Here is a 55599-nt window from a genome sequence, read left to right as displayed (position 1 = left end):
GTTCTGGTAGCCCAGGTCGCTCATCCGCAGGCTGGTCGCCCAGGGCAGGTAGAGGGTGCAGTCGTCGAGCTGCTCGAGGTTGTGCGCGCGGTCCTTGAGGAAGCTGGCGCACACCGCGGGCGAGGCGCCGAACAGGTACATCAACAACCAGCTGTAGCGGCGGAAGTTGCGGATCAGCGCGATGTAGCGCGCCGACTGCCAGTCCTGCGCCGGACGCTCGTCGCCCTCGGCCGCCTGCAGCAGCGGCCACAGCGCCTCGGGCAGCGAGAAGTTGTAGTGGATGCCGGCGATGCACTGCATGGCCTTGCCGTAGCGCACCGCCAGGCCGCGGCGGTAGACGTGCTTGAGGCGGCCGATGTGGCTCACGCCGTATTCGGCGATCGGGATGTCCGCCTCGTCCGGCAGCTTGCATGGCATCGAGTGGGTCCACAGCTGCTCGTCGCCCAGCTTGGCGTAGGCGAAGCGCTGGATGGCGTCGAGTTCGTCGAGGGTGCGCGCCGGGTCTTCCCAGGCGTCGGTGATGAACTCCAGCAGCGCCTCGGAATAGTCGGTGGTGATCTGTGCGTGGCTCAGCGCCGAGCCCAGCGCCTGCGGGTGCGGGGTGAGGGCCAGGTGGCCGGCGGGGTCGACGCGCAGGCTTTCCTTCTCCAGGCCGTGCCGGCAGTGGCGCAACAGGTCGCGCTGGTCGGCGTGCTCGAGCAGGGCCAGGCGGCGGGAAAGTAGATCGCTCAAAAGTCAGATTCCTTTTCGCAGAGTCTGCGCACTATGGGGGCGGCGGGCGTCCGTCTCAAGGGGCGGGGGGCGCGGCGCAGCCAACTCGCCGGCGATTGTCCGCCGACCGCTGCTCCTGCGATGACGGGGAGCGACGGTCGCTTGTCGCCGGGCGACAAGCGCAGGGTGGCCATCCACCGCTACCGCGCAGGCGGTGGGAAAGGCCTGTGGCCGTTTCCCACCCTGCGGGAGTGGCTTAGGGGCCTGTTTGCTTGGTTCGCCTGGTCAATTTCGGCGCCCGAGGCCCCGGTCCGGCGTTGCCGCTCCTCGCCATAGGTCTGCCATGACTCGTCGCGGCGCCTTGTCTCGGAACCACTAGTTGGTTGAGTAAAGGGCAATCCGAACTTGAATCAATCGACCAACCGTACAGGCCACTAGGCCAGCATAAAGGTGCCCTGGGCACGGGCGACCAGCGCCGCATCCTGGCGCACCTCGGCTTCCACCACCAGGGTGCGGGTGCCGTGGTGGATCACCCGGGCGTGGCACAGCACCTCGCCGTCGTCGATGGCGCGCATGTAGTTGATCTTGCACTCGACGGTGACGCTCTTGCGCTCGAAGCCGTGGGCGCTGGAGCAGGCCAGGCCCATGGCGATGTCGACCAGGCTGAAGATCGCCCCCCCGTGCAGCTTGCCGGCGCGGTTGCGCAGCTCGGACTTGAGCGGCAGGCGCACCTCGGCCTCGCCGCCGTCGACGCGCACCGGCTCGCAGCCGAGCAGGTGGCTGAAGGCGCTGCAGGTGATTTCGCGAACGTCGGTCATCTCAGCGCTTCTTCATCTGCTTGGCGTTGGCGAACAGCGCGGCCATGGCGGCGTTGGCCGGTGCCGGCTTGTCGGCGGCGCTGTGGCGCTCGCTACGCGGCGCGTTGCCGCGGTTGCCGCCGCCACGCGGGCCCTCGGTCTTCTCGCCGGGAGTGTCGCTCATGCGCATCGACAGGCCGACGCGGTTGCGCGGGATGTCCACCTCCATGACCTTGACCTTGACGATATCGCCGGCCTTGACCACCTCGTACGGGTCCTTGACGAACTTCTCCGACAGCGCGCTGATGTGCACCAGGCCGTCCTGGTGCACGCCGATGTCGACAAAGGCGCCGAAGTTGGTGACGTTGGTCACCACGCCCTCGAGAATCATCCCGGGCTTGAGGTCCTTGAGGCTTTCCACGCCCTCCTGGAACTCGGCGGTCTTGAACTCCGGGCGCGGGTCGCGACCGGGCTTGTCGAGTTCCTTGAGGATGTCGGTAACGGTCGGCAGGCCGAAGGTCTCGTCGGTGAACTTGGCCGGGTCGAGGCGCTTGAGGAAGCCCGAATCGCCGATCAGCGAGCGGATGTCGCGGCCGGTATCGGCGGCGATGCGCTTGACCAGCGGGTAGGTCTCCGGGTGCACCGCCGAGGCGTCCAGCGGGTTGTCGCCGTTCATCACGCGTAGGAAGCCGGCGGCCTGCTCGAAGGTCTTGTCGCCCAGGCGCGGCACCTTCTTCAGCTCGGCGCGCGATTTGAACGCGCCGTTGGCGTCGCGGAACTGCACGATGTTGCCGGCCAGCGTCGCGTTGAGGCCGGAGATGCGCGCCAGCAGGGCGGCGGAGGCGGTGTTGACGTCGACGCCGACGGCGTTCACGCAGTCCTCGACCACCGCATCCAGCGAGCGCGCCAGCTTGAGCTGGGAGACGTCGTGCTGGTACTGGCCGACGCCGATGGCCTTGGGCTCGATCTTCACCAGCTCGGCCAGCGGGTCCTGCAGGCGGCGGGCGATGGACACCGCGCCGCGCAGCGAGACGTCCAGGTCGGGGAATTCGCGGGCGGCCAGCTCGGAGGCCGAGTACACCGAGGCGCCGGCCTCGGAGACCATGATCTTGGTCAGCTTGAGGCCCGCGTACTTCTTGATCAGCTCGCCGGCCAGCTTGTCGCTCTCGCGGCTGGCGGTGCCGTTGCCGATGGCGATCAGCTCGACCTGGTGCTTGGCGCACAGCGCGGCGAGCACGGCGATGGTGGCGTCCCAGTCGTTGCGCGGCGCGTGCGGATAGACGGTGGCGGTGTCCAGCAGCTTGCCGGTGGCGTCGACCACCGCGATCTTGCAGCCGGTGCGCAGGCCGGGGTCGAGCGCCAGCACGCTGCGCGGGCCGGCCGGGGCGGCCAGCAGCAGGTCGTGCAGGTTGCGGGCGAACACGCTGATCGCCTCGGTCTCGGCCGCCTCGCGCAGCTCGCCCAGGAGGTCGGTTTCCAGGTGGGTGTACAGCTTGACCTTCCAGGTCCAGCGCACCACCTCGGCCAGCCACTTGTCGGCGGCGCGCCCGCGGCCTTCCAGGCCGAAGCGCTCGGCGATCATCACTTCGCACGGGTGCAGAGTGCCCGGCAGTTCCTCGCCGACCTTGAGGGCGGCGCTCAGCACGCCCTCGTTGCGGCCGCGGAAGATCGCCAGCGCGCGGTGCGAGGGCACGCCCTTGAGCGGCTCGTCGTGCTCGAAGTAGTCGCTGAACTTGGCGCCTTCCTGCTCCTTGCCGGCGACCAGGCGCGCGCTCAGGGTGGCGTTGTCCTTGAGGAAGGAGCGCAGCTTGTCGAGCAGGCTGGCGTCCTCGGCGAAGCGCTCCATAAGGATGTACTTGGCGCCTTCCAGCACCGCGCGCACGTCGGCGAAGCCCTTTTCGGCGTCGATAAAGCGCGCGGCCTCGTCTTCCGGATTCAGCTCTGGATTGCCGAACAGCGCGTCGGCCAGCTCGCCCAGACCCGCTTCCAGGGCGATCTGGCCCTTGGTGCGGCGCTTCTGCTTGTAGGGCAGGTAGAGGTCTTCCAGGCGCGTCTTGGTGTCGGCCTGGAGGATCTCGCGCTTGAGTTCGGGCGTCAGCTTGCCCTGCTCCTCGATGCTGGCGAGGATCGCCGTACGCCGCTCGTCCAGCTCGCGCAGGTAGCGCAGGCGCTCTTCCAGGGTGCGCAGCTGGGTGTCGTCGAGACTGCCCGTCACTTCCTTGCGGTAGCGGGCGATGAAGGGCACGGTGGAGCCCTCGTCGAGCAGCGCCACGGCGGCGGCGACCTGTTGCGGACGGACGCCGAGTTCCTCGGCGATGCGGACGTTGATGCTTTCCATAGGGCTTCCTGCGACTGCGGGGGAAGGTGGCGGACGGTTGTTCGGTTGAGTCGACTGCGGGGCGAAGGTTCCGGGACCGGGTGCCGGGCGCCATGGCGCAGCCAGCCGGCAGGCCGTCGGGGCCAGGGGAGGGCCGGATTATACTCAGCCGCCCGGTCATGGCCAGAGGCGTGCAGCGGGGGAAAAATCTGCTAACAATGGCCCTGCTAAGCGCTCTGTGGCCTGCGTCATAATTGGCCGGATTTCTCCGAGGACTCCCGATGAACAACACCGTCAGCGCCGCTTCCGAAGGCGAGAAAATCCTTATCGTCGACGACGACGTTCGTCTGCGCCGCCTGCTCGAGCGCTTCCTCGACGAGCAGGGCTACCGCGTGCGCACGGTGGAGAACGTCGAGCAGATGGACCGCCTGCTGGCCCGCGAGCTGTTCAACCTGGTGGTGCTCGACCTGATGCTGCCCGGCGAGGACGGCCTGTCCGCCTGCCACCGCCTGCGCGAGCAGGACAACCGCATCCCGATCATCATGCTCACCGCCAAGGGCGACGAGGCCAGCCGCATCCAGGGCCTGGAACAGGGCGCCGACGACTACCTGGCCAAGCCGTTCAACCCGCGCGAGCTGCTCGCGCGCATCCGCGCCGTGCTGCGCCGCCAGGCGCCGCTGGTGCCCGGCGCGCCGGGCAGCGAGGAGGAGACGGTGAGCTTCGGCGACTACGAGCTGAACCTCGGCACCCGCGAGCTCAAGCGCGGCGCGGAGGTGCACATGCTCACCACCGGCGAATTCGCCGTGCTCAAGGCGCTGGTCCAGCATGCCCGCGAGCCGCTGACCCGCGACAAGCTGATGAGCCTGGCGCGCGGCCGCGAGTGGGACGCCCTGGAGCGCTCCATCGACGTGCAGATCTCGCGCCTGCGCCGGCTGATCGAGCCCGATCCGTCCAAGCCGCGCTACATCCAGACGGTGTGGGGCGTCGGCTACGTGTTCGTGCCGGACGGTAGCGCGCGCAAGTGAGAACCCCGGTCTGGTTTCCGCAGAGCGTCTTCGCCCGCATCCTCTGGCTGGTGCTGATCGTCGTGCTGTTCTCCAAGGCGCTGACCTTGGTCTACCTGCTGATGAACGAGGACATGCTGGTCGACCGCCAGTACAGCCACGGCACCGCGCTGACCCTGCGCGCCTACTGGGCCGCCGACCCCGCCTCGCGCGAGGCCGTCGCCGCGGCGGCCGGACTGCGCCAGCTGAAGGCCGACGAGGTACCGCCCGGCGAATACCACTGGCCGTACACCGAGGTGCTGCAGGCGCAGATGCGCCAGGAGCTCGGCGAGGACGCCGAACTGCGCATGCGCGCGGCGCGCACTCCGCGCCTGTGGGTGCTGGCGCCGGCGCTGGGGCCGGACTGGGTCGAGGTGCCGCTGTATCCCTATCCGCTGAAGATCCAGCGCATCTGGAGCGTGCTCGGCTGGTTCCTGGCCATCGGCCTGCTGTCCACCGCGGCGGCCTGGCTGCTGGTGCGCCAGCTCAGCCTGCCGCTCAAGCGCCTGGTGTTCGCCGCCCGCCAGGTCGGTCGCGGGCGCAGCGTGCGCCTGCCGGTGAGCGACACGCCCAGCGAGATGACCGAGCTGTACCGCGCCTTCAACCAGATGTCCGAGGACGTCGAGCAGGCCGCCCGCGAGCGCGAGCTGATGCTCGCCGGGGTGTCCCACGACCTGCGCACGCCGCTGACCCGCCTGCGCCTTTCATTGGAGATGCTGCCGGCCGACAACGAGCTGACCGAGGAGATGGTCCGCGACATCGAGGATATGGACGCCATCCTCGACCAGTTCCTCGCCTTCATCCGCGACGGCCGCGACGAACCGCTGGAGCCGCTCGACCTCAACGAGCTGGTCCGCGAGGTGGCCACGCCGCTCAACCAGAACGCCGAGCGCGTGCGCCTGTGCCTGGAGTCGCTGCCGGCCATGCCGCTGCGTAGGGTGTCGATCAAGCGCCTGCTCGCCAACCTGATGGAGAACGCCCTGCGCCATGGCGGCAGCGGGGTGGAGGTGTCGGCCAGCCTGTCCGGCAGCGCGGCGGCGCCCTACGTGGTGCTCAGCGTGCTGGATCGCGGCCCGGGCATCGATCCGGCCGAACTGGGCGATATCTTCACCCCGTTCATCCGCGGCGACCGCGCGCGCACCAGCAAGGGCACCGGTCTGGGCCTGGCCATCGTCAAACGCATCGCCGCCCAGCACGGCGGCAGCGTCGAACTGCGCAACCGCGCCGGCGGCGGGGTGGAGGCGCGCGTGTGCCTGCCGATCGGACTGTTGTTGCCGCGGGATGCGGTGTAATTCCTACGAGTACGCTGAAGACATCCCTGTCGGGACGCCGTGTGGGGTCGAACCCCCGGCCCGGCCATCCTGGGCCGGGCGTTCGGCGGGGCAACGCATGCGTTGCCTGATCCGCCTCACCCCCGCCCCTTGGTGCGCGTCTGGTTGGGCCGCGCGTGCTCTTCGATGTGCTGGATGATCATGCTCGCCACGTCCTGGCCGGTGGTGGTCTCGATGCCTTCCAGGCCCGGCGAGGAGTTGACCTCCATGACCAGCGGGCCGTGGTTGGAGCGCAGGATGTCGACCCCGGCAACACCCAGACCCATCACCTTGGCGGCGCGCAGCGCGGTCATGCGCTCCTCGGGGGTGATCTTGATCAGGCTGGCGGTGCCGCCGCGGTGCAGGTTGGAGCGGAACTCGCCGGGGGCGGCCTGGCGCTTCATCGCCGCGATCACCTTGTTGCCGACCACGAAGCAGCGGATGTCGGCGCCGCCGGCCTCGCGGATGTATTCCTGGACCATGATGTGCTGCTTGAGGCCGAGGAACGCCTCGATCACCGACTCGGCGGCCGTGGGCGTCTCGCACAGCACCACGCCGATGCCCTGGGTGCCCTCCAGCACCTTGATCACCAGCGGGGCGCCGCCGACCATGTCGATCAGGTCGGGAATGTCGTCCGGCGAGTGGGCGAAGCCGGTCACCGGCAGACCGATGCCCTTGCGCGACAGCAGCTGCAGCGCGCGCAGCTTGTCGCGCGAGCGGCTGATCGCCACCGACTCGTTGAGCGGGAACACGCCCATCATCTCGAACTGGCGCAGCACCGCGCAGCCGTAGAAGGTCACCGAGGCACCGATGCGCGGGATCACCGCGTCGAAGCCCTCCAGGGCGCGGCCGCGGTAGTGGATCTGCGGCTTGTGGCTGGCGATGTTCATGTAGGCGCGCAGGGTGTCGATCACCTCCATCTCGTGGCCCCGCTGCTGGCCGGCCTCGACCAGGCGGCGGGTGGAGTACAGCTTGGGGTTGCGCGACAGTACGGCGATTTTCATCAGACACCTGAGGAGATGGCGGGCGCCTGCAACAGTGGCTTGCCCTGGACATAGGTTAGTGCGGGATTGACCACCAGATGGCCGCTGACCAGGGCGCTGGCGCCGAGCAGGACGCGGTAGCGCATGGTCTTGCGGCAGGTCAGGGTGAATTCTACAGGCCATTGGCGATCGCCGAGCACCAAATTGGTGCGGATCACGTAGCGCGCCTGGGTATGGCCGGTGGAGCTGCGGATGGTCTTCAGGCTCACCAGCGGCGCCTCGCGCTGGCGGTGCTGGCGCTGCACCAGGCTGCCGAGGTGGGCGGTGAAGCGCACCCAGGGCAGGCCGTCGCGCTCGAAGGGCACGATGTCGCTGGCGTGCAGGGTCGAGGTGGCGGCGCCGGTATCGATCTTGGCGCGCAGGCCGGCCAGGCCCAATTCGGGCAGGGCGATCCACTCGCGCAGGCCGATCACGGCCAGATGGTCGAAGGTCTTCACGGGCTCGACTCCGGTGAGGGTGGAACAGCATGGCAGCGGCCTTGCCACGCGGCTACTGCAGCGCCGCGCTCAATCGACATCCGCCAGCTCGGCGAGTTTCAGTCGCACGCGGTCGCGGCCGCTGTGCTTGGCGACGTACAGCGCGTCGTCGGCCCGCTGCACCAGGCGGGCGACCGTATCGCCCGGCATGGCCGCGGCCACGCCGGCGCTGGCGGTCAGCGCCCGCTGGCAGGGAAAGCGGTGCTCGCGGATCCGCTGCAGGATCCGTTCGGCCAGCTGGGTGGCCTGCTCCAGGCTGGTCTCGTGGCAGATCAGCAGGAACTCCTCGCCGCCCCAGCGGCATGCGGTATCGACGTTGCGCAGGCCGCTCCTGAGCAGTTGGGCGAACTCCACCAGCACCTTGTCGCCCATCAGGTGGCCGAGCTGGTCGTTGACCGCCTTGAACAGGTCGATGTCCAGCAGGATCACCGCCAGCGGGCGGTCGTAGCGCTGCGCGCGCAGGATATCGAGTGTAAATGACGAAGCGAGGGCAGTGCGATTCGGCAGGCCGGTCAGCGGGTCGGTCTCGGCCAGGCGCTTGAGCTGGTCGTTGAGCTTGCGCAGGCGGGCCATCCACAGCAGGCTGGTCGCTAGGATGGCCGTCAGCATCAGGCCGAGCCAGCCGGCCAGGGTGTAGTCGGTGACCACGTCGGTCACCACCGTCATGTTCACATGGCGATCGACGATCTGCCGGCGCTCCAGCGCGGTGAGGGTGGCGATGCCCTTGTCGAGGATGTCGCGCAGGGTGGTCTCCGACTTGAGCACGCCCATGCGCAGCTGGTTCTCGTAGCCGGGGATCTGCCCGGAGATCTTCAGGTTGAACCAGCCCTCGTGCTTGATGGTGGTGGCCGCGACGATCAGCGAGCGCAGGCTCATGTCGGCCTTGCGCTCCGACACCAGCGCCAGCGCTTCGCGCTCGGATTCGGTGGGGATGATCGTCAGGTTGGGGAAGTCGCGGGCGATCCGCTCGTACATGGCAGTGCCGCGCGGCAGGGCGATGGTCTTGCCGCGCAGCGCGCCGAGGTCGGAGACGAACGAATGCTCCTCGCGGGTGATGAGCACGTTGGGATCGACCATCAATGGCTCGGTGAAGATCAGCCATCGCTCGCGCTCGGCGGTGCGGTTGAGAAAGCTCAGCGCCAGGCAGTCGCCGGCCCGCGAGGCGACCAGGCTTTCCTCCCAGGTGCGCGTGGGGTGCAGCGTGAAGTTGGCGCCGGTGCGCTGGCTGACCAGGGCGATGAGGTCGGCGGCCATGCCGACGTGCCGGCCGGCCGGATCGATCAGCTCGAACGGCCACCAGTCGGGGTCGATGCACAGGGGAATCGTCGGGTGGGCCTGCAGGTAGGCGCGCTCCGACTCGTTCAGCGCGACCGAGGGCGCGGCGGTGGCCAGCGGCAGCCAGGCGAACAACAGCAGCAGGACCGGCCAGCGCCGCGCGAGCAGCGCGCCCCGTTGCCACGGGGGGCAGGGCGCCTGGCGGCGTTCGCGGACCTCGCGCATGGGCAAACCCTCCCTGTCCGGCGTCGAGCGGGTCGACGTGCCGCTTGTCCGTGTCATTATGGTCGGCCGCCCGCGGGTCTGTCATTTTTTGTGACGGGGTTAACAGGATTGCGCGGGCTCCAGCGGACGGCGGGAAAAGCGAGAAGAGCATGAGCGAGCAAGACGACGACAAGGCGCGCCTCGACAAGTGGCTGTGGGCGGCGCGTTTCTTCAAGACCCGCGCGCTGGCCAAGGCGGCCATCGAGGGCGGCAAGGTCCACTGCCGCGGCGAGCGCTGCAAGCCGGCCAAGGAACCCAAGCTCGGCGACGAGCTGACCATCCGCGCAGGCTTCGACGAGCGCACGGTGATCGTCCGCGCGCTGTCCATGGTGCGCCGCGGCGCGCCCGAGGCGCAGCTGCTCTACGAGGAGACCGCCGACAGCATCGCGCGCCGCGAGCAGGCCGCCGCGCTGCGCAAGGCCGGCGCGCTCGGCGTGCAGAGCGAGGGGCGGCCGACCAAGAAGCAGCGGCGGCAGATCCACCAGCTCCGCGACGGCAACTGAGCGTCGATAGACAACGCCCGCAGGGGCGATAGACGGGCGACCCTTGGTGGCGCCTGGGGTTTGCGCCTAGAATCGCTGTTCAAAAACGAGCCTTGCGGGTCTGGCATGTCCGATTTTTCCCAACGTTTCCTCTTCGAAGACACCGACGTGCGCGGCGAGCTGGTCGAGCTCGAGCAGAGCTACGCCGAGGTGCTGGCCAAGCACCCCTATCCCGAGCCGGTGGCCCAACTGCTCGGCGAGATGCTCGCCGCCGCCACCCTGCTCAGCGACACCCTCAAATACGACGGCCTGCTGGTCCTGCAGGCGCGCTCCACCGGCGCGGTACCGCTGTTGATGGTCGAGTGCTCCAGCGCCCGCGAGATCCGCGGCATCGCCCGCTACGAGGCGGCGGCGCTCGGCAGCACCGCCAGCCTGCGCGAGCTGATGCCCGAAGGCGTGCTGACCATCACCATGGATCCCCGGGTCGGCAAGCGCTACCAGGGCATCGTCAGTCTCGACGGCGATACGCTCGCCGCCTGCCTGTCCAGCTACTTCGCCATGTCCCAGCAGCTGCCCACCCGCTTCTGGCTCAACGCCGACGGCCGTCGCGCCCGCGGCATGCTGCTGCAGCAGCTGCCCGCCGACCGCCAGCGCGACGCCGAGGCCCGTGAGGCCGGCTGGGAGCACCTGGTCACCCTGGCCGACACCCTGACCGCCGAGGAACTGCTCGGCCTGGACAACCTGACCCTGCTGCATCGCCTGTATCACCAGGAGAGCGTGCGGGTGTTCGACGCCGAAGCGCTGAGTTTCGGTTGCAGCTGCTCGCGCGAACGCTCGGCGACGGCGCTGATCAGCCTGGGCGCCGCGGACGCCGCCCGGTTGATCGAAGAGCAGGGCGGGGCGCTGCAGATCGACTGCCAGTTCTGCAACCAGCGCTACGAATTCGACGCCGCCGACATCGCCCAGCTGTTCGCCGGAGGTGGCAGCGCGGCGCCTTCGCCGACCCGGCATTGACCAATTTTTGCCCAGAGCCCGACTTTTCTGGCATAATCGCGCGCAATTTTTTCGCTGTAGCGCGCTCTGAAAACCGCTACAACAATGATTGGAGGACTCGGCCCTAGGCCGACGGGGATCTCATGACGCAAGCCAATACTGCCGTGTACACCGATATCAGCGTTGCCGAACTGATCGAGCAGGCCATCCAGCGGGGCGAGGGCGAACTCGCCGCCAACGGTTCGCTGGTGGTCCGCACGGGGCACCGTACCGGCCGTTCGCCCATGGACCGCTTCATCGTCCAGGAGCAGAGCACCGAGGCCAAGATCGCCTGGGGCAAGATCAACCGTCCGTTCCCGGAAGCCAAGTTCGACGCCCTGTGGGACCGCGTCGAGGCCTACCTGGCCGAGCGCAGCCACTTCGTCTCCCACGTGCATGTCGGCTCCGCCGTCGAGCACTACCTGCCGGTCAAGATGACCACCGAGACCGCCTGGCACAACCTGTTCGGCCGCTGCCTGTTCATCAACCCGGAAACCTTCAACCCGGTCGGCAAGGGCGAGTGGCGCATCCTCAACGTGCCGTCCTTCGTCTGCGAGCCGGAGCGTGACGGCACCAACTCCGACGGTTGCGTGATCCTCAACTTCGCCCAGAAGAAGGTGCTGATCGCCGGCATGCGCTACGCCGGCGAGATGAAGAAGGCCATGTTCTCCGTGCAGAACTTCCTGCTGCCGGAAGCCGACGTGCTGCCGATGCACTGCGCCGCCAACATCGGCGAAGAAGGCGACGTCACCCTGTTCTTCGGCCTGTCCGGCACCGGCAAGACCACCCTGTCCGCCGACCCGAGCCGCTACCTGATCGGCGACGACGAGCACGGCTGGGGCGAGGGCGTGGTGTTCAACATCGAGGGCGGTTGCTATGCCAAGTGCATCGACCTGTCCGAGAAGAACGAGCCGGTGATCTGGAAAGCCATCCAGTTCGGCGCCGTGCTGGAGAACGTGGTGCTCGACGAGCGCACTCGCCTGCCCGACTACGCCGACGCCAGCCTGACCCAGAACAGCCGTGCGGCCTACCCGCTGGAGCTGGTCGAGAAGCGCTCCGAGAAGAACCTCGGCGGCGAGCCGAACGCGGTGATCTTCCTGACCTGCGACCTGACCGGCGTGCTGCCGCCCGTGTCGATCCTCAACAACGAGCAGGCCGCCTACCACTTCCTGTCCGGCTACACCGCGCTGGTCGGTTCCACCGAGATGGGCAGCGGCGGCGGCATCAAGTCGACCTTCTCCACCTGCTTCGGCGCGCCGTTCTTCCCGCGTCCGGCCGGCGAGTACGCCGAACTGCTGATCAAGCGCATCAAGGGCTTTGGCTCCAAGGTCTACCTGGTCAACACCGGCTGGACCGGTGGCGGCTACGGCGTCGGCAAGCGCTTCAACATCCCGACCACCCGTGCGGTGATCGCCGCGATCCAGAGCGGCGCGCTGGTCGGTGCCGAGACCGAGCACCTGCCGATCATCAACCTGGACGTGCCGAAGGCCGTCGCCGGCGTCGAGACCCAGCTGCTCAACCCGCGCAACACCTGGGCCGACAAGTCCGCCTACGACGAAGCCGCCCGCGGCCTGGCCAAGCTGTTCATCGAGAACTTCACCAAGTTCGAAGTGTCCGACGCCATCCGCAGCGCCGGCCCGCAGCTGTAAGCGTTCGCCAGCCCGCATGAAAAAAAGCCGCCTTCGGGCGGCTTTTTCGTTTCCGGTGCGCCAGGCGAGCGGCAAGGCGAGAAAACTCGCGCAGCGATTTTCTACCGCTGCGCGATTGCCCGTCAGTGCCGGGGGCGAGGTGTCACTCGGATTTACCTTCCAGGCGGGCGAGGCGCTCTTCCAGTTCGGCCAGGCGGGCTTCCAAGGCGGCGATACGCTCTTCCTGGCCCGCCGTCGCGGCCGGAGCGGATTCCTGGGGACGGGCGGCGAGCAGGGCTTCCTGCTCGGCCGGATCGCCCAGCTGGTGGGCGTAGCGCTCCTCGCGCTGCCCGCTCTGGCGCGCCAGCTGGCGGACCAGGCCGCGGCCGGCCAGGCGTTCGAGGTGGTGGCGGACCTCCTCGGTGTCGTCGAAGGCATGCAGCCGGCCGCTGCGAGCGAGCAGCTCGCCGAGGGTCTGCGGGCCGCGCAGCAGCAGCAGGGCGAGCAGCGCCAGCTGGGGCTGGACCAGTTCCAGCTGTTTTTCCGCGCGCTGTTCCCAGCGGTCGGCGCGGCTGCCCATCACCAGGCGGACCAGGCCGCGCTGCTCGAGGCTGCGCAGCGCGTGGCCGACTTCGCCCGGCTGCAGGTTCATCAGCGGCTCGCGGCTGGTCTTCTGGTTGCAGGCCAGTTGCAGGGCGTTGAGGGTCAGCGGGTAGCTTTCCGGTGTGGTCGCCTGCTTCTCGACCAGACAGCCGAGGGCGCGGGCCTCGACGGCGGACAGCGGCGCGTCGGAGAAGGGCGTGGGGGTGGGAGTCGAATCGCTCATGGACAAGGGCGCTCTGCGGGAAGAAGGGCCCTAGTGTCCTCAAGCGGTCGAGGCTTTGCCAGTGGAAGGTCGCGTGCGGCGATCTAGGCAGGCTGCGCGGTCGCCCGCGCAAATGCAAACGGGCGCCCTGAGGCGCCCGTTGCGGGGTTGCCGAGCGGGACTCAGCATCTGCCCTTCTTGGCTTGGCCCGGCGGGCAGAAGCGGCCGCCGCGGTAGCCGTCGTCGTAGTCGCGGTCATAGCCGCCGCGGCGGCCGTCGCGATAACCGTCGTGATAGGCGTCGTCGCGGCGATCGTTCTGGCTGGCGTCGCCCATATGGTTGCCCAGCGCGCCGCCGGCGCCACCGCCCACGGCCGCGCCGATCAGGCCGCCGGTGGTACCGCCAACGGCGCGGCCGGCCGCGTTGCCCGCGGCGCCGCCCAGGGCGCCGCCGATGGCCGCTTCGGTCTTGTTGCCGCGGCGGGCGCCGACGGCACCGCCGGCAGCACCGCCAACGCCGGCACCGATGGTCGCGCCGGTGTCGCCGCCGACGGTCTGGCCGACCACCGATCCCAGTACCCCGCCGAGCGCGCCGCCGACGCCAGCGCGGGTATCGCCATCGGCCGCCCAGGCAGAGCCGCCGGCCAGGGTCAGGGACAACAGGATCAGGGAAGAGTATTTCATCTGAGCTCTCACTCAAGGGGGAGGACGGCGGCGATCCTGCGCAGATCGCCGTTGTTTGGCAAGCCATTACGCGACGATTGGTGACTTGTCACGCCTTTTAATTTCTTTTCATGCTGTTTTGGGAATCTTTCGACTTTTCGGGCGGTCTCACTCGATCCGCTGTCCGGCGTCGGTGGCGACCTGGGAGATTTCAGTCATCCCAGTGACGGTGATGGCGGTGCTTGCGCCAGTGGCGATGCTTGTGGCGACGCCCCTCGCGGTAGCCGTCGTAGTAGGCGTCATGGCGGCGATCCGCTTCGCTGGCGTCGCCCATGTTGTTGCCCAGGGCGCCACCGGCGCCGCCGCCCACGGCCGCGCCGAGCAGGCCGCCGGTGGTGCCGCCGATCTTGTTGCCGATGACGTTGCCGCCGGCCGCGCCCAGGCCGCCGCCGATGGCCGCCTCGGTCTTGTTGCCACGCCTGGCGCCGACCGCGCCACCGGCCGCGCCACCGACGCCGGCGCCGATCGCCGCGCCGGTGCTGCCGCCGACGGTCTGGCCGACCACCGAGCCCAGCACCCCGCCGAGCGCACCGCCGACGCCGGCCGGCAGATCGCCGTCGGCCGCCCAGGCGGTGCCGCCGGCGAGAGACAGGGAGAGCAGGAACAGGGAAGCGTATTTCATCGCGTACGTTCATCCTTGCGGGGAGGTGGCGGCGATCTTGCTCAGCAGGCGGGGGCTTGGCAAGCGTTCAGCCGACGACCGGTGGCATGGCGCGAATTTTTTCCGAAGTTCGCTGAAGTTGCGGAACTTTTCCTCTCCAGAGCCGCTCTGAGCGTGGTTCCCGACAGCGCTTTCAGCGTACCGCCAGGCCGTCCAGCAGCTCAACATAGCTGTCCACCGCGGCGAATTCCTCGGTGTCCTTGGCCGGGCCGCGACTGTCCGGCTGGCGGATGCCGAGCAGGTGGGCGACGCCATAGCGGCGCGCGCTGCGCAGGATCGGCAGGCTGTCGTCGATGAACAGGCTGCGTGCCGGATCGAAGCCGAAGTCCTCCTGCAGGGCGAACCAGAACTGCTGGTCCTCCTTGGGGAAGCCGTAGTCGTGGGAGCTGATCAGGCGGTCGAAGTAGGGCGCCAGCTCGACCCGCTCGAGCTTGAGTGACAGCGAGTCGCGATGCGCGTTGGTGATCAGCGCCACGCGCTTGCCTGCGCCGCGCAGGGCGGCGAGGAAACGGTCGGCGTCCGGGCGCAGGGCGATCAGGTGGGCGATCTCCTCCTTCAGCGCGCGCACCGGCAGGTCCAGCTCGCGGCTCCAGAAGTCCAGGCAATACCAGCTCAGCTGGCCGGCGTGGCGCTGGAACAGCGGCAGCAGCTCGGCTTCGGCGGCGGCGCGGTCGATGGCGTGCTTCTCGGCGTAGCGCTGCGGCAGGTGGCTGAGCCAGAAGTGGTTGTCGAAGTGCAGGTCGAGCAGGGTGCCATCCATGTCGAGCAGGACGGTGTCGATCCGGGACCAGGGCAGTGACGGCATGGCGTGGGCTTCGCTAGGTGGCGCGCGCTCGGCGGGCCGGGGGTCGGAAAAAGAGCCGGTTATGGTAACGTGTCGGCTCGCCAAGGAGTCCAGCATATGCGCCAGAAACCCGATGTCCTCGCCCGCGCCATCGTGGCCAAGAGTCGCCTGTTCACCGTCGAGGAGCTGCAGCTGCGCTTCGCCAACGGCGTCGAGCGCACCTACGAGCGGCTGCTCAACCGCGGCCTGGGCTACGGGGCGGTGATGGTGGTGGCGCTGGAGGATGCCGAGACCGTGCTGTTGATCGAGGAGTATTGCGCCGGCACCGACGCCTACGAGCTGTCGCTGCCCAAGGGGCTGATCGAGCCGGGCGAGGACGTGCTGGCGGCGGCCAACCGCGAGCTCAAGGAGGAAGCCGGCTTCGGCGCCCGCCAGCTCGAACACCTCACCGGGCTGTCGCTGTCGCCGGGCTACATGAGCCAGCGCATCCAGGTGGTGCTGGCCCGCGACCTGTATGCCGAGCGTCTGCCCGGCGACGAGCCGGAGGAGATCCGCGTCGAGCGCTTCAACCTGCGCGACATCTCGCGCCTGGCGATGGCCGACAATTTCAGCGAGGGCCGCGCCCTGGCCGCCCTCTACCTGGTGCGCGACCTGCTGACCCAGCGCGGCGACTTTAAACCGTGAGTCCAGTCGTGAACCATCCCTTGCTGCCCGCCGTGGTCGAACTGGTGCGCCAGGCCGGCGCCGCCACCCTGCCGTTCTGGCGCAACGACGTCGCCATCGAGCTGAAGGCCGACGCCTCGCCGGTCACCGCCGCCGACCTGGCCGCCCACCGCGTGCTCGCCGACGGCCTGATGCAGCTGGCGCCGGATATCCCGCTGCTGTCCGAGGAGGATTGCGCGATCGACCACGCGGTGCGCCGCCACTGGTCGCGCTGGTGGCTGATCGATCCGCTGGACGGCACCAAGGAGTTCATCGCCGGTAGCCCCGAGTTCACCGTCAACGTGGCGCTGGTCGAGGCCGGACGGGTGGTGTTCGGCGTGGTCGGCGTGCCGGTGCGCGAGCAGTGCTACTACGGCGGCGCGGGCCTCGGCGCCTGGCGCCAGGACGCCGCCGGCGAGCAGCCGATCGGTGTGCGCATCGCGCCGCCTGAGGCCTTCACCGTGGTGGCCAGCCGCCGCCATTCCAGTCCGGCCCAGGAGCGCCTGCTCAAGGGCCTGAGCGAGCGTTTCGGCGACCTGGCGCTGGCCAGCGTCGGCAGCTCGCTGAAGTTCTGCCTGCTCGCCGAGGGCAGCGCCGACTGCTACCCGCGCCTGGCGCCCACCTCGCAGTGGGACACCGCGGCGGCGCAGGGCGTGCTGGAGGGCGCCGGCGGCGAAGTCGTCGACCTGCGCGGTCAGCCGCTGGCCTACCCGGCGCGCGAGGACTACCTCAACCCGCACTTCCTCGCCCTGCCGCAGGCCGCCGAGTGGCGCGAGGCGCTGCTGCAGCTGGCCCTCGCGCTGGATTGAGCGGGGCTACCCGCCTTGTGGTGGGTGGACAACGGCGCAGCCTTGTCCACCGCGTCGCGGCTTCGCCGCGGGAGGCGTCGGTAGAAACTCGCTGCGCGAGCTTTCTACCCTGCAGGCTGGATCGAGGACCTACGGACCGCTCACGCAATCCGTAGGGGGATAACTCGCGCAGCGATTACCCACCTCTCCGTCTTGGAGCCACGCTGCGGGGATTGGTAAAAAGCCGCTGCGCGGGCTTTCCACCCTGAGTGCCGCCCTCACTTGTGCAGCACGTACTCCCCATGCAGATGCACCGCCGTCTCGCCGCTCGGCGCGAGGATGCGGATGTCCAGGTACAGGCGCGCGCGGCCGCGGCGGCGGTACAGCGTCTCGAACTTCTGCCAGTCCTCGGCGCTGGGCGCGGCGCAGATGGCCACGGCCTCGTCGACCACCGGCAGCGGGTAGTCGATCTGTCCGCCCTTGATCACGATATGCCCGTCGTCGATGCCGGCCTCGCGCAGGCGCAGGGTCAGCCAGCCCCAGCCGGCCAGCACGCTGATGCTGTACAGGCTGCCGCCGAACATGCTGCCGGTATGGTTGACGTTGGGCGCCAGCGGCATGGCCAGGCGCAGCTCGTGGTCGTCCCAGCCGGCCACGCGCAGCTGCATGGTGCGGGTCAGGGGAATGTCGTGGTGGAGGAGGTCCTGCAGGTACTGACAGTCGGGATGCATGTCCGAGAGGGTCCAAAGGGCTGACGACGGATAAGCCCATGATCCTGCGTCGCCCCGGTCGGCGCAATCGGGGCGCCGGCGGCGGGCGGCCGGTCATCGCCTGGCCGCCGGCGTGCCGGGGCCGCGGTGGCGAGCGCGACTATAGTGTATGGATGCCAGCGTCTGCATTGCGGGCCGAGGCGAGTCCGTCGCCGATGCCGCCATGACGCGGATGCGGGCGGGGATGAACGTACCCCGGGAGGTACTCGCCATGAAAATGCATTCCTTCAATCAGTATTCGCACGACTTGGGGATGGCGGTGCACGACCTGTGGCTCGCCGCCAAGGTGAAGTCGGCGCTGGAAATGGCCAAGCCGACCCGCGGCCAGCATATCCACGTCAAGGCGCACGGGGGGGTGGTGAGCCTGAGCGGGCAGCTGGAAAGCCATCGCTTGTGCGAGCAGGCCGTCGAGCTGGCCCGCATGGTGCACGGCGTCGCCGAGGTGGATGGCCAGGGGCTGGATACCTGGATGGTCGCGCCGGGCCATATGCCGGAGGCGCCCAATGCCGAGGAAAGCGCCGAATATCCGCAGCCGGACGCCATGCGCCGGGAGGGCGGCCAGGATCGCTACTAGCCCGTCGTACGCATGAAAAAGCCCCGCGCAGCCAAGGCTGGCGGGGCTTTCGTTTTGCCGGGAGGGATCAGAGGCCGGCGGCGGCGCGCAGCGCCTCGGCCTTGTCGGTACGCTCCCAGGTGAAGGCGGTGAAGGTGTCGTCGCCCACGGTCATCTCCACCGGCGTGCGACCGAAGTGGCCGTAGGCCGCGGTCGGACGGTACATCGGGTGCAGCAGGTCGAGCATCTTGGTGATCGCGTACGGACGCAGGTCGAAGTGCTCGCGGACCAGCTGGACGATGCGCTCGTCGCTGATCTTGCCGGTGCCGAAGGTGTTGACCGAGATGGAGGTCGGCAGGGCCACGCCGATGGCGTAGGACACCTGGATCTCGCAGCGCTCGGCCAGGCCCGCGGCGACGATGTTCTTGGCCACGTAGCGACCGGCGTAGGCGGCCGAGCGGTCGACCTTGGACGGGTCCTTGCCGGAGAAGGCGCCGCCGCCGTGGCGGGCCATGCCGCCGTAGGAGTCGACGATGATCTTGCGGCCGGTCAGGCCGCAGTCGCCCACCGGGCCGCCGATGATGAACTTGCCGGTCGGGTTGATGTGGAACTGGGTGTCCTTGTGCAGCAGCTCGGCCGGCAGGGTGTGCTTGATGATCAGCTCCATCACCGCTTCCTGCAGGTCGCTCTGGCTGATCTCCGGGCTGTGCTGGGTGGACAGCACCACCGCGTCGATGCCGACCACCTTGCCGTTCTCGTAGCGGCAGGTGACCTGGCTCTTGGCGTCCGGGCGCAGCCACGGCAGCAGGCCGCTCTTGCGCGCTTCGGCCTGGCGCTCGACCAGACGGTGGGAGAAGCAGATCGGCGCCGGCATCAGCACGTCGGTCTCGTTGCTGGCGTAGCCGAACATCAGGCCCTGGTCGCCGGCGCCCTGGTCTTCCGGCTTGGCGCGGTCGACGCCCTGGTTGATGTCCGGGGACTGCTTGCCGATGATGTTGACGATGCCGCAGGTGGCGCCGTCGTAGCCGACGTCGGAGCTGTTGTAGCCGATGTCGACGATCACGTCGCGCACCAGCTGCTCGAGGTCGATCCACGCGGAGGTGGTGATCTCGCCGGCGACGATGGCCACGCCGGTCTTCACCAGGGTCTCGCAGGCCACGCGGGCATGCTTGTCCTCGGCGATGATGGCGTCGAGCACGGCATCGGAGATCTGGTCGGCGATCTTGTCCGGATGGCCTTCGGACACGGACTCGGAGGTGAAAAGGGAATATTCGCTCATCTATCGGTTCCTGTTATTACCGGTGGGTGAGTCGGCCTCGCGGCCGTGTCAAAACAGCAATGTTCATGGGCGATCCGGCTGGGCGAAGTGCCTGACCTGGATCTGGAAACCGTTGCGCAGGCCGATGTACTGGCTTTCGCCCTCGGCCAGCCCCGCCTGTTCGGCCCAGTGCGCCAGCTCGTCCTGGTCGAAGCCCAGCCACACATCGCCGCACGCCTCGCGGGCCCAGCCCTGGTCGTGGCCGCACAGCTCGGTCAGCAGCAGGCTGCCGCCCGGCTTGACCAGCCGCGCCAGCCGCGCCATGGCGGCGGCTGGCTCGGCGAAGTGGTGCAGCACCATGTTCAGCACCACGCAGTCGGCCGGCGCCTGCGCGTCGTGCAGCGCGTCGGCCAGCTTCAGCTCGACGTTCGCCAGCGCCTCGGCCACGCAGCGCTGGCGGGCCAGTTCGAGCATCGCCGGGCTGCTGTCCAGCGCGGTGACCGCGGCGAAGCGCCGGGCCAGCTCGGGCAGGAAGGCGCCGTCGCCCGGGCCGACCTCCAGCGCGGTGGCGCTGGGCGGGAAGTGCAGGGCGTCGAGCAGGCTCAGCAGGCTGTCGCGGTACTGCGGCAGCCCGGCGATCAGGTCCTGCTGGGCGCGGAATTTCTCCAGCGTGCGGGCGAAGAAGTCGCGCGCCGCGGCGGCGCGTTGCGCCTGCACCTCGGCGATGCGCGCCTGCACCGCGTCCGCCAGCTCCAGGCCGTCGACCTCCTCGAGCAGCGCCGCGTGCAGTGCGCTGCCGGTCTCGCCGCCGTTGGCCAGGGCGCGCCGGTAGAAGATCGCCGTGCCTTCGCGGCGGGTGGCCAGCAGCCCCGCCTGGGCCAGCACCTTGAGGTGGTGGCTGATCCCCGACTGGCGCATGGCGAAGATCTGCGCCAGCTCCAGCACGCCGAACGAGTCGCTGGCCAGCACGCGCAGCACGCTCAGGCGCAGCGGATCGCCGGCGGCCTTGCACAAGGCGGCCAGTTGCTCGCTCGGGTCGGGGCGCAAGGCGGACGGCGTACTCATAAGGGGGCGAAGTCTAGTCGCCGCGCCACGGTGGCGCAATGCCTGTATCAAAAAGTTTTGATATTGGCGGTCGATCACAGCCCCAACGGCAGGCCGGTTGGCCCGGATCGACCATCTGTGATTGCCCGTTCCCCCGCCGCTGGGCGAAAATAGCCGCCTTTTTTCGTTAAGCCCCCTCGCAGGAGACCAGCGATGCCCAGTCGTCGTGAGCGTGCCAATGCCATTCGTGCCCTCAGCATGGATGCCGTGCAGAAAGCCAACAGCGGCCATCCGGGCGCCCCCATGGGTATGGCGGACATCGCCGAAGTGCTGTGGCACGACTACCTCAAGCACAACCCGCAGAACCCGAACTGGGCCGACCGCGACCGCTTCGTGCTGTCCAACGGCCACGGCTCGATGCTGGCCTACTCGCTGCTGCACCTCTCCGGCTACGACCTGGGCATCGACGATCTCAAGCAGTTCCGCCAGCTGCACAGCCGCACCCCGGGCCACCCGGAGTACGGCTACACCCCGGGCGTGGAAACCACCACCGGCCCGCTCGGCCAGGGCATCGCCAACGCCGTCGGCTTCGCCATCGCCGAGAAGGTGCTGGGCGCGCAGTTCAACCGCGAAGGCCATGCCATCGTCGACCACCACACCTACGTGTTCCTCGGCGACGGCTGCATGATGGAAGGCATCAGCCACGAAGTCTGCTCGCTGGCCGGCACCCTGGGCCTGGGCAAGCTGATCGCCTTCTACGACGACAACGGCATCTCCATCGACGGCGAAGTCGAAGGCTGGTTCACCGACGACACCCCGGCGCGCTTCGAGGCCTACGGCTGGCAGGTGATCCGCAACGTCGACGGCCACGACGCCGACGAGATCAAGACCGCCATCGAGACCGCCCGCGCCGAGCGCGCGCGGCCGACCCTGATCTGCTGCAAGACCGTGATCGGCTTCGGCTCGCCGAACAAGGGCGGCAAGGAAGAGTGCCACGGCGCGCCGCTGGGCGATGCCGAGATCGCCGCCACCCGCGCCCAGCTGGGCTGGGCGCACGGCCCGTTCGAGATCCCCGCCGACATCTACGCCGAGTGGGACGCCAAGGAAGCCGGCGCCGCCCGCGAGGCCGCCTGGAACGACAAGTTCGCCGCCTATGCCGCCGCCTACCCGGAACTGGCCGCCGAACTGCAACGCCGCCTGGCCGGCGAGCTGCCCGCCGATTTCAGCGCCAAGGCCGCCGCCTACGTCAACGAGGTGGCCGCCAAGGGCGAGACCATCGCCAGCCGCAAGGCCAGCCAGAACGCCCTCAACGCCTTCGGCCCGCTGCTGCCCGAGTTCCTCGGCGGCTCGGCGGACCTCGCCGGTTCCAACCTGACCCTGTGGAAGGGCTGCAAGGGCCTGGCCGTCGACGACGCCGGCGGCAACTACGTGCACTACGGCGTGCGCGAGTTCGGCATGAGCGCGATCATGAACGGCATCGCCCTGCACGGCGGCTTCATCCCCTACGGCGCCACCTTCCTGGTGTTCATGGAGTACGCCTGCAACGCGGTGCGCATGGCCGCGCTGATGAAGCAGCGCGTGCTGTTCGTCTACACCCACGACTCCATTGGCCTCGGCGAAGACGGCCCGACCCACCAGCCGGTCGAGCAGCTGGCCAGCCTGCGCAGCACGCCGAACCTCGATTGCTGGCGCCCGGCCGACGCGGTGGAATCCGCAGTGGCCTGGAAGTGCTCCATCGAGCGTGCCGACGGCCCGTCCGCGCTGGTGTTCAGCCGCCAGAACCTGCCGCACCAGCAGCGCAGCGAGCAGCAGATCGCCGACATCGCCCGCGGCGGCTACGTGCTCAAGGACTGCACTGGGGAGCCGGAACTGATCCTCATCGCCACCGGCTCGGAGGTCGGCCTGGCCGTGCAGGCCTTTGAGGCGCTGACCGCCAAGGGCCGCCGCGTGCGCGTGGTGTCGATGCCGGCGACCAGCGTGTTCGACCGTCAGGACGCCGCCTGGAAGCAGTCCGTGCTGCCGCTGCAGGTCGGCGCGCGCATCGCCATCGAGGCCGCGCATGCCGACTTCTGGTACAAGTACGTCGGCCTGGAAGGCCGCATCATCGGCATGACCAGCTTCGGCGAGTCGGCCCCGGCCCCGGCGCTGTTCGAGCACTTCGGCTTCACCCTCGACAACCTGCTGGCCACCGCCGAGGAACTGCTGGAAGACTGATGCCGTCCAGGGTGGATGGCTGCGGCCATCCACCCTGCGGACGCAAGCCCCGTGCAGGGTGGAAAACCCGCGCAGCGGTTTTCCACCTGTCGCCACCTGCAGAGTCGCCATGCCCAATCGCCCCTACAAAGTCGCCCTCAACGGCTACGGCCGCATCGGTCGCTGCGTGCTGCGCGCGCTCTACGAGCGCGGCGCGGACGCCGGGCTGGAGATCGTCGCGCTCAACGACCTGGCCGACCAGGCCAGCGTCGAGTACCTGACCCGCTTCGACTCCACCCACGGCCGCTTCCCCGGCGAGGTGAAGGTGGTCGGCGACTGCCTGCACCTCAACGGCGACTGCGTGAAGGTGCTGCGCCAGGCTACCCCGGAAGCCATCGACTGGGCGGCGCTCGGCGTCGACCTGGTGCTGGAGTGCTCGGGGGTCTACCACACCCGCGCAGATGGCGAGCGTTTCCTCGCTGCCGGCGCGCCGCGCGTGCTGTTCTCCCAGCCGATGGCCAGCGAGGCCGACGTCGACGCCACCATCGTCTACGGCGTCAACCAGGCGAGCCTCACCGGCGGCGAGAAGCTGCTGTCCAACGCCTCCTGCACCACCAACTGCAGCGTGCCGCTGCTCAAATTGCTCGACGAGGCGATCGGCCTCGACTACGTGGCGATCACTACCATCCACTCGGCGATGAACGACCAGCCGGTGATCGACGCCTACCACCACGAGGACCTGCGCCGCACCCGCTCGGCGTTCCAGTCGGTGATCCCGGTGTCGACCGGCCTTGCCCGCGGTATAGAGCGCCTGCTCCCGGAACTCTCCGGACGGGTCAAGGCCAAGGCCATCCGCGTGCCGACGGTCAACGTGTCCTGCCTGGACATCACTCTGCAGACCCGCCGCGACACCAGCGTGGCCGAGATCAACCGCGTGCTGCGCGAGGCCGCCGAAAGCGGCCCGCTCAAGGGGCTGATCGACTACACCGAGCTGCCCCACGCCAGCTGCGACTTCAATCACGACCCCCACTCGGCCATCGTCGATGGCAGCCAGACCCTGGTTTCCGGCCCGCGGCTGGTCAACCTGCTGGCCTGGTTCGACAACGAGTGGGGCTTTGCCAACCGCATGCTCGACGTGGCGGAACATTTCCTGCGCGTCGCCCATCGACCACAGCCCTGAAGGACTGAGCCCATGACCGTTTTGAAGATGACCGACCTCGACCTCGCCGGTAAGCGCGTGCTGATCCGCGAAGACCTCAACGTCCCGGTGAAGGACGGCGTGGTCAAGAGCGACGCCCGCATCCTCGCCTCCCTGCCGACCATCAAGCTGGCACTGGAGAAGGGCGCGGCGGTGATGGTCTGCTCGCACCTGGGCCGTCCGACCGAAGGCGAGTTCTCCGCCGAGAACAGCCTCAAGCCGGTCGCCGACTACCTGGCCAAGGCCCTCGGCCGCGAAGTTCCGCTGGTTGCCGACTACCTGGGCGGCGTCGAGGTGCAGCCCGGTGAGGTCGTGCTGTTCGAGAACGTGCGCTTCAACAAGGGCGAGAAGAAGAACAGCGACGAGCTGGCCCAGCAGTACGCCGCGCTGTGCGACGTGTTCGTCATGGACGCCTTCGGCACCGCCCACCGCGCCGAGGGCTCGACCCACGGCGTCGCCAAGTTCGCCAAGGTCGCCGCGGCCGGCCCGCTGCTGGCCGCCGAGCTGGACGCCCTGGGCAAGGCCCTGGGCAACCCGGCCCGCCCGATGGTCGCGATCGTCGCCGGCTCGAAAGTCTCCACCAAGCTCGACGTGCTGAACTCGCTGGCCGAGATCTGCGACCAGCTGATCGTCGGCGGCGGCATCGCCAACACCTTCCTCGCCGCCGCCGGCTACAAGGTCGGCAAGTCGCTGTGCGAAGCCGACCTGCTGGACACCGCCCGCGCCATCGCCGCCAAGGTCGCCGTGCCGCTGCCGGTCGACGTGGTGGTCGCCAAGGAATTCGCCGAGAGCGCCGAGGCCACCGTCAAGGCCATCGCCGATGTCGCCGACGACGACATGATCCTCGACATCGGCCCGCAGACCGCGGCCATGTTCGGCGAGATGCTCAAGTCCTCGCAGACCATCCTGTGGAACGGCCCGGTCGGCGTGTTCGAGTTCGACCAGTTCGGCAACGGCACCAAGGCCCTGGCCCAGGCCATCGCCGCCAGCCCGGCGTTCTCCATCGCCGGTGGTGGCGACACCCTGGCGGCCATCGACAAGTATGGCGTCGGCGAGCAGATCTCCTACATTTCCACCGGTGGCGGCGCCTTCCTCGAGTTCGTCGAGGGCAAGGTCCTGCCGGCCGTGGCGGTGCTGGAAGAGCGCGCCAAGTAATTCCCGGGGTGGACGACGGCATGGCCGCGTCCACCAGTCGGACGCTCGGTGGACAAACGCCATCGGCGTTGTCCACCCTACAGCGACGGCAACGACATTCCGCCCGGCCCGCCCCTGCGGCAGGCCAGGCACCGATCAAACGACCCTTACTGGGAGCTCTACAGATGGCACTCATCAGCATGCGCCAGATGCTGGACCACGCCGCCGAATTCGGCTACGGCGTGCCGGCCTTCAACGTCAACAACCTCGAGCAGATGCGCGCGATCATGGAAGCGGCCGACAAGACCGACTCCCCGGTGATCGTCCAGGCCTCCGCCGGTGCCCGCAAGTACGCCGGCGCGCCGTTCCTGCGCCACCTGATCCTCGCCGCCATCGAGGAATTCCCGCATATCCCGGTGTGCATGCACCAGGACCACGGCACCAGCCCGGACGTCTGCCAGCGCTCGATCCAGCTGGGCTTTTCCTCGGTGATGATGGACGGCTCGCTGCGTGAAGACGGCAAGACCCCGGCCGACTACGACTACAACGTGCGCGTGACCCAGCAGACCGTGGCCATGGCCCACGCCTGCGGCGTGTCGGTGGAAGGCGAGCTGGGCTGCCTGGGCAGCCTGGAAACCGGCCAGGCCGGCGAGGAAGACGGCGTCGGCGCCGAGGGCACCCTCGACCACAGCCAGATGCTGACCGATCCGGAAGAAGCAGCGGCCTTCGTCAAGGCCACCCAGGTCGACGCCCTGGCGATCGCCATCGGCACCAGCCACGGCGCCTACAAGTTCACCAAGCCGCCGACCGGCGACGTGCTGGCCATCGACCGCATCAAGGAAATCCACAAGCGCATTCCCAACACCCACCTGGTGATGCACGGCTCCTCCAGCGTGCCGCAGGAGTGGCTGGCGATCATCAACCAGTACGGTGGCGACATCAAGGAAACCTACGGCGTGCCGGTCGAGGAGATCGTCGAGGGCATCAAGCACGGCGTGCGCAAGGTCAACATCGACACCGACCTGCGCCTGGCCTCCACCGGCGCGATCCGCCGCATGATGGCCGAGCAGCCCAGCGAGTTCGACCCGCGCAAGTTCTTCGCCAAGACCATCGTGGCCATGCGCGACATCTGCATCGCCCGCTACGAAGCCTTCGGCACCGCCGGCAATGCCTCGAAGATCAAGCCGATCTCCCTGGAAGGCATGTTCCAGCGCTACGCCAAGGGCGAGCTGGCCGCCAAGGTCAACTGATCCGCAGCCTTTGCCGAATGCCACAAGGCCCGCTCGATGCGGGCCTTGTGCTTTTCGGGCGCTCAGTCCTCGGCTTCGGCCAGCGCGGCGACCGGGCGCGGCGCCGGCTCCGGCTTGGGCCGGGCCTGGTTGGAATACAGCTCGAACTGCATGTTGGCGTAGTTGCTGGCGCCGCTGAGGTCGGGGAACAGCGTCAGGTGGTTGATGTTCATCTGCTCGAGGCCGCGCAGCACGTCGATGCGCTCGGTGTTGGGCAGGTAGATCTTCTTGAGGATCGCGCGCCGCGCGCCGGCGAACTCGTGGGCGATCAGCGCCTCCAGCTCCTCGCCCGACTCGCAGAACGAGAACAGGCCGTTCTGGCCGAGCACCCGGGCGTTCTCGTCGGAGTTGGGCGTGTAGAAGCGCACCATGCCGGCCAGGCGCGAGCCCTCCACCTCGTCCTTGTTCAGCGAGATGATGATGCGCTTTCTCGTGTCGTCCTCGCCGGTCCTGGCGAAGGCGAAGAACGCCGCGGTGTAGGGCGAGTGGGTCCAGTCGAGCAGCGGGGTGAGCAGCTCGAAGTGCTGGCCGAGCGCCCACCACTCCAGCGGTTCGTCGTACTGCGGCGGGTTGGCGCCGCGCTTGCCGCGGATCGCCATCTTGAAGCGGTCGAGCTGCTCGCTGCGCAGCTGCTCGGTCTTCGACTTGTCGAGGATCTTGCGGTCGATGGTCGACTCGAGCCGGTAGTAGTCCTTGCGGTGGCCGCGATGCACCCAGCCGCAGCCGGGCGAGAAGGTTTCCTGGATGTAGTCGATGAGGTAGTTCCACTTGCGGATGTGGATCTCTTCGATGCCATCCCGGATCCGTCCGGAGGTCCAGCGGGGTTGGTGATCTTTGCTCATGCTCGGAACTCTGGAGGTGCGAACGGCGACTCGTCGGCGGCGGGGCTGTGCGGGGTGGCGGGGCGAGGCCCGCCGCACCTGTCGTGCGTGGCCGCTCCGGCAGGGCTGCCGGCGGGCTGCGCACGTTACCACGAAAGCGGCCGCCGGGTGCTGAGGCAGGGTGTCGCCGCCGGGCAGGCGGATGAGCGCCGTCCACGCCCGGCCAATCCTTGTAGGGGCGAATTCATTCGCCTGAATACCCCGCCAAGGCGAATGAATTCGCCCCTGCAGATCTGGACTCCCCGCCACTGGCGAACGGGCTATAGTCGGCGCTGGAGATTGTCGCGAGGCCCGTGCTCATGGACGAGTTCAACCCCTACGCCCCGCCGAAGGCGCCGCCGCTGCCTTGCGAGCCGGACGAACCGCCCGGTTTCCTGGCTTACCGCCTGGCCAATGGCCTGTATGGCGGGCTGATGGGCCTGTCGCTGGTCATCCTGCTGGGCAGCGGCACCCTGCGCGCCGAGTTCTCCCACGCCCTGGTGGTGAGCATCTTCCTGGCCCCGCTGTTGTGCTTCTACCTGGTGGCGACCCGCCGCGCGGCGCAGTTCCGACGCTGGTCCTGGGTGCAGGCGCTGGGCACCGGCGGTCTGCTGCTGTTGTGCCTGCTGGATCTCACCGGGGGCCGCGGGCTGCGCGGCATCGGCGTGTTCATGACCGCGGTGAACGCCGCCGCGCTGCTCGCCGGCCAGCACTTCCTGCGTCTGCGCCGTCCTCCGGACGGCCAGCGCGACGCGCCGCAGGGCGGTTAGAATGGGGCGTCCCTCGCTGCCCTGCTGGCCCCGCCGATGATCGCGCTGAAGTACCTCACCGCCTACCCGCCCCACCTGCAGGAGCAGGTGCGGCAGATGATCGCCAGCGACCGCCTGGGCGAGTATCTGGACAAACGCTACCCCGAGCGCCACGACGTGCAGAGCGACAAGGCGCTGTACGCCTACGTCATGGAGCGCAAGCAGCGCTTCCTGCGCAACGCGCCGGGGATCGACAAGGTGCTCTACGACAGCAAGCTCGACGTGGTGCGCAACGCCTTGGGCCTGCACACCGCGGTGTCCAGGGTGCAGGGCGGCAAGCTCAAGGCCAAGAAGGAAATCCGCGTCGCCACGCTGTTCCGCGACGCCGCGCCCGAGTTCCTCGACATGATCGTGGTCCACGAACTGGCCCACCTGCGCGAGTTCGACCACAACAAGGCGTTCTACCAGCTCTGCGAGCACATGCTGCCCGGCTACCAGCAGCTGGAGTTCGACCTGCGCCTATATCTGACCTGGCGCGAGCTGGGTTGAAGCCTGCCTAGGGTGTGCGCCGGTTCCGCTGGCGCAGGGTGGGTAACCCGCGCAGCGATTGCCCACCAGATGACCCGGCGCCAGAGGATCGGGAGAAGATCGCCGCGCGAGTCTTCCACCCTACGGTTCGAGGCCGGCGCTCAATGCGCCGCCATCACCACCTTGAGCACCTTCTTGAAGGTTTCGATGTCTTCGGCGTCGACCCCGGCGAACACCGCTTCCTGCTGGCGCCGCGAGATGTCCCAGAGCGCTTCGGTCTGCGCGCGCCCGGCGTCGGTCAGCTCGTGGCCGGCGGCGGTTTCGGCGACCAGGCCCTTGCGGCGCAGGTTGGTCAGCGCCTCGACGATCTCGCGGGTCGGCATCGCCACCTCGCGCTGCAGGTCGACCAGGTCGAGGCGCGCGCTGTCCTCCAGCACCATCAGCATGCGCGCCTCGCTGGTGCGCAGGCCGGTGGTCAGCTGCTTGGGCGCGTAGCTGGCCTGGTAGGCGTTCACCGCCTGGATCATCAGGTAGTACAGGTTGCCCATCAGCCGGCCGTGCATGGTTCCCGGCGTGGCCGCCGCCTCGCTCCTGCGCGGCGCGCGCGGGTGGGGCAGGACCATCGAGTAGGCGCCCTGGTGGTAGAGCAGGGGCGAGCGGCCGAAGTCGTCGAAGGCCACCACCTTGCCGATCAGGATCCAGTGGTCGCCGCCGTCCACCTCCAGGAAGCGCTCGCACTGGAAGCGCGCCGCGCAGCCGGCGAACAGCGGGGTATCGCCCAGGCCCGCCTCGCAGGCGACGCCGGCGAACTTGTCCGCCTGCGGACGGGCGAAGTGGTTGGACAGTTCGATCTGGTCGGCGGCCAGGATATTCACCGCGAAGTGGCTGGCGGCGCTGAACACGGCGTGGCTGGCGGAACGCTTGTCGATGCTCCAGAGGATCAGCGGCGGATCCAGCGATACCGAGTTGAAGCTGTTGGCGGTGACGCCGACCCGTTCGCCGGAAGGGCTGCGGGCGGTGACGATGGTGACGCCGGTGGCGAAATTGCCCAGCGCGCGGCGGAACGCGCGGGGATCGAAGGCGGTTTCACTGCTGATGGTCATCGCGGACTCTCCGGTCGTGGCGCTGATGACTCTCAGTCTAGGCCGCCTGGCGGGCAAGACCAGCGGCGGCAAGCGGGCGCTTGGCGGGCTCAGGGCACCGGATGAACCGGCTGCCGCTGGGGCGGCTGCGGCGGCGGGGTTGCGGGATTTTGGCGGTTGGCGAACAGGCGCAGCCCGGCGACCAGCAGCGGCAGATAGGCGCTGGTCAGACGCAGCCCCTGGCCGAGGCTGCCGAGCCGGCTGCGCCCTCGGCTGCGGCCGCCGAGAAAGCCGAGCAGGGTAGCTCCCGCCAATCCCCACAACGGCGCATGGCGCAGATTCAGACGTCGCTGCCAGAGGTGCAACTGCTCCTGCAGCGGTTGGGTCAGGTGCAGGCTCTCGTAGCGCAACTCCTGGCGATGCAGCTCGATGCGCATGCGCACCAGCGCCTTGCGCATCTGCAGGGGGGAGGCGTGTTTCGGCAGGTCTGGCGTGGTCATGGCAGCAGTTGCTCGCGGTCGCGCGCCAGTTCTTCGAGGCTGGCGCTGAAGGGGGCGTGGTGCCGGCGCAGGGAGGCGAGCAGGCACCACAGTGCGAGCAGGCAGGCAATACCGTGGAACAGGCACAGCCCGACTATCGCCTCCAGCAGGTAGGTTTCCCAGAACAGCACCACTACCAGCACGCTGACCGCGAACAGGCACAGCAGACCGAAGATAAGGACCAGGACGGCATAGATCACCTGGCGCACGCTGGCTGCCTTCTGTTCCTGCAGCTCGATGCCCAGCAGTTCGAGGTGTGCGTGCAGCAGGCCGAGGGTAGCGGCACCGATGCCGCCCAGCGCCGAGATCGCGGAGTGGGCGGCGGAGCCGTCCGGCGTTTCTTCATTCATCGCTTCAGCGCCGTGACAGCATCAGGCCGAACATGAACCCGAGGAGGGCACACATACCGAGCGATTGCATGGGATGGGTGTGCACATACTGCTCGGTCGCCCTGCAGCACTTGTGCAGCGGGTCCTCGCCGCGCATCAGGCGGTCGCGGGCACGGGCGAGGCTGTTCTTGAGCTTGACGCGCATCTCCTGGGCCTGCTCGCCGGCCAGGCTGGCCGACTCCTGCAGCAGCCTTTCGGTGTCTTCGACCAGCGCCTGGAAATCGGCGAGCAACGGATCCACAGAGGGTGGGGTTTGAATGGCCATGGCCAACTCTCCTCGGGTGGGTGAACCCTGAGTGTAGACCGCGATCCCGACATTGGCCTCGAAATGGCCGTCAGTTCGTCGCTGATCGGGCCGCGGCCGCCTCGCCGTCCGGCCCCAGCAGGTGCGCCGCCACCGCGCGCAACGGGGCGAGCTGGCGGCACAGCAGGGCCAGTTCGGTGCGCAGCAGGCGCTGGCGCTCGTCGGCCTCTTCCGGCAACTGCTCCAGCTCGCGGGCCAGCAGCTCCTCGTCGCGCGCCGGCGCCTCGGGCGGCTGGCGGCGGGCAAGACGCTCGGCGATTGCCTCGAGGCTGTCGGCCAGGTAGTCGGCGGGCTGCTCGACCAGGCTGTCGCGCAGCTCGGCCGGCAGGGCGGGGCGGTGCGCGCCGAGGGCGGACAGGTAGCTGAGCAGGGTGTGCGAGAGCACCAGGCAGCGAAAGCCCACGTCGGCCTCGCGGCGGAAGTGGCCGGGTTCAAGCAGCATGTTGGCGAGGCTGGCGGCCAGCGCGGCGTCGGCGTTGTGTGCGTTGCGCCGCGCCACCCGGTAGGCGAGGTCGTCGCGCTTGCCGCTGGCGTACTGCTGGATGATCTGCCGCAGGTAGCGGGCGTGGCAGCTCAGGGTGTTGGCCACCACGCTGGGCAGGCGGCGGCCCTGCCAGTCGGGCAGGATCAGGAACACCGCCAGGCCGGCGATCAGGCTGCCGAGCAGGGTGTCGACCAGCCGCGGCCAGATCAGCCCGTAGCCGTCGCCGACCTGGTTGAAGCAGAACAGCACCATCAGGGTGATCGCCGCGGTGGCCAGGGTGTAGCGCGTGCTGCGGCTGGCGAAGAACACCACCCCGGCGGCCACGGCGATCAGCGACTGCACCACGGCGCCGGGGAACAGGTCGAACAGCGCCCAGCCGGCGAGCAGGCCGCACAGGGTGCCGGCGATGCGCTGGACCAGCTTGGTGCGCGTGGCGCCGTAGCTCGGCTGGCAGACGAATACGGTGGTGAGCAGGATCCAGTAGCCCTGGCTGGGGTGGATCCAGTGCAGCACGCCGTAGCCGGCGGCCAGCGCCACGGCCAGGCGCAGGGCGTGGCGGAACAGCAGCGAGGTGGGCGTGAGCTGCTGGCGCAGGCGCTCGCCGACCTCGCGCAGGCTGTGCGGCGCGCGGTCGTGCAGGGTACTGTCCTGCTCGTCGGCCAGCGCGTCGGGGTTGCGCGCCGCGCTGAGCAGCTGCTCGAGGTTGGCCAGGTTGTTGGCCAGCGCGCGCAGCGAGCGCAGCAGGCCGCGCCACTGCGGGTTGTGCTGCCCCTGCAGATGGTCCAGCGAGGCCTCCAGGTCGGCCAGCGCCTGGGCGCTGGCCTGCTCGTAGGCGAACGGCTGGCGCAGCTCGATGGCGCGGGCCAGCCCCCGGCAGGCCTTGCCCTGTTGCTGCAGCAGCAGCTGGCAGCGGAATAGCACGTCGCTGTGGAAGAACGCCTCGGCCAGCGCGTTGTACGGGTAGTGCGAGGAGCTGGCGCGCTCGTGGATGTCCTGGGCGAGGAAGTACAGCTTCAGGTAGCGGTTCAGCTGCGGGTTCGGCCGGCCCTTGCCGACGCGGTGCAGGATGATCTCCTTGGCGGCGTTGAGCGCGTTCACCAGCCTGCCGTTCTGCTGCGCCAGGGCCAGCCGGCGCGCCTCGACGTCCAGCTCGCGCAGCGGCTCGAACAAGGCGGCCTTGAGGCGCAGGTACATGCCCAGCTCGCGGAACACCCGGGCCAGCGCCTGCTGCACCGGCTGGTGGCTGAACAGCGCCTGCCAGAGCACCGAGAGCAGGCCGTACCAGGCGGCGCCGGCGACCAGCAGCAGCGGCTCGTGCCACAGGTCGACCACCTCGCCGCCGCGCTGGTCGACGCCGATCATGGTGTAGATGGACAGGATCAGGGTCGCCGAGGCGATGGTGCCGTAGCGCTCGCCGAGCGCGCCGAGCATGGTCAGGGCGAAGGCCGACAGCGCCAGGGCGGCGACGAACAGCCAGGGATAGGGGAACAGCAGCTCGACGGCGAAGGCCGCGCCGGCGAAGCACGCCAGGGTCGCCAGCAGCGCCTGCAGGCGGCCCTGCCAGCTGTCGTCGGTCTCCGCCAGGGCGCTGGCGATGATGCCGAGGAACAGCGGGATGAGCAGCTCCATGCGCTCCAGCTGCCAGCTCAGCGCCATGCTGCCGGCCAGGGCGATCAGCACGCGCAGGCTGTAGCTGAACTTGTCCAGCGCCCACAGGCGGCGCAGGGATTGGCGGAGCGAGGGATTGGGCATGGGGCGGTCGACGGCTGCAGGAAGAGGGGGAAGAGCACGGCAAGGCGCATTGTAGACGCAGGCCCGGCTGCGCCGGGAGAGGGCGCTGGCGGTCGTGGCGCGCCTGCGGCCGGTGGGCCAGGCGCTCGCACCGAAAGCGGGATTTCCGAGGCTGGCGCGCACCGTTTTGGTTCGGCGTGCACGCCGGCCGTGCGCGCCGCCGGACCGCCGACGGGCCGCGGCAGTGCCCGGCGACGGCGCCGACCAAGGCTCTGCGCCGCGTCTTGCGCCGCCTTGAGGGAGGGTCTGGGCAAAGCTGGCATGGAATCTGCTCGGCACTGCTCATCCCCTGCCGCCCACGCGTGGCAGGCCGTCCGGATGGTCAATGGCGACCATCGCGCGCCCCAGGCGCAGGACCGGTGAGCCGGGCAGCGTTGCCCAGGCACTCACCGACAGGAACACCAGGCAAAGGCGCCTGGAGCCGCTCGACGGCTCCAGGCGCTTTTTTTTATGCGTTTTTTTTGCCGGCCAGCCGCCTGGCAGCGGCTTCGATCGAGGTACGGGTTATGAGCTCCAGTGACTTCCCCAGCAGCAAAGCGAATCTGGTCATCGTCGGCAACGGCATGGTTGGCCATCACTGTGTCGAGCAACTGGTCGGCAAGGGTGCACTGGCGAGCTTCGAGGTCCACGTGTTCGGCGAGGAGCGCCAGCGCGCCTACGACCGCGTGCACCTGTCCGAATACTTCGGCGGCCGCGATGCCGAGTCGCTGGCCATGTGCGACGCCGACTTCTACGCCAGCCACGGCGTGCAGCTGCATCTGGGCGTGCAGGTGCTGGAGATCGACCGCGAGCGCAAGGAAGTGGTCACCAGCGCCGGGCGCCAGGCCTACGACCAGCTGATCCTGGCCACCGGCTCCTACCCCTTCGTGCCGCCGATTCCGGGTGCCGAGGGCAACTCGCGACTGGTCTACCGCACCCTCGAGGACCTCGACGCCATCCGCGCCGCCGCGGCCAACGCCCGCCGCGGCGTGGTGGTCGGCGGCGGCCTGCTGGGCCTGGAGGCGGCCAATGCGCTGAAATCCCTGGGCCTCGAGGCCCACGTGGTGGAATTCGCCCCGCGCCTGATGCCGGTGCAGCTGGACGCCGAAGGCGGCGCCGCGCTGCGTGCGCAGATCGAGGCCCTGGGCGTCGGCGTGCACCTGTCGCGCGCCACCCAGGAGATCGTCAGCGGCGAGGAATACGCCTACCGGATGAACTTCCAGGACGGCGAATTCCTCGAAACCGACCTGATCGTGTTCTCCGCCGGCATCCGCCCGCAGGACGCCCTGGGCCGCAGCGCGGGCCTGGAGATCGCGCCGCGCGGCGGCGTGGTGATCGACGGCCAGTGCAAGACCAGCGATCCGGCGATCTACGCCATCGGCGAGTGCGCATCGTGGAACGGCAGCGTGTTCGGCCTGGTCGCCCCCGGCTACGGCATGGCGCGCGGCGTGGCAGCGCAGCTGGCCGGCGAGCCGCACGAGACCTTCGCCGGCGCTGACATGTCGACCAAGCTCAAGCTGCTCGGCGTCGACGTCGGCTCCATCGGCGACGCCCACGGCGCCACCCCGGGCGCCAAGAGCTACCGCTTCATCGACGAAGCCAACTCCGCCTACCGCCGCCTGGTGGTTTCCGCCGACGGCAAGCGGGTGCTCGGCGCGGTGCTGGTCGGCGACAACAGCTACTACGACACCCTGCTGCAGTACGCGCAGAACGGCATCAAGCTGCCGGCCGACCCGGCCGGGCTGATCCTGCCGCTGTCCGACGGCGCCCCGGCGCTGGGCGCCGACGCCCTGCCGGACACCGCGACCATCTGCTCCTGCCACAACGTCACCAAGGGCGCGGTGTGCTGCGCGGTGGACGCCGGCATCACCGACCTGGGCGAGCTCAAGGCGCAGACCAAGGCCGCCACCGGCTGCGGCGGCTGCAGCGCGCTGCTCAAGCAGGTGTTCGAGCACGAGCTGTCCGCCCGCGGCGTCGCCGTCGACAAGAGCCTGTGCGAACACTTCGCCCACACCCGCCAGGAGCTGTACGCGATCGTCCGCGTCGAGGGCATCCGCAGCTTCGACGAGCTCTTGGCCAAGCACGGCCGCGGCCACGTCGGCTGCGACATCTGCAAGCCGGCGGTCGGCTCGATCCTCGCCTCGTGCTGGAACCAGCCGATCACCGATCCGCTGCTGATCCCGCTGCAGGACACCAACGACACCTTCATGGCCAACATGCAGAAGAACGGCACCTACTCGATCGTGCCGCGCATCGCCGGCGGCGAGATCACCCCGGACAGGCTGATCGCCCTGGGCGCCGTGGCCAAGAAGTACGACCTCTACACCAAGATCACCGGCGGCCAGCGCATCGACCTGTTCGGCGCCCAGCTGCACCAGCTGCCGGACATCTGGGGCGAGCTGATCGAGGCCGGCTTCGAGACCGGCCACGCCTACGGCAAGTCGCTGCGCACCGTGAAGTCCTGCGTCGGCAGCACCTGGTGCCGCTACGGCGTGCAGGACAGCGTGGGCATGGCCCTGCACCTGGAGAACCGCTACAAGGGCCTGCGCTCGCCGCACAAGATCAAGTTCGCCGTCTCCGGCTGCACCCGCGAGTGCGCCGAGGCGCAGAGCAAGGACGTCGGCGTGATCGCCACCGACAAGGGCTGGAACCTCTACGTGTGCGGCAACGGCGGCATGCGCCCGCGCCACGCCGAGCTGTTCGCCACCGACCTCGACGACGACACCCTGGTGCGCTACATCGACCGCTTCCTGATGTTCTACGTGCAGACCGCCGACAAGCTGCAGCGCACCTCGGTGTGGCGCGAGAGCCTGGAGGGCGGCCTCGACTACCTCAAGGAAGTGATCATCGACGACAGCCTGGGCCTCGCCGCCGAGCTGGAAAGCCAGATGCAGCACGTCGTCGACAGCTACGAGTGCGAATGGGCCAACGCCATCGCCGACCCGGAGAAGCTCAAGCGCTTCCGCACCTTCGTCAACGACGGCCGCGGCGACCCGGACATCCACTTCGTCCGCGAGCGCGAGCAGCGCCGCCCGGCCCGCGCCCATGAACTCCACCTGATCCCCGTTGCCGAGGAGGCACTCTGATGAGCCAGTCCAACGCCGTACGCAAGGAATCCCTGGGCCGCGTCATCCACTGGCGCGCGCTGTGCAGCAGCCACGACCTGGTGGCCAACTCCGGGGTGGTCGCCTGGCACGAGGGCGCCCAGGTGGCGCTGTTCCACCTGCCCGACGCCGCCAATGGCAAGACCCTCTACGCGATTGCCAACAAGGACCCCAAGTCGGGCGCCAACGTCATCGGCCGCGGCATCGTCGGCAGCCTCAAGGGCGAGCTGGTGATCGCCTCGCCCCTGTACAAGCAGCACTTCCGCCTGGAAGACGGCGCCTGCCTGGAGTATCCCGAAGAGTCCCTGCAGGTCTGGCCGGTGCGCCTGAACGGCGACGCGGTGGAGATCGGCGTGGAGTGAGCCCCGCCGGGCCGCGCCGGATCGTCCGGCCGGCTGCGCGGCAGCCCCGTATCGCGCAGCCCGTTTGCCGGGCGCGCATCCCGGCTCGATAGCCGCCGCCGCACAGGCGGCCGCGCTCGACTATCCTTTCCCTGATATCCGCCGCGATCGCCCGGGGAAGGCCATGCTATCTCTCGTCCGTTGCCTGCGCCTGGCCTGCGCCGCGCTGGCGCTGGCGGCCTTGCCGGTGCTGGCCGCGCCGGCGCCGGTGGTGGTGCTGAGCGTCGAGGGCGCCATCGGCCCGGCCAGCGCCGACTACCTGGTCCGCGGCCTGGCGCGGGCGCGCGAGGACGGCGCGCAGCTCGCCGTGCTGGTGATCGACACCCCCGGCGGCCTCGATACCGCGATGCGCGACATCATCAAGGCGATCCTCGCCAGCCCGCTGCCGGTGGCCAGCTTCGTGGCGCCGAGCGGCGCGCGGGCGGCCAGCGCCGGCACCTACATCCTCTACGCCAGCCACATCGCCGCCATGGCGCCGGGCACCAACCTGGGCGCCGCCACCCCGGTGCAGGTCGGCGGCCAGCCCGGCGCGCCGCCGCAACCGCCGGCCACGCCGGACAAGGACGGGGACAAGGACAAGGGCAAGGACGGCGCCGCCGAGCCCTCCGGCGACGTGATGAGCCGCAAGCAGGTCAACGACGCCGCCGCCTATATCCGCGGCCTGGCTCAGCTCCGCGGGCGCAACGCCGAGTGGGCCGAACTGGCGGTGCGCGAGTCTGCCAGCCTGGCCGCCGAGGAGGCGCTGCGCCTCAAGGTCGTCGACTACCTGGCCAGCGACCTCGCCGCGCTGCTGCGCCAACTGGACGGCAAGACCCTCGACGTCGCCGGGCAGACGCTAACCCTGCACACCGCCGGCGCCGAGCTGGTGCAGCGCCAGCCGGACTGGCGCACCCGCCTGCTGGCGGTGATCACCAACCCCAGCGTGGCGCTGATCCTGATGATGCTCGGCGTCTACGGGCTGTTCTTCGAGTTCTCCAGCCCCGGCCATGGCGTCGGCGGGGTGCTCGGCGCCATCTGCCTGATCCTCGCCCTCTACTCCCTGCAACTGCTGCCGGTGAACTACGCCGGCATGGCGCTGATCCTGCTCGGCATCGTGTTCATGACCGCCGAGGCGTTCCTGCCCAGCTTCGGCGCCCTCGGCATCGGCGGGGTGGTGGCCTTCGTGGTCGGCGCGCTGATCCTGATCGACACCGAGGTGCCCGGCTTCGGCATCCCGCTGGCGCTGATCCTCGCCCTGGCCATCGTCAGCGCGGTGCTGATCGCCTTCATCGCCGGCATGGCCCTGAAGGCGCGCCGGCGCATGTCGGTGGCCGGCGACGCCGGGCTGGTCGGCAGCCTGGCCAGGGTGGTGCGGATCGAGGCGGACGATGCGCGCTGCGGCTGGGTGCAGCTGCAGGGCGAACGATGGCAGGTGCGCAGCGCCCAGGCGCTGCGCTCCGGCGAGGAAGTCAGGGTCACCGCCCGCCACGGCGTCCTGTTGGAAGTGGTGGCGGCGCAGACGGCGGCCGAAGGAGGCACGCGATCATGATGGGTTTCGAACTGAGTTTCGCCGCACTGCTGGCCGTGCTGATCGGCCTTCTGGTGTCGGCGTTCCGGATCCTGCGCGAGTACGAGCGCGGGGTGGTGTTCCAGCTCGGGCGCTTCTGGAAGGTCAAGGGGCCGGGGCTGATCCTGGTGGTGCCGGGCCTGCAGCAGATGGTGCGGGTCGACCTGCGCACCATCGTGCTGGACGTGCCGACCCAGGACGTGATCTCCCGCGACAACGTCTCGGTGAAGGTCAACGCGGTGGTCTACTACCGGGTGCTCGATCCGCAGAAGGCGATCATCCAGGTCGAGGACTACAAGGTGGCGACCAGCCAGCTGGCGCAGACCACCCTGCGCGCGGTGCTCGGCAAGCACGAGCTGGACGACATGCTCGCCGAGCGCGAGCGGCTCAACGTCGATATCCAGCAGGTGCTCGACGCACAGACCGACGCCTGGGGCATCAAGGTGGCGAACGTCGAGATCAAGCACGTCGACCTCGACGAGTCGATGATCCGCGCCATCGCCAAGCAGGCCGAGGCCGAGCGCGAGCGGCGCGCCAAGGTGATCCACGCCGAGGGCGAGCTGCAGGCCTCCGAGAAGCTCATGCAGGCCGCCGCGATGCTCGCCCGGCAGAGCGGCGCCATGCAGCTGCGCTACATGCAGACCATCGGCAGCATCGCCGGCGACAAGAGCTCGACCATCGTCTTCCCGCTGCCGATCGACCTGCTGCAGGGCCTGGGCGAACTGGCCCGCAAGGATTGAGCGCTCAGGCGCCGTCGGGGCGCGCCTCTTCCTGCGCCTCGTCGTGCGGCGTCTCGCCCAGGCAGATGCGGTTGCGCCCGGCGGCCTTGGCCCGGTACATGGCGCGGTCGGCCTCGCGCAGCAGCGCCGCGCTGCCGGCGCCGGGGCCGAAGCTGATGCCGATGCTGGCGCCGATGTGGATCTCCTCGCCGAGCAGGTAGAACGGCTCGCCGAGGATGTCGAGGATGCGCGCGGCCGCCGCCTCGGCCTGCTGCGTGCTGCCGATGCTCTCGCAGACCAGCACGAACTCGTCGCCGCCCAGGCGCGCCACCAGGTCGGTGGTCCGCGCGCTCTCCTGCAGGCGGGCGGCGACCTGGCCCAGCAGCAGGTCGCCCGCCTCGTGGCCGTAGCTGTCGTTGACCGGCTTGAAGCCGTCGAGGTCGAGGAGGATCAGCGCCAGCAGCTCGCGGCGGCGCAGGGCGCGCTGCCAGGCCTGCTCGAGGTGCTGGCGCAGGGCGGTGCGGTTGGCGAGGCCGGTGAGCGGGTCCTTCATCGCCAGTTCTTGCAGCCGCTCGTTGGCCGCGGCCAGCGCCTCGGTGCGTTCGGCCACGCGCTGCTCCAGCATGCGCTCCTGCTCCTGCAGGGCCTGCAGGCTGTGGCGCTGGATGGCCAGCGCCATGGCCTGGGCCGCCACCTTGAGGCGCTTGAGCGCGTTGAGCCGCGCCGCCAGGCCGAAGGACAGCAGCAGCAGGGCGAGCATCGAGCCGAACTGCAGGGCGTTGGCGGTGAGCGCGTTGGACGGCAGCACGCCGTAGTTGCGCAGCGCCAGCAGCACCGCGCCGCCCAGCAGCAGCAGGCAGATCGCGCTGTACAGCGGCGCGGCGGGCAGCCGGCGGCGCACGCAGTCGATGGCGCAGACCAGCAGCAGGAGCAGGTTGGCGACGCCGCTCAGCGACAGCGCCTGCAGCATCAGGGCGAGCGGCAGCAGCAGGGTGCCCAGGGTGACGGCCAGCTGCGCGGCGATGTCGATGCCGAGCAGGCGGTCCCAGGTCCGCGTGTAGCGCGCGGTGTCGAGAAAGCTGCGGGTCAGCAGGACGGCGCTGGCGTTGGTCAGGGCCAGGCAGAAGGGCAGCACGCGGTTGCTCCACTCGCCGCCCTGCGGCCACAGGTACTGCGCGCCGAAGCCGGAAAAGCCCAGCATGCTGGCGGCGAAGCTGCCGGCGAACAGCACGTAGTACAGGAAGCTGCGCTCGCGCACGGTGAGAAACAGCAGCAGGTTGTAGCTGGCCAGGGTCAGCAGCACGCCGAAGTACAGGGCTTCGAGCATGGCGTCGCGCAGGCTGTGCTCGACGAAGTTGGCCACGCTCCACAGGCTGGCGTCGAGGGTCAGGCTGCCGGCCGAGCGCACGCGAAAGTACAGGGTGCGCTGCTCGCCGGGGGCCAGGCTGACCGAGAACAGCGGGGCGGGGTAGGCCAGGCTGCGCAGGTGCAGCGCCAGGGTGTCGCCGGCGACCTGGCGCTGCACGCCGTCGGCGCCGACGTTGAACAGCTCGACGGAGTCCAGCGGCGGGTAGCCGAACTCGATGCGCCACTCGCCGCCGTGGTCGGCCGGCGCGCGCAGCTTGAGCTGCAGCCAGATGGCGTCGTGGCTGTAGCCCAGGCTGAGATCGTTGCGCCGGCGGCTGGGGCGGAAGTCGGCTCCCCGTGCCGCCAGCTGCTCGACGCCGAGGCGGGCGCCGGGGTCGCGCAGCAGGCCGAAGTGGCGATGCAGCTCCACGCCCTGCTCGCGGCCGTCGAGCTGCAGGGGCGCGCGGCCGTCCTGCGCGATCGCCAGCGGCGCCAGCAGGGCGAGGAGGAGGATGAGCGGCAGCCACGGACGACGCAGCGCAGACGGGCGCACAACGAGCCCTTCCGGCACCGTCCCTTGGGCGCTCCGGCCGAATCCGTGATGCATGAGAGATCCGCGAACTCCATGACTGGGCCTCGCGGTTCCCTGCCGGGGAGGCCGATTGCGGGCGGCCGCGTTGCCCTTTCCAGGGCGCGGCCGTACCTCAACTGTAGCCAACCGCGACCGGGCGTCGTGGGCAATCGGCGGAGCGCCGCCGTCGGCCGCGGCATGGCCGACGAACGGCAGTCACGCCGCGGGCGGGATTTCAGCGGTTTTTCAGCAGAGTTTCAGCGGATGTTCAGCGGATGCTCAGAGAATCCGCGCCTTGTAGTGGCGGCCCTTGACCTTGCGCTCGCTGAGGCGCTGCAGCGCCGCCCTGGCCTGCTCGCGCTCGACCGCCACGTAGGCGTTGAAGTCGTAGAGGGCGATCTTGCCGATCGCCGTGCCCGGCAGGCCGCCCTCGCCGGTCAGCGCGCCGAGGATGTCGCCCGGGCGCAGCTTGTCCTTGCGGCCGCCGTTGATGCACAGGGTGGTCATCGGCGGCAGCAGGCGCTCGCTGCCCAGCGGTTTGAGCAGCTCGAGATTGCCCCACTGCAGCGGGCTCTGCTGCAGCTCTTCGATGGCGCTGGCGCGGCTCGCCTCGCTGGGCGCCACCAGCGACAGCGCCAGGCCCTTGGCGCCGGCGCGGCCGCTGCGGCCGATGCGGTGCACGTGCACCGCCGGATCGCGCGGCAGCTCGAGGTTGATCACCGCCTCCAGGCCGTCGATGTCCAGGCCGCGGGCGGCCACGTCGGTGGCCACCAGCACGCAGCAGCTCTGGTTGGCGAACATCGCCAGCACCTGATCGCGCTCGCGCTGGTCGAGATCGCCGTGCAGGGCCAGCGCGGAGATCTTGCGCGCGTCGAGCATGCCGGCGAGTTCCTGGCACTGCGCCTTGGTCTGGCAGAACACCACGCTGGAGGCCGGGCGGAAGTGCAGCAGCAGGCGCGCCACCGCTTCCATGCGCTGCTTGGGATCGACCTCGTAGAAGCGCTGCTCGATCACGCTCTGGTCGTGCTGGCTCTCCACCTCGACGCGCTGCGGCTGGCGCAGGAAGCGCGCGGCCAGCTGCTCGATGCCCTCGGGGTAGGTGGCGGAGAACAGCAGGGTCTGCCGGCGGCTCGGGGTCTGTTCGATGATTTCGCTGATGGAGTCGACGAAGCCCATGTCGAGCATGCGGTCGGCCTCGTCGAGCACCAGGCGGCTCAGGCCGTCGAGCTTGAGGCTACCGCGGTTGAGGTGCTCGAGCACCCGCCCGGGGGTGCCGACGACGATGTGCGCGCCGTGCTCCAGCGAGCCGATCTGCGGGCCGAACGGCACGCCGCCGCACAGGGTCAGCACCTTGATGTTGTTCAGGCCGCGGGCCAGGGCGCGGATCTCCTTGGCCACCTGGTCGGCCAGCTCGCGGGTCGGGCACAGCACCAGCGCCTGGCAGCCGAAGTAGCGCGGGTTGAGCGGGGCGAGCAGGCCGAGGGCGAAGGCGCAGGTCTTGCCGCTGCCGGTGCGCGCCTGGGCGATCAGGTCGTGGCCGGCGAGGATGGCCGGCAGGCTGTGCGCCTGGATCGGCGTCATCTCGCGGTAGCCGAGGGCGTCGAGGCTGGCGAGCAGGGGGGCGGGCAGCGGCAGGGTGGTGAAGGCGGCGGTCACGGGGCGGGCCTGGCAACGGAAATGGCCGGCGAGTGTAGCAGGATGGCCGCCTCGCCGCCGTCCGCCCCGGCCGGCGGTCGGCTGCCGTCGGGGTTACAGCGCGTGTTGGGCGGCGCTGCGCGAGCGGTGCCAGTGGGCCAGGCGCTGGCTCAGCTGGTAGACATTGTCGAGTTCCATGCGCCGCGCGCGGTTGAACAGGATCAGGGCGATCTCGGCGGTGGCCAGGGCGTCGGCCGAGGCGTGGTGGCGCTGCGCCATGCTGAGCTTGAAGTAGTCGATCCAGTGGTCGAGGCCGCCGCGCTGCACGAAGGCCTCGGGGAACAGCATGGGTGCGAGGTCGGCGATGTCGAAGAACGGATGCTGCAGGCGGTAGCCCAGCTCGGTCTTCAGCGCGCGGGTCAGCATGCGCTGGTCGAAGGGCGCGTGATAGGCGAGGAACACGCAGTCGCCGGCGAACTCCATCAGCTGCAGCAGCGCCTCGGCCGGGGCGACGCCGCGGGCCAGCGCGCTGGGCGGGATGCCGTGGATCAGCACGCTCTCGGTGACGGTCTTGAGCTGGCGCTGCAGGGTGCACTCGAACTGGCGACCGAAGTCGATGGCGCCGTCCTCGATCAGCACCGCGCCGATCGACAGCACGATGTCGCGCTCGACGTTCAGGCCGCTGGTCTCCAGGTCGAGCACCACGAAGCGCTGGGTCTGCAGCGGCCGGCCGTCGAGCGGCGGCGGCGAGGCCAGGCGCTGCAGGCGGCGGCGCTGCTCGTCGTCGAGCTGCGGCCCCCTGCCGAGCAGGGCGCTGAGGAAGGCGAACGGGTTCATAGCTGGTAACGCACGCTGAGGCGGGTCTGCAGGCGCTGCGCCTGGCGGAAGGATTCGCGCAGGATGCGGCGGTCGAGGGTGTTCAGGGTGTCCGGGTCCAGGCGGTTGCTGAGCGGCTTGCCGGCGCGCTCCTGCAGCTGGTGCTGCTGCATGCGGATCAGCTGGATGAAGTGGTAGGCCTCCTCGAAGGAGGCGGCGTCCTTGGCCTCGATCACCCCGCGCTCGGCGAGCAGGCGGAAGCGCTCCAGGGTGTTGCTCTCGCTGATGCCGTGGGCCAGGGCGAGGATCCGCGCGCCGTCGACGAAGGGCGTGAGGCCCTCGATCTTGAGGTCGAGGGTGTCCTTCTCGGCGCCGCGGCTGGCCACCACGAAGTCGCGGAAGCGGCCGATCGGCGGGCGGTGCAGCATGGCGTTGCCGGCCATCATGCGCTGGAACAGCGCGCTGTCGGCGATCATCTCCAGCAGGCTGTCGACCAGCACCTTGCAGCCCTCGCTCGGCCCCCACACCGCGCGCAGGTCGAAGAAGATGGTCGAGTGCAGCAGGTGCTCGGGGTTGGGGTTGTGAATGATCCCGGCGAAGCGGCGCAGCCACTCCTGGCGCGACAGGCACAGCTCGGGGTTGCCGGCCATGATGTCGCCCTTGCACAGGGTGAAGCCGCACTGGTCGAGGGCCTGGTTGATCTCGCGGGCCAGCGGCAGCAGGCGCTGGCGGATCCGCTCGGCCTCGGCCTGGTTGGCCGCCTCGAAGAGGATGGCGTTGTCCTGGTCGGTGTGCAGGGTCTGCTCGCGGCGGCCCTCGCTGCCGAACACCAGCCAGGTGAAGGGCACGCCGGGATCGCCGAGGCGGGCGATGGTCAGTTCGATCACCCGGCTCACGGTATGGTCGTTGAGCAGGCTGATGATGTGGGTGAGCTGCGCGGGGCTCGCGCCGTGGGCGAGCATGTTGTCGATCAGGTGGGCGATGTCGCCGCGCAGCGCGGCCAGGGCGGCCACCGAGCCGGCGCTGCTGATGGTGCGCGCCAGGTGCACCAGGTCGACGCGCTGCAGGGAGAACAGGTCGCGCTCGGAGATCACCCCGACCAGGCGCTCGTCCTCGACCACGCAGACGTGGGCGATATGCCGCTGGGTCATCGCCAGGGCGGCGTCGAAGGCGGTGGCCGAGGGCGGCAGGTGGAACGGGTCGGGGATCATCAGCAGGTCGAGCGGCACCTGCAGGTCGCCGCTGCCGTCGGCGATCACCCGGCGCAGGTCGCGCAGGGTGAAGATGCCGATCGGGCGCTGCTGGCCGTCGACCATGATCAGGCTGCCGACGTGCTGCTCGTGCATCAGGCGCACGGCGTCGCGCAGGCGGGTGCCGGAGGTGCAGGTGACCGGACTGCGCGAGGCCAGCTCGCCCAGGCGGGTATCCAGCGAGTACTGCGCGCCGAGGGTCTCCGCGGCCTTGAGCTGGACCTGCTGGTTGACCTGGTCGAGCAGGCTGCTCACCCCGCGCATGGCGAAGTCGCGGAACGGTACCGAGAGGCCGAGCAGGCGGGCGAAGGCCTCGCGGTTGAGCTGCAGGCAGAAGGTGTCCTCGGCGGCCAGGTAGTCGGTGCGCGTCGGCCGCTCGCCGACCAGCGCGCCCATCGGGAAGCATTCGCCGACGGCGATCTCCAGGGTGTTCTGCATGCCGCTGCCGGTGGGGCTGGGGCGCTGGCCGATGACGTGGCCCTGCTTGACCACGTACATGTACTCGACGCGGCCGTCGGCCGGCCGGAGCACCGGGTCGCCGGCGGCGTAGAAGCGCAGCTGGCAGTTCTCCACCAGGAAGCCGAGATGGCCGGCTTCCATCTGGTCGAACGGCGGGAAGGCCTGCAGGAACTGGATGGTGCCCTGGATGTTCTGCAGGACCGCGGTCTTGCCGGCCTCGGCGAAGGCGTCCGCCTTGCTCATCGTGTCGTTCTCCCTGAAACGCTGGTGGCTGTCGAGTGTGCCGGTCGGGCGCGGCGGCCCGTTTGACCCAGGTCGGCCGGCGGGCGCAGCACGCTCGCCGCGGCGGGGCGGTCGGCTGGTCGAGCCTTCACGCTAGCGGCTGGCCGGAGCGCTGGCAATCGGCCTTTGGCCGGGGGGAGGGGCCCAAAAGCACAACGCGCCGCCCCCCGGAGGGGAGCGGCGCGTTGCGGGGTTGGGGCGCGGGCCTGGACGCGCCCCGAACCGGGTGCGCGATCAGCGGCCGTACTTGGCCTTGAACTCGCGACGACGGCGGTGCAGCACCGGCTCGGTGTAGCCGTTGGGCTGCTTGCCGCCTTCGATGCACAGCTCGAGGGCCGCCTGGAAGGCGATGTTGTCCTCGAAGTTCGGCGCCATCGGGCGGTACAGCGGGTCGTTGGCGTTCTGACGGTCGACCACCAGGGCCATGCGCTCGAAGGTCTCGCGCACCTGGGCCTCGGTGCACACGCCGTGGCGCAGCCAGTTGGCGATGTGCTGGCTGGAGATGCGCAGGGTGGCGCGGTCTTCCATCAGGCCGACGTCGTTGATGTCCGGCACCTTGGAGCAGCCGACGCCCTGGTCGATCCAGCGCACCACGTAGCCGAGGATGCCCTGGGCGTTGTTGTCCAGCTCGTTCTGGATCTCCTCCGCGCTCCAGCTGATGCTCGGCGCCAGCGGGATGGTCAGGATGTCGTCCAGCGAGGCGCGCTCGCGCTTGGCCAGCTCCTGCTGGCGGGCGAACACGTCGACCTTGTGGTAGTGCAGGGCGTGCAGCGCGGCGGCGGTCGGCGACGGCACCCAGGCGGTGTTGGCGCCGGCCAGCGGGTGGGCGATCTTCTGCTCGAGCATGCCGGCCATCAGGTCGGGCATGGCCCACATGCCCTTGCCGATCTGCGCGCGACCGGACAGGCCGGTGGCCAGGCCGATGTCGACGTTCCAGTTCTCGTAGGCCTTGATCCAGGCGGCGTTCTTGATGTCGCCCTTGCGGATGAAGGCGCCCGCTTCCATGGAGGTGTGCAGCTCGTCGCCGGTGCGGTCGAGGAAGCCGGTGTTGATGAACACCACGCGCTCGCGGGCGGCCTTGATGCACGCCTTGAGGTTGACGGTGGTGCGGCGCTCCTCGTCCATGATGCCGACCTTGAGGGTGTTGCGGGGCATGCCGAGGACGTCCTCGACGCGGCCGAACAGCTCGTTGGTGAAGGCGGCTTCTTCCGGACCGTGCATCTTCGGCTTGACGATGTACACGCTGCCGGTGCGGCTGTTCTTGCGGCTGGTGTTGCCGTTGAGGTTGTGCAGGGCGATCAGGCTGGTGACCAGGCCGTCCATGATGCCTTCCGGCACCTCGTTGCCTTCCTGGTCGATGATCGCGTCGTTGGTCATCAGGTGACCGACGTTGCGCACGAACAGCAGGGAACGGCCGTGCAGGCTCAGCTCGCCGCCGTTCACCGCGGTGTAGACGCGGTCGGCGTTCATGGTGCGGGTGAAGGTGCTGCCGCCCTTGGCCACTTCCTCGGCCAGGTCGCCCTTCATCAGGCCCAGCCAGTTCTTGTAGGCGATGACCTTGTCTTCGGCATCGACGGCGGCGACCGAGTCTTCGCAGTCCATGATGGTGGTCAGCGCGGCTTCCATCAGCACGTCCTTCACGCCCGCCGCGTCGGTCTTGCCGATCAGGCTGTTGCGGTCGATCTGGATCTCGAAGTGGTTGCCGTTGTGCTTGAGCAGCACGGCCTTGGGCGCGCTGGCCTCGCCCTGGAAGCCGATCAGCTGGGCCGGGTTCTTCAGGCCGGTGCTGCCACCGTTCTGCAGGCTGACGACCAGCTTGCCGCCGTCGATGGCGTAGCCGCTGGCGTCGACGTGGGAGGCGCCTTCCAGCGGCGCGGCCTCGTCGAGGAAGGCACGGGCGAAGGCGATGACCTTGGCGCCGCGCTGCGGGTTGTAGCCGGCGCCTTTCTCGGCACCGCCTTCTTCCGGGATGGCGTCGGTGCCGTACAGGGCGTCGTACAGCGAGCCCCAGCGGGCGTTGGCGGCGTTCAGGGCGAAGCGCGCGTTCATCACCGGCACCACCAGCTGCGGGCCGGCCATGCGGGCGATCTCGTCGTCGACGTTGGCGGTGGTGGCCTGGAAGTCTTCGGCTTCCGGCAGCAGGTAGCCGATTTCCTGCAGGAAGGCCTTGTAGGCGACTGCGTCGTGGCCCTGGCCGGCGCGGGCCTGATGCCAGGCGTCGATCTTGGCCTGGAGGTCGTCACGCTTGGCGAGCAGGGCGCGGTTCTTCGGCGCCAGGTCGTGGATCACGCGGTCGGCGCCAGCCCAGAATTGGTCGGCGGACACGCCGGTACCGGGAATGGCCTCGTTGGTGACGAAGTCGTAAAGGGCTTTGGCGACCTGCAGGCCACCGACTTGGACGCGTTCAGTCATTGCTTGCCTCACTCTGTTGGGAGTCGCATCGGACCGCGGCCACGCCGTTATGTAGTCCGAGCCGCGACATACTACATGATGCCGTTCGGGAAATGCACGAAGGCCGGTCGGCCTTCGACAAAAGTCGGGGAAAACCGCTACTCAAGGCCCGCCGGCGGTTTTCCACAGGCGCACGCGGGCATCTTCAGGTTCCGTCCGGACCCGGCGCGCGACGACGCGGCAGCGCCGCTGGTCGGGTTGTCCACGTTTGGCGTGGATGGGGCTGTGGACAAGCCTTGGGCATAGCGCTGCAGGCCAGACGCCACGCGGCCTGCAGGCGACTGTGCGGTTTTTGATCAGGCCAGTTCGGGTTATGCACGGCGGGCGTGGATGCCCCTGTGGATAAGCTCTGGAGCCCTCGGCGCAGGCCAGATGCGCCGGGGCCTGGCGAGGCTTGGCGATTTTTTGCGCGCTTTGTGGCGTCCGGGGTGTGGAAAAGTCATCCAAGAGGCGGTATTGGCCGTTGTGCACAGCGCGGCGGTTGTCCACACGGGGCGTGGATCAGGGTGTGGACAAACTGCGGGCAGCTTGCTGCAGGCCACGCACGGCGCGGCCTGCAGCGAGGTGTACGTTTTTTGTGCAGCACGCTTCGAGGGATGCGCGGGCGGGTTTTTCCCCCATTGCGGGGGATCAGCCTGTGGATAAGCTCGGGATGGATGGCCGGGGCGCAGCGGCGGCGGGGCTTGGCGGGCGTTTGGTCGTTTTTTGATCAGCCGAAGGCCGGCCGGCTTGTGCACATCCGCCGGGGATCAGGGTGTGGATAAGCTTGGGGCAAGGCCGCGTAGGCCACGGCCGGCGCGGCCTGCACGGGATTGCTCGAAAAATGCTCAGGCGCGGCGCAGGGCCAGGCCGGCGTCCAGGCTGTACACCACCAGCGCCGCCCAGATGCAGGCGAAGGCCAGCAGGCGGGCCGGCTCCAGCGTCTCGCCGAAGAAGAACACCGCCTGCAGCAGCACCAGGGTCGGCGCCAGGTACTGCAGGAAGCCCAGGGTGGCGTAGGGCAGGTGGCGCGCGGCGGCGTTGAAGCACAGCAGCGGCAGCACGGTGACCGGCCCGGCCATGGCCAGCCACCAGGCCTGCGGGCTGCTCCAGAACGCCTGCTGGCTGCTGCCGGCGTCCGGATGCAGCCACAGCCAGCCGAGCGCCAGCGGCAGCAGCAGCCAGGTTTCCACCGCCAGGCCCGGCAGCGCCGCCACCGGCGCGCGCTTGCGCAGCAGTCCGTAGAAGGCGAACGACAGCGCCAGCAGCAGCGACACCCAGGGCAGGCTGCCGAGCTGCCAGACCTGCTGGGCGACGCCGACGGCGGCCAGCGCCACCGCCAGCCACTGCAGGCGGCGCAGGCGCTCGCCGAGCAGCAGCAGGCCGAGCAGCACGTTGATCAGCGGATTGATGTAGTAGCCGAGGCTGGCCTCGACCATGTGCGCGTTGTTCACCGCCCACACGTAGATCAGCCAGTTGCAGGCGATCAGCAGGCCGGACAGGGTGAGCACGCCCAGGCGCTGCGGGTTGTCGCGCAGCTCGCGCCACCAGCCGGGGTGACGCCAGAGCAGCAGCAGGAGCGCGGCGCCGAGCGCCGACCAGAGCACGCGGTGGACGACGATCTCCAGCGCGGGGATGCTCGCCAGGAGCTTGAAGTAGAGCGGAAACAGGCCCCAGATGACGTAGGCGGTCAGGCCGAGGAGATACCCGCGACGCGGGTTGGCGGTGGTCATGCAAGGCTCCTGAAATTTAGGAAGCTAAGTATTTTGTCGCACCATTCTAGTGCGTGGCGGCGGGGCTGTCTGTCCTCGACGCGACCTGGCGGCGACCGGCCGGCAGCCGGCCGTCAGCTTTTCCTTACAGCCCGGGAGGGACCACAAATTAGTAGAGGCGCAGCGGCTCCTCGTCGAGCGCGGCCAGCTGTTCGCGCAGGGTCAGCACCTGCTCGCCCCAGTAGCGTTCGCTGCCGAACCACGGGAAGCTGGCCGGGAACGCCGGATCGTCCCAGCGCCGCGCCAGCCAGGCGCTGTAGTGGATCAGGCGCAGGCTGCGCAGGCCCTCGATCAGCGCCAGCTCGCGCGGCGCGAAGTCGTGGAATTCCTGGTAGCCGTCGATCAGCTCGCTGATCTGCCGCAGGCGCTCCTGGCGGTCGCCGGCCAGCAGCATCCACAGGTCCTGCACCGCCGGGCCCGTGCGGCAGTCGTCGAGGTCGACGATGTGGAACTGCTCGTCGCGCAGCAGCAGGTTGCCGGGATGGCAGTCCCCGTGCAGGCGGATCGGGGCGTATTCGACGCGGGCGAACAGCTCGTCCAGACGTGCCAGCAGGTCGCGCGCCACCGAGTGGTAGGCCGGCAGCAGGCTGGCGGGAATAAAGTTGCCGTCGAGCAGGGTGGCCAGCGATTCGTGGCCGAAGTTGCTCACCGTCAGCGCCTCGCGGTGGGCGAACGGCCGGCTGGCGCCGATGGCGTGCAGGCGGCCGAGCAGCTGGCCGAAGCGGTACAGCTGGTCGAGGTTGCCCGGCTCCGGGGCGTGGCCGCCGCGGCGCGGGAACAGCGCGAAGCGGAAACCGGCGTGCTCGAACAGGCTGTCGCCGTCGACCAGCAGCGGCGCCACCACCGGTACCTCATGGGCCTCAAGCTCGAAGCTGAAGGCATGCTCCTCGCGGATCGCCGCATCGCTCCAGCGCGCGGGACGATAGAACTTGGCGATCAGCGGCACCTCGTCCTCGATGCCCACCTGGTAGACGCGGTTCTCGTAGCTGTTCAGCGCCAGCACGCGGGCGTCGCTGAGAAAGCCGAGGCTTTCCACGGCGTCCAGCACCAGATCGGGAGTGAGGGTGGCGAAGGGATGGCTCATGACGGGCTCCAGGCAGAGGCCTGGGAGTGTACCCCTTGCCGTCATGGTTTTGCCTGGCGCGCAGGGTCAGTGCCTCTATACCTGAGGGGCGGTCGATCAGGTATAGGGACGGCCCGGGATCGACGATTGCCTTGGTCCGGCCCGTTGGCGCTCAACCGCCGACGAAGTTGAACAGCACGTAGATCAGCGCGGCGAGGATGACGAAGAACAGCGCGTACTTGGCCGCCAGCAGCAGCTTGCTCTCGCCGGGGATCTCGGCGTGGCAGTGCGGGCAGGTCTTGGCGTGGCGCTCGACGTCCTGGTGGCATTCGCGGCAATGGACGATGGTCATGACTGTATTCCCCCGGCCTGGTGTGGTCGATGCGTTCCCTCTGCGCCAAGCGTAGACCAGCGGCGGGCCGCCTTCAGGCCGGCGCCGGCGTGCGCGCCAGGCAATAGACGTCCACCCGCGCCGCACCGGCCTGGCGCAGCAGGTGGGCGAGCGCCTCGGCGGTGGCGCCGGTGGTCAGCACGTCGTCGACCAGCGCCAGGTGGCGGCCGGCCACTAGTCGCGGATCGGCCAGGGCGAAGGCGCTGCGCAGGTTGCGTTTGCGCGCCGCAGCGTCCAGCGCCTGCTGGGCGGCGGTGTCGCGCGGGCGGCGCAGCAGGTCGTCGTCCACCGCGATGCGCAGCGACCCGCCCAGCCAGCGCGCCAGCAGCGCCGCCTGGTTGAAGCCGCGCAGGCGCAGGCGCTGCGCGGCCAGCGGCACCGGCAACAGCAATTCGGGGCGCGGCAGGCCCTCCAGATGGGCGTGGCGCAGGTGCTCGGCGAGCAGCTCGCCGAGCAGGCGGCCCAGCGGCCAGGCGCCCTGGTGCTTGAAGCGGGTGATCAGCGCATCGACCGGGAAGGCATAGCGCCACGGCGCCTCGACCCGGGTAAAGCTGGGCATGCGGCGCAGGCAGTGCGCGCAGGTCAGCCCCGCCGCCGGCAGCGGCAGGGCGCACACGCTGCAATGCGCGCCGAGCCAGGGCAACTCGTCCTGACAGGCGCCGCACAGGGCGTGGGCGGTGTCGGCGGGCAGGTCGCAGAGCAGACAGGCGGAGGCGCCGGCGGCGAGGCGCAGCCGGGTCAGGGCGGCGCTCACGTTGAATAGGTTATTTTTTGTCCATTGGTAAACCATGATTTTCCCTGCAGTTGACATCTTCTCCGCCGCCCGGAGAAGATGCGGCCATCCATGCCGCCCTGCCACTCTAGCAGGGCCGCTGTCCGCCATGCGCCGCCCCGCCAACCAGGAACACCGCCCCATGAGTGCCAACGCTTCCCTGCGCCACGACTGGACCCTCGACGAGGTCCGCGCCCTGTTCGCCCAGCCGTTCAACGACCTGATCTTCCAGGCCCAGGGTGTGCACCGCCAGCACTTCAACCCCAACGAGGTGCAGGTGTCGACCCTGCTGTCGATCAAGACCGGCGCCTGCCCGGAAGACTGCAAGTACTGCCCGCAGTCCGGCCACTACAACACCGGCCTCGACAAAGAGAAGCTGATGGAAGTGCAGAAGGTGCTCAAGGCCGCCGCCGAGGCCAAGGCCATCGGCTCGACCCGCTTCTGCATGGGCGCCGCCTGGAAGCATCCGAGCGCCAAGGACATGCCCTACGTGCTGGAGATGGTCAAGGGCGTCAAGGCCATGGGCCTGGAGACCTGCATGACCCTGGGCACCCTCGACCAGGAGCAGACCATGGCCCTGGCCGACGCCGGCCTGGACTACTACAACCACAACCTCGATACCTCGCCGGAGTTCTACGGCAATATCATCACCACCCGCACCTACGCCGAGCGCCTGCAGACCCTCGGCTACGTGCGCGAGGCGGGCATGAAGATCTGCTCCGGCGGCATCCTCGGCATGGGCGAGTCGCTGGACGACCGTCTGGGCCTGTTGATCCAGCTGGCCAACCTGCCCGAGCACCCGGAGTCGGTGCCGATCAACATGCTGGTGAAGGTCAAGGGCACCCCGCTGGCCGAGGCCGAGGACGTCGATCCGTTCGACTTCATCCGTACCCTGGCCGTGGCGCGCATCCTCATGCCGCAGTCGCACGTGCGCCTGTCCGCCGGCCGCGAGCAGATGAACGAGCAGATGCAGTCGCTGGCCTTCCTGGCCGGCGCCAACTCGATCTTCTACGGCGAGAAGTTGCTGACCACCGGCAACCCCGAGGCCGAGCGCGACATGCGCCTGTTCCAGCGTCTGGGCATCAAGCCCGAGGCCCGCGAGGAGCATGCCGACGAGGTGCACCAGGCCGCCATCGAGCAGGCACTGGTCGAGCAGCGCAACTCGCAGCTGTTCACCGACGCCGCTGCCGTCTGATTCTGTAGGGGCGAATTCATTCGCCTGACGTAGCCGCGTCGGGCGAATGAATTCGCCCCTACAGCGACCTGCATTACCTAGCATCGAGCCGCCATGCCCTTCGACCTCGCCGCCCGTCTCGCCGCCCGCCGGGCGGACAACCTGTTCCGCCAGCGCCCGCTGCTCGAAAGCCCGCAGGGCCCGGAGGTGGTGGTCGACGGACAAAAGCTCTTGGCCTTCTGCTCCAACGACTACCTGGGCCTGGCCAACCACCCCGAGGTGATCCGCGCCCTGCAGCAGGGCGCGGACAAATGGGGCGTCGGCGGCGGCGCCTCGCACCTGGTGATCGGCCATAGCCAGCCGCACCATGAGCTCGAAGAGGCGCTGGCCGAATTCACCGGCCGGCCGCGCGCGCTGCTGTTCTCCACCGGCTATATGGCCAACCTCGCCGCGGTCACCGCGCTGGTGGGGCAGGGCGACAGCGTGCTGGAGGATCGCCTCAACCACGCCTCCCTGCTCGACGCCGGCCTGCTGTCCGGCGCGCGCTTCTCGCGCTACCTGCACAACGACGCCGCGAGCCTGGCCAAGCGCCTGGACAAGGCCGAGGGCAACAGTCTGGTAGTCACCGATGGCGTGTTCAGCATGGACGGCGATCTGGCCGACCTGCCGGCACTGTGCGCCGCGGCGCGCCGGAAAGGCGCCTGGGTGATGGTCGACGACGCCCACGGCTTCGGCCCGCTGGGCAAGACTGGCGGCGGCATCGTCGAGCACTTTGGCCTGGGCATCGACGACGTGCCGGTGCTGGTCGGCACCCTCGGCAAGGCCTTCGGCACCGCCGGCGCCTTCGTCGCCGGCAGCTTTGAGCTGATCGAGACGCTGATCCAGTTCGCCCGCCCGTACATCTACACCACCAGCCAGCCGCCGGCGGTGGCCTGCGCCACGCTGAAAAGCCTCGAGCTGCTGCGCAGCGAAGGCTGGCGCCGCGAACACCTGAATGCGCTGATCGCGCGTTTCCGCGCTGGCGCCAGTGAGCTGGGCCTGACCCTGATGGACAGCCCGACGCCGATCCAGCCGCTGCTGATCGGCGACAGCGCCCGCGCGGTGGAATTCTCCCGCCTGCTGCGCGAGCGCGGCCTGATGGTCGGCGCCATCCGCCCGCCCACCGTGCCGGCCGGCACCGCGCGCCTGCGCGTGACCCTGTCCGCCGCGCACAGCGTCGAGCAGGTCGATCGCCTGCTGGCCGCGCTGGGCGAGTGCCAGGCGCTGCTACCCCCGGTCGAGGAATGACCATGAGCAAACTGATCCTGCTGCCCGGCTGGGGCCTCGGCCCGGCCGCGCTGCAACCGCTGGTCGCCGCCCTGAACGAACAGGGCCTGGCGACCGAACTGGCCGAGCTGCCGGCGCTGGCCTCCGACGATCCCGCGGCCTGGCTGGACGAGCTGGACGCCCGCCTGAGCACCGACTGCTGGCTGGGCGGCTGGTCGCTGGGCGGCATGCTCGCTGCCGCGCTGGGCGCGCGCCGGGGCGCGCGCTGCAACGGTCTGGTCACCCTGGCCAGCAACGCCGGCTTCGTCGCCCGCGAGGGCTGGCCGGACGCCATGGGCAGCGAGACCTTCGCCGCCTTCCGCGCCGGCTGCGCCAGCGATGCCGTCGCCACCCTCAAGCGCTTCGCCATGCTCTGCGCCCAGGGCTGCAGTGATGCCCGCGCGCTGGGTCGCCAGCTGCAGCAGGGCCTGCCGGCTCAGGCGGCGGAGCAACTGCTCGCCGGCCTGGACGTGCTGGCCGCGCTGGACAACCGCGCGGCGCTGGCGAGCTTCGCCGGGCCGCAACTGCACCTGCTGGCCGAGCTGGACGCCCTGGTTCCGGCCGCCGCCGAGGCGCTGCTGGCCTTGCTACCGGCCGGCGAGGTCGACGTGCTGGAGGGCTGCGGCCACGCCTTCGTCCTCGAGCAGCCGCAGGCGCTGGCCGCGCTGCTCGCCGAGTTCGTCCGCGAGGCCGACGATGACTGATTCCGCCGCCGATCTGCCGGACAAGCGCCAGGTCGCCGCCTCCTTCTCGCGCGCCGCGGCCAGCTACGACAGCGTCGCCGAGCTGCAGCGCGCGGTAGGTGGCGAGCTGCTGGCGCGCCTGCCGGCCGATCTGGCCCCGCATGACTGGGTCGATCTGGGCAGCGGCACCGGCCATTTCAGCCGCGCGCTGGCCGCGCGTTTCCCGCAAGGGCAGGGCACCGCCGTGGATATCGCCGAGGGCATGCTGCGCCACGCCCGTCCGCTGGGCGGCGCCAGCCGCTACGTCTGCGGCGACGCCGAGCGCCTGCCGCTGGCCGCCGCCAGCCAGGAGCTGATCTTCTCCAGCCTGGCCCTGCAGTGGTGCGCGGACTTCGCCGCCGTGCTCGGCGAGGCGCGCCGCGTGCTGGCGCCGGGCGGGGTGCTGGCCTTCACCAGCCTGTGCGTCGGCACCTTGCAGGAGCTGCGCGACAGCTGGCAGGCGGTGGACGGCTTCGTCCACGTCAACCGCTTCCGCCGCTTCGAGGACTATCAGGCGCTGTGCGCGGCCAGTGGTCTCGAGGTGGTCACGCTCACCAGCGAGCGCCGCGTGCTGCACTACCGCGACCTGCGCCAGCTGACCCACGAGCTGAAGGCGCTCGGCGCGCACAACCTCAACCCCGGCCGTCCCGGCGGCCTCACCGGTCGCGCGCGCGTGCTGGCGCTGCTCGAAGCCTACGAGCGCTTCCGTGACGAACAGGGCCTGCCGGCCAGCTGGCAGGTGGTGTACGGGGTGTTGCGGCGGGTGTGATGCATGATGGCTCCCACGCTCCGGCGCTCGGCGTTATACATAAGTCGCGTGAACTCGAGAGGTAGTAATGAGCTGGGCGACAGAAGA

The 55599-nt window shown here is 69.5% G+C and carries 50 protein-coding genes (1 of these 50 only partly in view); 22 read left to right on the top strand and 28 right to left on the bottom strand.

What is annotated here, in order from left to right; translation table 11 throughout:
- The 3 genes from gshA to LMJ29_RS03145 form a co-directional block, all read right to left on the bottom strand.
- A protein-coding gene (gshA, locus tag LMJ29_RS03155) for a glutamate--cysteine ligase (protein WP_229603964.1) crosses the window boundary here: on the bottom strand, positions 1–732 show its beginning. Its footprint begins 846 nt before the window's first position; the window shows 732 of its 1578 coding nt (coding positions 1–732); its start codon is at positions 730–732; its stop codon lies beyond the left edge, outside the window.
- Positions 733–1145: 413 nt separating this feature from the next.
- Entirely contained in the window at positions 1146–1529 is a 384-nt protein-coding gene (locus LMJ29_RS03150) for a PaaI family thioesterase (RefSeq protein WP_229603962.1), read from the bottom strand.
- A 1-nt stretch (position 1530) separates the two neighbouring features.
- Complete coding sequence (locus LMJ29_RS03145; protein WP_229603961.1) at positions 1531–3846, bottom strand: Tex family protein; 2316 nt, start codon at positions 3844–3846, stop codon at positions 1531–1533.
- A 260-nt stretch (positions 3847–4106) separates the two neighbouring features.
- Here LMJ29_RS03145 and ompR point away from each other — a divergent pair, with 260 nt between their 5' ends.
- Both ompR and LMJ29_RS03135 read left to right on the top strand, forming a co-directional pair.
- The gene (ompR, locus tag LMJ29_RS03140) at positions 4107–4850 is read left to right on the top strand and encodes an osmolarity response regulator transcription factor OmpR (RefSeq protein ID WP_229603959.1); all 744 of its coding nucleotides are present in this window, start codon (positions 4107–4109) and stop codon (positions 4848–4850) included.
- Positions 4847–6160: an ATP-binding protein gene (locus LMJ29_RS03135; protein WP_229603957.1), complete on the top strand. Its 1314-nt coding sequence runs from the start codon at positions 4847–4849 to the stop codon at positions 6158–6160. The genes ompR and LMJ29_RS03135 overlap by 4 nt, the downstream gene beginning before the upstream one ends.
- Before the next feature lie 116 nt (positions 6161–6276).
- Here the strand turns inward: LMJ29_RS03135 and rimK are convergent, their stop codons facing one another.
- From rimK to LMJ29_RS03120, 3 genes are all read right to left on the bottom strand, one after another.
- Positions 6277–7182, bottom strand: a complete 906-nt coding sequence (gene rimK / locus LMJ29_RS03130; RefSeq protein WP_229603955.1) for a 30S ribosomal protein S6--L-glutamate ligase — start codon at positions 7180–7182, stop codon at positions 6277–6279.
- Positions 7182–7658, bottom strand: coding sequence for a retropepsin-like aspartic endopeptidase RimB (gene rimB / locus LMJ29_RS03125; protein ID WP_229603953.1), 477 nt, complete (start codon positions 7656–7658; stop codon positions 7182–7184). Before rimB ends, rimK begins: the two co-directional genes overlap by 1 nt.
- A 69-nt stretch (positions 7659–7727) precedes the next feature.
- On the bottom strand, positions 7728–9197 hold the full coding sequence (locus LMJ29_RS03120; protein ID WP_229603951.1) for a diguanylate cyclase: 1470 nt from the start codon (positions 9195–9197) through the stop codon (positions 7728–7730).
- A 149-nt stretch (positions 9198–9346) separates the two neighbouring features.
- Here LMJ29_RS03120 and LMJ29_RS03115 point away from each other — a divergent pair, with 149 nt between their 5' ends.
- The 3 genes from LMJ29_RS03115 (at position 9347) to LMJ29_RS03105 (ending at position 12399) form a co-directional block, all read left to right on the top strand.
- Positions 9347–9739 (top strand): RNA-binding S4 domain-containing protein, encoded by a 393-nt coding sequence (locus tag LMJ29_RS03115; RefSeq protein WP_229603949.1) that lies wholly within the window; start codon positions 9347–9349, stop codon positions 9737–9739.
- A 105-nt stretch (positions 9740–9844) separates the two neighbouring features.
- Entirely contained in the window at positions 9845–10732 is an 888-nt protein-coding gene (hslO, locus tag LMJ29_RS03110) for an Hsp33 family molecular chaperone HslO (RefSeq protein WP_229603947.1), read from the top strand.
- A gap of 122 nt (positions 10733–10854) precedes the next feature.
- Complete coding sequence (locus LMJ29_RS03105) at positions 10855–12399, top strand: phosphoenolpyruvate carboxykinase (RefSeq protein ID WP_229603945.1); 1545 nt, start codon at positions 10855–10857, stop codon at positions 12397–12399.
- Positions 12400–12541: 142 nt separating this feature from the next.
- Here the strand turns inward: LMJ29_RS03105 and LMJ29_RS03100 are convergent, their stop codons facing one another.
- The 4 genes from LMJ29_RS03100 to yrfG all read right to left on the bottom strand — a co-directional run bounded on the left by LMJ29_RS03100 (position 12542) and on the right by yrfG (position 15371).
- Positions 12542–13204 (bottom strand): YceH family protein, encoded by a 663-nt coding sequence (locus LMJ29_RS03100; RefSeq protein WP_229603944.1) that lies wholly within the window; start codon positions 13202–13204, stop codon positions 12542–12544.
- 161 nt (positions 13205–13365) lie between these two features.
- Positions 13366–13866: a glycine zipper domain-containing protein gene (locus tag LMJ29_RS03095; protein ID WP_229603942.1), complete on the bottom strand. Its 501-nt coding sequence runs from the start codon at positions 13864–13866 to the stop codon at positions 13366–13368.
- A gap of 190 nt (positions 13867–14056) precedes the next feature.
- Entirely contained in the window at positions 14057–14527 is a 471-nt protein-coding gene (locus LMJ29_RS03090; protein WP_229603940.1) for a hypothetical protein, read from the bottom strand.
- Positions 14528–14699: 172 nt separating this feature from the next.
- Complete coding sequence (gene yrfG / locus LMJ29_RS03085) at positions 14700–15371, bottom strand: GMP/IMP nucleotidase (RefSeq protein ID WP_229603938.1); 672 nt, start codon at positions 15369–15371, stop codon at positions 14700–14702.
- Positions 15372–15467: 96 nt separating this feature from the next.
- Between yrfG and nudE the strand changes: the two genes are divergently transcribed.
- Positions 15468–16034, top strand: a complete 567-nt coding sequence (gene nudE / locus LMJ29_RS03080; protein WP_229603937.1) for an ADP compounds hydrolase NudE — start codon at positions 15468–15470, stop codon at positions 16032–16034.
- A gap of 8 nt (positions 16035–16042) precedes the next feature.
- A complete protein-coding gene (gene cysQ / locus LMJ29_RS03075) occupies positions 16043–16861 on the top strand; it encodes a 3'(2'),5'-bisphosphate nucleotidase CysQ (RefSeq protein WP_229603935.1) in 819 nt (272 codons plus the stop codon).
- Positions 16862–17118: 257 nt separating this feature from the next.
- On the opposite strand, the gene LMJ29_RS03070 is transcribed toward cysQ, so the two are convergent.
- On the bottom strand, positions 17119–17571 hold the full coding sequence (locus tag LMJ29_RS03070; RefSeq protein ID WP_229603934.1) for a thioesterase domain-containing protein: 453 nt from the start codon (positions 17569–17571) through the stop codon (positions 17119–17121).
- A gap of 250 nt (positions 17572–17821) precedes the next feature.
- On the opposite strand from LMJ29_RS03070, the gene LMJ29_RS03065 reads away from it, so the two are divergent.
- A complete protein-coding gene (locus LMJ29_RS03065; protein WP_229603932.1) occupies positions 17822–18184 on the top strand; it encodes a BON domain-containing protein in 363 nt (120 codons plus the stop codon).
- A gap of 67 nt (positions 18185–18251) precedes the next feature.
- Here the strand turns inward: LMJ29_RS03065 and metK are convergent, their stop codons facing one another.
- Both metK and LMJ29_RS03055 read right to left on the bottom strand, forming a co-directional pair.
- Positions 18252–19442: a methionine adenosyltransferase gene (gene metK, locus LMJ29_RS03060; protein WP_229603929.1), complete on the bottom strand. Its 1191-nt coding sequence runs from the start codon at positions 19440–19442 to the stop codon at positions 18252–18254.
- A 63-nt stretch (positions 19443–19505) separates the two neighbouring features.
- The gene (locus LMJ29_RS03055) at positions 19506–20486 is read right to left on the bottom strand and encodes an ArsR/SmtB family transcription factor (protein WP_229603927.1); all 981 of its coding nucleotides are present in this window, start codon (positions 20484–20486) and stop codon (positions 19506–19508) included.
- A 192-nt stretch (positions 20487–20678) separates the two neighbouring features.
- On the opposite strand from LMJ29_RS03055, the gene tkt reads away from it, so the two are divergent.
- The 4 genes from tkt (at position 20679) to fba (ending at position 26240) form a co-directional block, all read left to right on the top strand.
- On the top strand, positions 20679–22679 hold the full coding sequence (gene tkt / locus LMJ29_RS03050; RefSeq protein ID WP_229603925.1) for a transketolase: 2001 nt from the start codon (positions 20679–20681) through the stop codon (positions 22677–22679).
- 109 nt (positions 22680–22788) lie between these two features.
- Positions 22789–23838, top strand: a complete 1050-nt coding sequence (gene epd / locus LMJ29_RS03045) for an erythrose-4-phosphate dehydrogenase (protein WP_229603923.1) — start codon at positions 22789–22791, stop codon at positions 23836–23838.
- A 12-nt stretch (positions 23839–23850) separates the two neighbouring features.
- Positions 23851–25011 (top strand): phosphoglycerate kinase, encoded by a 1161-nt coding sequence (locus LMJ29_RS03040; protein WP_229603921.1) that lies wholly within the window; start codon positions 23851–23853, stop codon positions 25009–25011.
- Between the two features lie 164 nt (positions 25012–25175).
- The gene (gene fba / locus LMJ29_RS03035; RefSeq protein WP_229603919.1) at positions 25176–26240 is read left to right on the top strand and encodes a class II fructose-bisphosphate aldolase; all 1065 of its coding nucleotides are present in this window, start codon (positions 25176–25178) and stop codon (positions 26238–26240) included.
- A gap of 62 nt (positions 26241–26302) precedes the next feature.
- Here fba and LMJ29_RS03030 read toward each other — a convergent pair whose 3' ends face one another.
- The gene (locus LMJ29_RS03030; protein ID WP_229603918.1) at positions 26303–27121 is read right to left on the bottom strand and encodes an FRG domain-containing protein; all 819 of its coding nucleotides are present in this window, start codon (positions 27119–27121) and stop codon (positions 26303–26305) included.
- A gap of 338 nt (positions 27122–27459) precedes the next feature.
- Between LMJ29_RS03030 and LMJ29_RS03025 the strand changes: the two genes are divergently transcribed.
- Together LMJ29_RS03025 and LMJ29_RS03020 are read left to right on the top strand one after the other, a co-directional pair.
- Entirely contained in the window at positions 27460–27909 is a 450-nt protein-coding gene (locus LMJ29_RS03025; protein WP_229603916.1) for a hypothetical protein, read from the top strand.
- A gap of 36 nt (positions 27910–27945) precedes the next feature.
- Entirely contained in the window at positions 27946–28437 is a 492-nt protein-coding gene (locus LMJ29_RS03020) for a M48 metallopeptidase family protein (RefSeq protein ID WP_229603914.1), read from the top strand.
- Between the two features lie 140 nt (positions 28438–28577).
- Here LMJ29_RS03020 and LMJ29_RS03015 read toward each other — a convergent pair whose 3' ends face one another.
- The 5 genes from LMJ29_RS03015 to yccS all read right to left on the bottom strand — a co-directional run bounded on the left by LMJ29_RS03015 (position 28578) and on the right by yccS (position 32966).
- Positions 28578–29519, bottom strand: a complete 942-nt coding sequence (locus LMJ29_RS03015) for a p-hydroxyphenylacetate 3-hydroxylase reductase component (protein ID WP_229603913.1) — start codon at positions 29517–29519, stop codon at positions 28578–28580.
- An 89-nt stretch (positions 29520–29608) separates the two neighbouring features.
- Positions 29609–29998 (bottom strand): hypothetical protein, encoded by a 390-nt coding sequence (locus LMJ29_RS03010; protein WP_229603911.1) that lies wholly within the window; start codon positions 29996–29998, stop codon positions 29609–29611.
- Positions 29995–30387 (bottom strand): phage holin family protein, encoded by a 393-nt coding sequence (locus LMJ29_RS03005; RefSeq protein ID WP_229603909.1) that lies wholly within the window; start codon positions 30385–30387, stop codon positions 29995–29997. Before LMJ29_RS03005 ends, LMJ29_RS03010 begins: the two co-directional genes overlap by 4 nt.
- Positions 30388–30391: 4 nt before the next feature.
- On the bottom strand, positions 30392–30691 hold the full coding sequence (locus LMJ29_RS03000; RefSeq protein WP_229603908.1) for a DUF883 family protein: 300 nt from the start codon (positions 30689–30691) through the stop codon (positions 30392–30394).
- A 70-nt stretch (positions 30692–30761) separates the two neighbouring features.
- The gene (yccS, locus tag LMJ29_RS02995; protein ID WP_229603906.1) at positions 30762–32966 is read right to left on the bottom strand and encodes a YccS family putative transporter; all 2205 of its coding nucleotides are present in this window, start codon (positions 32964–32966) and stop codon (positions 30762–30764) included.
- A gap of 545 nt (positions 32967–33511) precedes the next feature.
- On the opposite strand from yccS, the gene nirB reads away from it, so the two are divergent.
- From nirB to LMJ29_RS02975, 4 genes are all read left to right on the top strand, one after another.
- A complete protein-coding gene (gene nirB, locus LMJ29_RS02990) occupies positions 33512–36070 on the top strand; it encodes a nitrite reductase large subunit NirB (protein WP_229603904.1) in 2559 nt (852 codons plus the stop codon).
- Positions 36070–36450 (top strand): nitrite reductase small subunit NirD, encoded by a 381-nt coding sequence (gene nirD, locus LMJ29_RS02985; RefSeq protein ID WP_229603902.1) that lies wholly within the window; start codon positions 36070–36072, stop codon positions 36448–36450. The genes nirB and nirD overlap by 1 nt, the downstream gene beginning before the upstream one ends.
- A gap of 163 nt (positions 36451–36613) precedes the next feature.
- Complete coding sequence (locus LMJ29_RS02980) at positions 36614–38017, top strand: NfeD family protein (RefSeq protein WP_229603901.1); 1404 nt, start codon at positions 36614–36616, stop codon at positions 38015–38017.
- Positions 38017–38775: a slipin family protein gene (locus LMJ29_RS02975; protein WP_229604003.1), complete on the top strand. Its 759-nt coding sequence runs from the start codon at positions 38017–38019 to the stop codon at positions 38773–38775. The genes LMJ29_RS02980 and LMJ29_RS02975 overlap by 1 nt, the downstream gene beginning before the upstream one ends.
- 4 nt (positions 38776–38779) lie before the next feature.
- On the opposite strand, the gene LMJ29_RS02970 is transcribed toward LMJ29_RS02975, so the two are convergent.
- The 9 genes from LMJ29_RS02970 to LMJ29_RS02930 all read right to left on the bottom strand — a co-directional run bounded on the left by LMJ29_RS02970 (position 38780) and on the right by LMJ29_RS02930 (position 51560).
- Positions 38780–40654, bottom strand: coding sequence for a diguanylate cyclase domain-containing protein (locus LMJ29_RS02970; protein WP_229603899.1), 1875 nt, complete (start codon positions 40652–40654; stop codon positions 38780–38782).
- Between the two features lie 297 nt (positions 40655–40951).
- Positions 40952–42328 (bottom strand): ATP-dependent RNA helicase DbpA, encoded by a 1377-nt coding sequence (gene dbpA, locus LMJ29_RS02965; protein ID WP_229603897.1) that lies wholly within the window; start codon positions 42326–42328, stop codon positions 40952–40954.
- Positions 42329–42421: 93 nt separating this feature from the next.
- The gene (locus tag LMJ29_RS02960; RefSeq protein WP_229603895.1) at positions 42422–43144 is read right to left on the bottom strand and encodes a 3'-5' exonuclease; all 723 of its coding nucleotides are present in this window, start codon (positions 43142–43144) and stop codon (positions 42422–42424) included.
- Positions 43141–45075, bottom strand: coding sequence for a putative nucleotidyltransferase substrate binding domain-containing protein (locus LMJ29_RS02955; RefSeq protein WP_229603894.1), 1935 nt, complete (start codon positions 45073–45075; stop codon positions 43141–43143). Before LMJ29_RS02955 ends, LMJ29_RS02960 begins: the two co-directional genes overlap by 4 nt.
- Before the next feature lie 273 nt (positions 45076–45348).
- A complete protein-coding gene (locus tag LMJ29_RS02950; protein ID WP_229603892.1) occupies positions 45349–47526 on the bottom strand; it encodes a malate synthase G in 2178 nt (725 codons plus the stop codon).
- Between the two features lie 866 nt (positions 47527–48392).
- Positions 48393–49277: an EamA family transporter RarD gene (gene rarD / locus LMJ29_RS02945; RefSeq protein ID WP_229603890.1), complete on the bottom strand. Its 885-nt coding sequence runs from the start codon at positions 49275–49277 to the stop codon at positions 48393–48395.
- A gap of 148 nt (positions 49278–49425) precedes the next feature.
- Positions 49426–50400, bottom strand: coding sequence for a serine/threonine protein kinase (locus LMJ29_RS02940; protein WP_229603888.1), 975 nt, complete (start codon positions 50398–50400; stop codon positions 49426–49428).
- A gap of 151 nt (positions 50401–50551) precedes the next feature.
- Positions 50552–50731 carry a glycyl radical enzyme family protein gene (locus LMJ29_RS02935; RefSeq protein WP_229603887.1) on the bottom strand — a complete coding sequence of 60 codons (180 nt, stop codon included), beginning with the start codon at positions 50729–50731 and terminating at the stop codon, positions 50552–50554.
- 73 nt (positions 50732–50804) lie between these two features.
- Positions 50805–51560, bottom strand: a complete 756-nt coding sequence (locus tag LMJ29_RS02930) for a ComF family protein (protein WP_377657313.1) — start codon at positions 51558–51560, stop codon at positions 50805–50807.
- Between the two features lie 124 nt (positions 51561–51684).
- On the opposite strand from LMJ29_RS02930, the gene bioB reads away from it, so the two are divergent.
- From bioB to bioC, 4 genes are all read left to right on the top strand, one after another.
- Positions 51685–52737 (top strand): biotin synthase BioB, encoded by a 1053-nt coding sequence (gene bioB, locus LMJ29_RS02925; protein WP_229603885.1) that lies wholly within the window; start codon positions 51685–51687, stop codon positions 52735–52737.
- A 93-nt stretch (positions 52738–52830) separates the two neighbouring features.
- On the top strand, positions 52831–54003 hold the full coding sequence (gene bioF / locus LMJ29_RS02920) for an 8-amino-7-oxononanoate synthase (protein ID WP_229603883.1): 1173 nt from the start codon (positions 52831–52833) through the stop codon (positions 54001–54003).
- Between the two features lie 2 nt (positions 54004–54005).
- The gene (locus LMJ29_RS02915) at positions 54006–54725 is read left to right on the top strand and encodes an alpha/beta fold hydrolase (RefSeq protein ID WP_229603882.1); all 720 of its coding nucleotides are present in this window, start codon (positions 54006–54008) and stop codon (positions 54723–54725) included.
- A complete protein-coding gene (bioC, locus tag LMJ29_RS02910) occupies positions 54718–55512 on the top strand; it encodes a malonyl-ACP O-methyltransferase BioC (RefSeq protein WP_229603880.1) in 795 nt (264 codons plus the stop codon). Before LMJ29_RS02915 ends, bioC begins: the two co-directional genes overlap by 8 nt.
- Positions 55513–55599: the final 87 nt, after the last annotated feature.

It is taken from the genome of Pseudomonas oryzagri (assembly GCF_020831405.1).
GTDB lineage: Bacteria > Pseudomonadota > Gammaproteobacteria > Pseudomonadales > Pseudomonadaceae > Geopseudomonas > Geopseudomonas oryzagri.
Note: the sequence above shows the minus strand (reverse complement) of the source record. Positions and strands in the feature narration are given on the sequence as shown.

What these genes read in the sequence shown, in the direction of transcription:
- LMJ29_RS03000 (WP_229603908.1), bottom strand. Translation starts at nt 30,691, where the DNA reads ATGGCCATTCAAACCCCACCCTCTGTGGATCCGTTGCTCGCCGATTTC.
- LMJ29_RS03095 (WP_229603942.1), bottom strand. Translation starts at nt 13,866, where the DNA reads ATGAAATACTCTTCCCTGATCCTGTTGTCCCTGACCCTGGCCGGCGGC.
- LMJ29_RS02930 (WP_377657313.1), bottom strand. Translation starts at nt 51,560, where the DNA reads ATGGTTTACCAATGGACAAAAAATAACCTATTCAACGTGAGCGCCGCC.
- LMJ29_RS03010 (WP_229603911.1), bottom strand. Translation starts at nt 29,998, where the DNA reads ATGACCACGCCAGACCTGCCGAAACACGCCTCCCCCCTGCAGATGCGC.
- epd (WP_229603923.1), top strand. Translation starts at nt 22,789, where the DNA reads ATGCCCAATCGCCCCTACAAAGTCGCCCTCAACGGCTACGGCCGCATC.
- LMJ29_RS03025 (WP_229603916.1), top strand. Translation starts at nt 27,460, where the DNA reads ATGGACGAGTTCAACCCCTACGCCCCGCCGAAGGCGCCGCCGCTGCCT.
- LMJ29_RS03005 (WP_229603909.1), bottom strand. Translation starts at nt 30,387, where the DNA reads ATGAATGAAGAAACGCCGGACGGCTCCGCCGCCCACTCCGCGATCTCG.
- LMJ29_RS02940 (WP_229603888.1), bottom strand. Translation starts at nt 50,400, where the DNA reads ATGAGCCATCCCTTCGCCACCCTCACTCCCGATCTGGTGCTGGACGCC.
- LMJ29_RS02975 (WP_229604003.1), top strand. Translation starts at nt 38,017, where the DNA reads ATGGGTTTCGAACTGAGTTTCGCCGCACTGCTGGCCGTGCTGATCGGC.
- LMJ29_RS03090 (WP_229603940.1), bottom strand. Translation starts at nt 14,527, where the DNA reads ATGAAATACGCTTCCCTGTTCCTGCTCTCCCTGTCTCTCGCCGGCGGC.
- metK (WP_229603929.1), bottom strand. Translation starts at nt 19,442, where the DNA reads ATGAGCGAATATTCCCTTTTCACCTCCGAGTCCGTGTCCGAAGGCCAT.
- LMJ29_RS03055 (WP_229603927.1), bottom strand. Translation starts at nt 20,486, where the DNA reads ATGAGTACGCCGTCCGCCTTGCGCCCCGACCCGAGCGAGCAACTGGCC.
- ompR (WP_229603959.1), top strand. Translation starts at nt 4,107, where the DNA reads ATGAACAACACCGTCAGCGCCGCTTCCGAAGGCGAGAAAATCCTTATC.
- nirB (WP_229603904.1), top strand. Translation starts at nt 33,512, where the DNA reads ATGAGCTCCAGTGACTTCCCCAGCAGCAAAGCGAATCTGGTCATCGTC.
- LMJ29_RS03070 (WP_229603934.1), bottom strand. Translation starts at nt 17,571, where the DNA reads ATGCATCCCGACTGTCAGTACCTGCAGGACCTCCTCCACCACGACATT.
- rarD (WP_229603890.1), bottom strand. Translation starts at nt 49,277, where the DNA reads ATGACCACCGCCAACCCGCGTCGCGGGTATCTCCTCGGCCTGACCGCC.
- LMJ29_RS03030 (WP_229603918.1), bottom strand. Translation starts at nt 27,121, where the DNA reads ATGAGCAAAGATCACCAACCCCGCTGGACCTCCGGACGGATCCGGGAT.
- bioF (WP_229603883.1), top strand. Translation starts at nt 52,831, where the DNA reads ATGCCCTTCGACCTCGCCGCCCGTCTCGCCGCCCGCCGGGCGGACAAC.
- LMJ29_RS03105 (WP_229603945.1), top strand. Translation starts at nt 10,855, where the DNA reads ATGACGCAAGCCAATACTGCCGTGTACACCGATATCAGCGTTGCCGAA.
- LMJ29_RS02950 (WP_229603892.1), bottom strand. Translation starts at nt 47,526, where the DNA reads ATGACTGAACGCGTCCAAGTCGGTGGCCTGCAGGTCGCCAAAGCCCTT.
- bioC (WP_229603880.1), top strand. Translation starts at nt 54,718, where the DNA reads ATGACTGATTCCGCCGCCGATCTGCCGGACAAGCGCCAGGTCGCCGCC.
- LMJ29_RS03100 (WP_229603944.1), bottom strand. Translation starts at nt 13,204, where the DNA reads ATGAGCGATTCGACTCCCACCCCCACGCCCTTCTCCGACGCGCCGCTG.
- LMJ29_RS03145 (WP_229603961.1), bottom strand. Translation starts at nt 3,846, where the DNA reads ATGGAAAGCATCAACGTCCGCATCGCCGAGGAACTCGGCGTCCGTCCG.
- LMJ29_RS03150 (WP_229603962.1), bottom strand. Translation starts at nt 1,529, where the DNA reads ATGACCGACGTTCGCGAAATCACCTGCAGCGCCTTCAGCCACCTGCTC.
- LMJ29_RS02915 (WP_229603882.1), top strand. Translation starts at nt 54,006, where the DNA reads ATGAGCAAACTGATCCTGCTGCCCGGCTGGGGCCTCGGCCCGGCCGCG.
- tkt (WP_229603925.1), top strand. Translation starts at nt 20,679, where the DNA reads ATGCCCAGTCGTCGTGAGCGTGCCAATGCCATTCGTGCCCTCAGCATG.
- yrfG (WP_229603938.1), bottom strand. Translation starts at nt 15,371, where the DNA reads ATGCCGTCACTGCCCTGGTCCCGGATCGACACCGTCCTGCTCGACATG.
- bioB (WP_229603885.1), top strand. Translation starts at nt 51,685, where the DNA reads ATGAGTGCCAACGCTTCCCTGCGCCACGACTGGACCCTCGACGAGGTC.
- LMJ29_RS02955 (WP_229603894.1), bottom strand. Translation starts at nt 45,075, where the DNA reads ATGAGCAAGGCGGACGCCTTCGCCGAGGCCGGCAAGACCGCGGTCCTG.
- yccS (WP_229603906.1), bottom strand. Translation starts at nt 32,966, where the DNA reads ATGCCCAATCCCTCGCTCCGCCAATCCCTGCGCCGCCTGTGGGCGCTG.
- hslO (WP_229603947.1), top strand. Translation starts at nt 9,845, where the DNA reads ATGTCCGATTTTTCCCAACGTTTCCTCTTCGAAGACACCGACGTGCGC.
- LMJ29_RS03120 (WP_229603951.1), bottom strand. Translation starts at nt 9,197, where the DNA reads ATGCGCGAGGTCCGCGAACGCCGCCAGGCGCCCTGCCCCCCGTGGCAA.
- LMJ29_RS03065 (WP_229603932.1), top strand. Translation starts at nt 17,822, where the DNA reads ATGAAAATGCATTCCTTCAATCAGTATTCGCACGACTTGGGGATGGCG.
- LMJ29_RS03020 (WP_229603914.1), top strand. Translation starts at nt 27,946, where the DNA reads ATGATCGCGCTGAAGTACCTCACCGCCTACCCGCCCCACCTGCAGGAG.
- LMJ29_RS02980 (WP_229603901.1), top strand. Translation starts at nt 36,614, where the DNA reads ATGCTATCTCTCGTCCGTTGCCTGCGCCTGGCCTGCGCCGCGCTGGCG.
- nudE (WP_229603937.1), top strand. Translation starts at nt 15,468, where the DNA reads ATGCGCCAGAAACCCGATGTCCTCGCCCGCGCCATCGTGGCCAAGAGT.
- rimK (WP_229603955.1), bottom strand. Translation starts at nt 7,182, where the DNA reads ATGAAAATCGCCGTACTGTCGCGCAACCCCAAGCTGTACTCCACCCGC.
- fba (WP_229603919.1), top strand. Translation starts at nt 25,176, where the DNA reads ATGGCACTCATCAGCATGCGCCAGATGCTGGACCACGCCGCCGAATTC.
- LMJ29_RS02935 (WP_229603887.1), bottom strand. Translation starts at nt 50,731, where the DNA reads ATGACCATCGTCCATTGCCGCGAATGCCACCAGGACGTCGAGCGCCAC.
- nirD (WP_229603902.1), top strand. Translation starts at nt 36,070, where the DNA reads ATGAGCCAGTCCAACGCCGTACGCAAGGAATCCCTGGGCCGCGTCATC.
- LMJ29_RS03015 (WP_229603913.1), bottom strand. Translation starts at nt 29,519, where the DNA reads ATGACCATCAGCAGTGAAACCGCCTTCGATCCCCGCGCGTTCCGCCGC.
- LMJ29_RS03040 (WP_229603921.1), top strand. Translation starts at nt 23,851, where the DNA reads ATGACCGTTTTGAAGATGACCGACCTCGACCTCGCCGGTAAGCGCGTG.
- LMJ29_RS02960 (WP_229603895.1), bottom strand. Translation starts at nt 43,144, where the DNA reads ATGAACCCGTTCGCCTTCCTCAGCGCCCTGCTCGGCAGGGGGCCGCAG.
- LMJ29_RS03115 (WP_229603949.1), top strand. Translation starts at nt 9,347, where the DNA reads ATGAGCGAGCAAGACGACGACAAGGCGCGCCTCGACAAGTGGCTGTGG.